Source organism: Egibacteraceae bacterium (assembly GCA_035540635.1).
Lineage (GTDB): Bacteria > Actinomycetota > Nitriliruptoria > Euzebyales > Egibacteraceae > DATLGH01.
In genome coordinates this window covers 1-49,503 of sequence record DATLGH010000094.1, presented here as the reverse complement: position 1 = coordinate 49,503, position 49,503 = coordinate 1, and the positions used below count along the sequence as shown (strand labels likewise).

Genomic DNA, 49,503 nt, shown 5'->3' with positions numbered 1-49,503 from the left:
GGAGAGCCCCGTGCTGCTCGTGGTGGGCATGTGCCTCGTCGTCACGGGGTTCGCCGGCGGTCAGGTCGCGCTGCTCGATGCGGTGTCCTCGCTGGTGGACGACGCCCCTGTGGGCGTCGTCCACCAGCGAGGACACCGCATCGAGCAGCGCGACCTGACCGCCGGCGAACCCCGTGACGACGAGGCACATGCCCACCACGAGCAGCACGGGGCTCTCCGGCGCGGCGGCCGCGACGAGCAGCCCGAGCGCGCTGCCGGCCGTCACCCCGGTCGCCATGCGGTACGGGCCCAGGCGATCCACCCACGCACCGACGGTCGAGGCGACGACGGCGCCGAGCCCGGCTGCCGGCAGGAGCGCCAGCCCGATCTGAAACGGCCGCCAGCCCTCGTTGGCGGCGAGCAGAAGGGGCAGGGCGAGGAGCATCCCGACGTAGGCGGCGAGCAGCGCGAGACCGCTGAAGGCGCACCGCCGGAAGGCGCCGTCGCGGACCACGACCGCGGGGAGGAACCCGAGCGGGCGCCGGCCGAGGTGCCGCACGATCCCCGCGGCGCCGAGGGCTGCGCCCGCCCCGAAGACGCCCGCCGCCGCCGGTCCGAGGCCGGTGGCGGGTGACTGGAGCAGCAGCGTCGTGGCGGCCACCGTCATCGCCACGAGCAGCGCCCCACGCACGTCGAGCCCCCCGGGCGAACGACCTGACCCGCCCTCGGGCGGTCCGGCGGGGGCGAGGCGGGCGGCGGGCTCGCCGACGAGGAGGGCCAGCGCCGGCAGCGCGAGCACGGCTCTCCAGCTCAGCATCTCGGTGATGCCCCCACCGATGAGGGGTCCCGCCCCCGAGACGACGGTGACCACCGCGGTCAGAGCGCCGAGCGCCTGGCTGCGTGCCGGACCGCGGAAGCGAGCGGCGATGATGCCGAGCGCGAGCACCGGCACCGCGCCCGCTCCCGCCCCCTGCACGAGGCGCCCCACGACGATGGCGGGAAACGACCAGGCGCCACCGGCGAGCAGCGAGCCGCCGGCGAACAGCACGACGCCGACGCGCAGCGGGACACGGAGGCCGTAGAGGTCGGCGACGCGCCCGAAGAACGCGGTGGTGATCGAGAAGCTGAGCGAGAAGCAGGCGAGCACCCACGCCGTGCCCGCCGTGTCCAGCGACAGGGTCCCGGCGACGTCGGGCAGCGCGACCGCCACCGCCGAGGAGCCCACGACCGTCAACGCGACGAGCAGGCCGAGGACCAGGGCGACGCGCCGCGCGGACGGCATCTCGCCGCGGCTAGCGCAACCCGGCGAAGAGGTCGTCCTCGACGGGCGGTGTCTCCACGGTGGAGCGCTGACGGACGAACCACTCCTGGCCGAAGGCGGCTTCGTGGAGCTCCGGAGGGATGTTGAGAAAGAAGGAGTCGGGCCCGATCTGCGAGGTGTGCGCCCGGACCGCCGCCCACTTGCGCGCGAGCCACGGACGGACGTCGACCGTCGCGGTGACCTCCTCGTCCGGCGTGCCGAAGGGCAGGAGGTCGACATCGGTCTCCTCGCCGAAGGGCGAGGGGAAACCGAGGCGGGGCAGCTCGGCGTTGGCGAGCGCGACGAAGGAGCGCGGGACCGTGTTGAGGTAGAGCTTGCGGACCCGCCAAGGCTCGCCCGCCTCCGGGTACAGCCCCCGCACGGCGCAGGCCTCGGCGGCCACGATCCCGACCCGGTGCGTCTGGAGGTGGTCGGGGTGCCCGTAGCCCCCGAAGGCGTCGTAGGTGACGAGCACGTCGGGGCGGAACGCGCGGATCTCGGCGACGAGGCGGCCGACCGCCTCGTCGAACGGCGCCCGCCAGAACGAGCCGGGATCGTCGTTGCCCTCCGCGCCGATCATCCCGGAGTCGCGGTAGCCGAGGAAGCGCGGCGCCCCCGCACCGAGGATGTCGAGGGCCGCGGCGAGCTCGTCGCGACGCACCTCGGCCAGGCGCGGGCGGATCTCGTCGGCGTCCATGCCCTCGCCGACGATCTCGCCGCGCTCGCCGCCCGTCGCGGTGACGACCGCGGTGCGCAGACCCTCGTCGGCGGCACGAGCGAGCACCCCGCCCGTCGCGATTGCCTCGTCGTCGGGGTGCGCGTGGACGCACATCAGGGCCGCCGTCATGACCGGCAACCCTAACCGCTTCCGCCGCCATCCGGCATTTCCCCGCGCCTCGCGGTGACGACCCATATCCTTCCCGCATGCCCCTGCAGCGCGTCACGCTGGTGGACCGCACGTCCGGGCTCGGCTCCGCCCTGGCTGGACTCGCCGACCTCGACGTCGTCGGCGTGGACGTCGAGCGCTCCGACTGGGAGCGCTACTACCGCGCCGCCGCGCTCATCCAGGTGGGCGGCGACGGCCGGGTCGCCCTCGTCGACCCGCTCGCCGTCGACGACCTCGCGCCGCTCCAGGACTTCCTCGCGGCGCGGACGACGGTCCTTCACGCGTGCGAGAACGACCTCGAGCCGCTCGCCAGCCGCGGCATCCGGCCACCGCGCGTGGAGGACACCGCGCTGGCCGCCGCGGTGCTCGGCCTGCCGACGGGGCTCGAGACGCTGCTCGCCGACCTGCTCGGCGTCGAGCTCGTGGGCGACAAGTCGGCGATGCAGCGCGCCGACTGGGAGGCCCGTCCCCTCACCCCCGAGATGCGCTCCTACGCGGCCGGTGACGTGGCCGACCTCCCGGCGCTCTGGGGGGAGCTCGAGGCCCGCCTCCAGGCGACCGGACGCCACGACTGGTACCGGGAGGAGCTCGCAGCAGTCCTGGCCCTCCCACCGGTCGAGGCGCGGCGCGAGTGGACGCGTACGAGGGGCGCAGGCCGGCTGAACCGCAACGCGCGGGCACGGTTGCGCGCGCTGTGGGAGGCGCGGGAGCAGCTCGGCCGGGCGACGGACACGGCACCGGGCCGCATCGCCGGCGACAAGGTGCTGCTGGACCTGGCCGCCACCCCGCCGACGGCGCTCGGTGAGCTGGGGCGGCGGGGGCTGCGACGCCAGGCCGTGCGCCGGTTCGGCGCGGACCTGCTCGCCGCGCTCGACGAGGAGTCGCTCGGTGACGCCGAGGTCGCCGAGCGTGCGCCGGGCAACGGTCGGCGGCCGAGCGACGAGGACCGGGCACTCGTCGACCGGTTGCGGGCGCTGCGCGCCGAGCGCGCCCGCGCGCTCGGCATCGACGCCGGTGTGCTGTGCCCGAGCCGCACGCTCATGACCGCGGTGCTCGCCGACCCGGCGACCCCCGACGAGCTTCGCCGCGCCCTCGGCCTGCGCGGCTGGCAGTGGGAGCAGATCGGCGCGCTGTTCTGCCAGGCCCTCGGCCTGGACGATCCGCGGCCCGCACCCGGCAACGGCGAAGGAGGCCGCGACGATGGCTGACCTGCTCAACCCCGACGCGCTCCACCACGGCCTCGACCGCCTCGACGGCTGGACCGGCACCGTCGAGGGGATCGCCCGCACGTTCGCGTTCGCCGACTTCGCCGAGGCGATGCGGTTCGTGAACGCCGTCGCCGAGGTCGCCGAGGAGGCGAACCACCACCCCGACATCGCGGTGAGCTGGAACACCGTGCGGCTTCACCTCGTCACCCACTCGGCCGGCGGGGTCACGCAGAACGACCTCGACCTCGCCGCGCGGATCGACGCGATCGGCCCCCCGGCGGACCGCTCGTAGCCCCACCGAGCCGTCCGCGACCGCTGCGCGCTGTGCGCTGCTCGGGGGTCCGGGCCGGCGGGGCCGCAGCCAGGCTCAAGCCATCGGCAGGCGGCGGAGCGCGGCCGGCAGGGCGAAGTGCATGTCCTCGGCGACCACCTCGAGGGGCTCGACGGCGACGCCGCCGGGGCGCTCGCGCAACCGCGCGATGACCCCGTCCACCAGGGCCTCGGGCGCGCTCGCCCCCGACGTGAGGCCGACGGTGGTGACACCCTCCAGCCAGGCCTCCTCTATGGCGGACGCGTCGTTGACGAGATGGGCCGCGGGGGCCCCCGCGGCGAGCGCCACCTCGACCATGCGCTTGGAGTTCGAGGACGTCGCCGACCCGATGACGAACACGACGTCGCTGCGTGCGGCGAGGACCTTCGTCGCGTCCTGCCGGTTCTGGGTCGCGTAGCAGATGTCGTCGCCCCGGGGCCCGCGCGCGTTCGGAAAGCGCTCCCGGATCCGGGCGACGACAGCCGCCGCCTCGTCGACACTCAGCGTCGTCTGCGACACGTACGCGACCCGGTCGGGGTCGGGAAGCTCGAGCCCGTCGACGTCCTCGGGGGTCTCCACGAGCCATATGGAGCCGGCCGCGTGACCCATCGTGCCGATTACCTCCTGGTGCCCCGCGTGGCCGACGAGCACGATCGCGTAACCCGCCTCGGCGTAGTCGCGGGCCTCGAAGTGCACCTTGGTGACGAGCGGGCAGGTGGCGTCGACTGTGCGCAGGCCCGCCTCGGTGGCGTTGCGCTTCACCTCCGGGGCGACGCCGTGCGCGCTGAACACGAGCAGCCCGCCCTCGGGCACCTCCCGCTCGTCCTCGACGAAGACCGCGCCCTTCGCCTCGAGGTCGGCGACGACGTGCGTGTTGTGGACGATCGCATGGCGGACGTAGACCGGCGGTCCGTGGACGCGCAGCGCCAGCTCGACGATCTCGATGGCGCGGTCGACGCCTGCGCAGAATCCCCTCGGCGCGGCGAGGAGCACGGTCAGGGGAGCGGGGGGAGCGGGGTCCACGCACCCGAGTATAGGTGCGGTCGGTGGCATACTCACTGGCCATGCACGTCATCATCGGAGGGTGCGGGCGGGTGGGGGCAGAGCTCGCCGACCGGTTGTCCGACGACGGTCACGACATCGTCGTGCTCGACATCGCCGAGCGGGCGTTCGACCGCATCGGCTCCACCTTCAACGGCGAGACGGTCACCGCCGACATCACCGACAAGGACGCGCTCGTCCAGGCGGGGATCGAGCGCGCCGACGCCCTCATCGCGGTCACCGACCTCGACAACGCCAACCTCATGTCGGTGGAGATCGCAAAAGAGCTCTTCGGCGTCCGCAAGACCGTCGCGCGCCTGTTCAACCCCGAGCGCGAGGAGTCCTACCGCAAGATCGGCGTCCACTACGTCTCGGGGACCCGGCTCGTCGCCAAGGCGATAATGAACGAGCTGCAGGCGGGCACCTTCCCCCTCCACGTGGGCTTCGACGGTGACGTCGAGGTCGTCGAGATGCGCGTGCACGACCGTGGCCACGGCATCACCGTGGCGACGCTCGAGGCCACGGGCCCCCTGCGGATCGCGGCGGTGCAGCGCGGGGCGCGGGTGCGGATCCTGTCCTCCGACGACCGCCTCCAGGCCGGCGACCTCGTCGTGGCGGCCGTCGGACGGGGAGCGCACAAGAAGCTCCGCCGCTTCGTCGAGCACCCCTTCGCCGAGGACCTCTGAACCGTGTATGTCGTCATCGCCGGCGGCGGCAAGGTCGGGCGCTTCATCGCCGTGGACCTCCTCGCCGAGGGACACACGGTCACGATCATCGAGAAGGTCGAGCGCCGCTGCGAGCAGCTGCTGCGCGACCACGACCTGCTCGTCATCCACGGGGACGCGTGTGACGTGCGCTACCTCGAACAAGCTCGCCCCGAGCGGGCGGAGGTCTTCGCCGCCACCACTGGTGACGACGACGACAACTTCGTGGCCTGCCAGCTCGTCCTGACCTCGTTCGGGGTGCCCCGGGCGATCGCCCGGGTGAACAGCCCCCGCAACGAGGAGATCTTCGCGCGGATGGGCATCGAGGCGGTGTCGACGACGACGCTCATCTCCCGGCTCATCCGCGAGGAGGTGACCGTCGGCGAGCTCATCCACCTCACGACCCTCCAACGGGGCAAGGTCAACCTCGTGGAGATCGACATCCCCCGCGGCGCCGAGCGCCCCGAGCACACCGTGGCGGACATGCACCTGCCCGCGCAGTCGGTGCTCGTGTGCATCTTCCGGGGCGCCGACGACGAGATCATCATCCCGCGGGGCGACACGCGCCTCGAGCCGGCCGACCGGGTCATCGCGCTCACCACACCCCAGCTCGAGGACGAGCTGCGGGCCGCGGTCCTCGACAACCGGCGGCGGTAGCCGATGGCCCGCCGCGACCGCGACAGCGCCGAGTCGATCCTGCGGGGCGGCCTCGTCGGCATCGCCCTCGTGACGGCGGCGACGGTCGGGCTGGCCGCCGCCGCGGCCGTCGTCGCCCTCGTCATCTCGTTGCTGTACTGAGGCGGGCGCAGCGCCGTGCTCTTCCGCCCTTCGGCCGACGACCTGCGCGTCATCGGGCGCTACACCGGCAAGGTAGTGTACGCGGTCGGGGTGGCGATGCTCCTCCCGCTCGTCGTCGCGGTCGGCGCCGGTGAGCGCAACGACGCGTACGCCTTCGTCGTCGGGGCTTCGCTCGCGATCACGGTCGGCGCCGCGAGCCAGCTCCTGCGCACCCGCACGACCCTGGACGCCGCCCGGGGCCTCGCCGTCGTCGGCTCGGCTTGGCTCGTCGCGCCCGTCTTCGGCGCGGTGCCGCTGCTGTTGTCCGGGCACTACGCGTCCTACCTCGACGCCTACTTCGAGGGCATGAGCGGCTTCGCCACCGTCGGGCTGACGCTCGCGAACGACCTCGACCACATGGCGCGTAGCGTGAACCTCTGGCGCCACATCATGCAGCTCATGGGAGGCCAGGGGATCATCCTCGTCGTCCTCACGATCTTCGCGAGCGCGGGCGCGGTGATCGGCACGCTCCACACCGGCGAGGGCCGCGGCGAGCGGATCCTGCCGAACATCACGCACACCGCCCGCTTCATCCTCCGCGTCGTCGTCGCCTACGCGGGGATGGGCATGGGGCTGCTGTGGCTGCTGCTGTGGCGCGGGGGCCTGGAGGCCGCCACCGCCGCCTACCACGCCGCGCTGCTGTTCACGACCGCCTTCCACACCGCGGGGTTCGCCCCGCAGTCGGCCAGCGCCGCGTTCTACCGCTCGCAGCCGGTCGAGGTCGTGCTCATGGTGCTCATGGTCGCCGGGGCGTTCAGCTTCGCCCTGCACTACCAGCTCTGGCAGGGCCGGCGTGGCGAGCTGTCGCGCAACCTCGAGACCCGCACGCTTGCCGTGTCGATCATCGCGATCTTCGCGGTGCTCGCCGTCGGGCTGGGGCGCACGGGCGTGCACACCGACTTCGGCGGGCTCTTCCGGGTCGGCTTCTTCCAGACGATCAACGCCCACACCACGACGGGGCTCACCACGATCCCCCACCGGCTGTTCGTCACCCAGTGGGGCGCGCTCGCCCCGGCGATGCTGGTGACCGCCATGGCGCTCGGCGGCATGGCGGGCTCGACCGCCGGCGGGATCAAGGCGATCCGCATCGGGGTGCTGCTGAAGGGGCTGCGGCGTGACATCCGCAAGGTCCTGCTTCCGGAGAACGCCGTCGTCGTGGAGAGCTACCACTCGACCACGCGGCGGGTCCTCCGCGACGACCTCGTGCGGGGCGCCGCGACCATCCTGCTCCTCTACCTGCTCCTCTACCTCGCGGGCGGGATCCTCGGACTGTTCTACGGCTACGAGCTCACCCTGAGCCTGTTCGAGAGCACGGCGGCGGGGGCCACCGGGGGGCTTTCGGTCGGCATCGTGCGCCCCGACCTCGAGTGGCCGCTGAAACTGCTCTACATCGCCCAGATGTTCATCGGGCGCCTCGAGTTCCTCGCCGCCCTCGCCCTCGGTGGCTACGTCCTGTCGATGTTGCGGGGACGCACGTGAGCGCGCGACCGCGCGGGCGAGCGGGCGGCCGCGCCGACAAGCCGCTGCGGCGAGGCCGGGTGCTGCTCGGCACCCTCGTCGCTGTGGTCGCGCTGGCGGGCATCGTCGGCCTCGCCGAGGCGCTGCGCCCGCCGCCCGGCCCCTCGACGATCGCCGTGGCCGACGAGCGCGCCGACCTCCGAGCGCCGCTGCACTGTCCCACTCCCGCACCACCCGACGAGCGCGACGACGACGCCGTCTCGACGCTGCAGCCCGCGCGCCCCCCGGTCGCGGTCAGCTCGTCCGAGCTGCTCGACTGCCCCCACTCCTTCGACCGGCGCAGGGTGCGCTACCGCGGCGAGGCGGTCGGCGGGGTGCTGCGCCGCGAGGGCGGCGCCTGGGCGCAGATCAACGACGACGTCTACGCCGGTCCGGCCGGTCCGCTGCCGGGGCACCGCAGCTACCGGGGCCACAACGCGGGCATCGGCGTCTTCCTGCCCGACGAGCTCGCCGACGAGCTCGGGACGGTCGGCGGGCCAGGGGCACAGGGGGACCTCGTGGAGGTCGTCGGGGTGTTCCGCCGCGTCGACCCGGGCTCGCAGGAGGTCGCGGTGATCCGGGCGGCATCCGTGGAGGTCCTGCGCGCCGGCGCACCACGGTCCGACCCGCCGCTGCGCGACCGGCAGGTCGCCGCGGCGGTGCTCGCCGCGCTCGCCCTCGCCACCGCCGGCACCGAGCGGCTCATCGCCCGTCGTCGCGAACGCGGCTAGGTGTGGCGCCCTCCGCCCACACCCACCGCCTGCCGCGCCTTGTCCGTGCACCCGGCGACCTGCGAGGAAGGGCAGAGCTCCTCGACGACGCAGTCCGCGCACCGCGGTCGCCTCGCCTCGCACACCCGCCGACCGTGGAGGATGATCGACAGGCTGGCGGTGGGCCACGTCTCCTTGGGCAGCAGGCGCATGAGGTCGCGCTCGATGCGCTCGGGATCGGTGTGGCGGGTGAACCCGAACCGGCGCGAGAGGCGCTTCACGTGCGTGTCGACGGCGATGCCTGCTTCGGGGTCGGCGCGGTGGGCGTCGGGGAAGGCGGCGCCCAGGACGACGTTGGCGGTCTTGCGCGCCACGCCGGGAAGCGCCACGAGCTCGGCCATGGTGCGGGGAACCTCGCCGCCGTGGCGCTCGAGCAGCGCCTGGCACATGCCCCGGATGCTGCGGGTCTTCTGGCGGTAGAACCCCGTCTGGTAGATCGCCTGCTGGAGCGCCTCCTCGTCCGCGGCGAGGTAGGCCTGCGGAGTCTGGTAGGTGGCGAAGAGCGTCCTCGTCACCTCGTTGACCTTCTTGTCGGTCGACTGGGCCGACAGGATCGTCGCGACGAGCAGCTCGAAAGGCGTCGTCCAGTCGAGCTCGACGACGCCCCCGTCGTACGCGTCGTCCAGCCGATCGAGGATCACCGGCGCCCGCCTCGCCTTGGGGCTGTGGCGGGTGAGGGGTGCCTCGACATCGGCCATGGGCCCGAAGTGTACGGAGGTCGCACGCCCCCGCGGCCGTACAATGCGGGTCATGCCGCGGATCGAGGAGACCCAGCTGCCCGGCGTCGGGCTGCGACACGACTTCACGACGCGTGCGGGCGACCGCATCGGGGTGATCACCCACCGCACCGGCCGGCGGGAGCTGCTCGTCTACGACCATGGCGACCCCGACTCGTGCCGTGACGTCGTCCGCCTCGACGAGGACGAGGGCCACGCCCTCGCGGAGGTCCTCGGCGGCACGAAGGTCGCCGAGAGCCTCGACACGATGCTCCAGCAGTCGGTGGAGGGGCTCACCATCGACTGGCTGCCCGCGACAGCGTCGTGGAGCTGCGCGGGCCACACGGTCGCCGAGACCATGCTCCGCGCGAGGACGGGCGTGTCCATCGTCGCGGTCGTCCGCGGCGAGGACACCATCCCCTCCCCTACCCCCGACTTCCGCATCGACGCGGGGGACACCCTCGTCGTCGTCGGCACGCCAGAGGCCATCAAGCGGGCCTTCACTCATCTCGAGGGCGGGGTCGAGACGTGATCTTGGCCGCCGCGGCCTCGCCTGAGGCCGCAGGCGTCTTCATCGAGCTCGGCCTCATCATCGTCTGTCTCGCCCTCGTCGCGCGGGCCGCCACCTCCGTCGGCTTCAGCCCCATCCCCCTCTACCTGCTCGCCGGGCTCGCCGTCGGCGGCCTGTTCCCCCTCGGCTTCAGCGAGGAGTTCATCGAGGTCGGCGCCGAGATCGGCGTGATCCTCCTGCTGTTCATGCTCGGGCTCGAGTACACCGGCGAGGAGCTGCGCGACAACCTCCGCAGGGGGCTGCCCGCCGGCGCGCTCGACATCCTGCTGAACTTCACCCCCGGACTCGCCGCGGGACTCCTGCTCGGGTGGGAGCCCGTTGCGGCGATCCTGCTCGGCGGGGTCACGTACATCTCCTCGTCGGGCGTCATCTCCAAGGTGCTGAGCGACCTCGGGCGGCTCGGCAACCGCGAGACTCCCTCGGTGCTGTCCCTGCTCGTCATCGAAGACCTCGTCATGGCCGCCTACCTGCCGCTCGTCGCCGTCCTGCTGCTCGGCGTCGGTCTGGCCGCGGGGATGGCGTCGATGGCCGTCGCCGTCGTCACCGCCGCTGCCGTCCTCGTCGTCGCGATCCGCTACGGGGAGGTCATGAGCCGGCTGCTCGCGAACAACTCCGACGAGGTCGTGCTGCTGTCGACCTTCGGGCTCGTCGTGCTCGTCGCCGGGGTCGCCGAGCGCCTCCAGGTCTCCGCGGCCGTCGGCGCGTTCCTCGTCGGCATCGCCCTGTCGGGTCCCGTCGCCGACCACGCCCGCGACCTGCTGAGTCCGCTGCGCGACCTGTTCGCGGCGACGTTCTTCGTCTTCTTCGGCCTGCAGATCGACCTCGCGGCCATCCCCGACGTCGCGGTGCTCGCCGTCGCGCTCGGAGCGGTGACCGCGGTGACGAAGGTGATCACCGGATGGTGGGCCGCGGGACGCGCCGGCGTCGGCGTGCGGGGGCGGTTCCGCGCCGGTGGCGCGCTCATCGCCCGCGGGGAGTTCTCCATCGTCATAGCCGGCCTCGGCGTCGCCGCCGGCGTCGATGCGCAGCTGGGGCCGCTGGCCGCCGCCTACGTGCTGCTCATGGCGCTCCTGGGCCCCATGGTGACCCGCTCGATCGACCGGTGGGTCGTCCTCGTCATGCGGCGCCGCGCCGCGACGACGGCCGACGCCTGAAAGGGCAGGGCGCTACCGCTTCGCTGCTTGAGCGCTGACAGGGCGCTACCGCTTCGCTGCTCGAGCGCTGACAGGGCGCTGGCTACCGGAGCGCGGGGCCGCCGTTGGCGGTGGCTCCTTCGACCGGCAGCACGACGCGGAAGACGGAGCCCTGCCCCACCACGCTGTCAACCGACACCGCCCCCCCGTGGCGGGCGACCGCGTTGCGCACGAGCGACAGTCCGAGCCCCGTCCCGCCGGCCGCGCGGGTACGGGCCTTGTCGACGCGGTAGAAGCGCTCGAAGATCCGGTCCCGGTCCCCGGCGGGGATCCCGAGGCCCGTGTCGGCGACCTCGACGACCACCTGCCCGTCCGCGCGGCGCACAAAGACGTCGACCCGGCCGCCGTCGCGGTTGTAGCGGACGGCGTTCTCGACGAGGTTGTCGACGATGAGGCGGATGTCCTCGGGCTGCGCGACGACGGTCGCCGGCTCCGGGCAGGCGCACGCGAGCGTGATGCCGCGCTCCGCGGCCAGCGCCTCGAAGCGCCCCAGCTGCCGGCGCACCGCCGCGGCGACGTCGACGGGCTGGCGACCGCGCTGGGCCGCTGCCTCCTCCAGGCGCGCGAGGTCGAGCAGGTCACGGACCATCTCCGCGAGCCGGTCGGCCTCCTCCCGCAGCCGCGTGATCATCCGCCGGGCGCGGGGCGGGTCGCGGTCCACCGCGAGCTCGATGGAGTCCGCGAGCGCCCGCATGCCCGCGGCGGGGGTCTTGAGTTCGTGGGAGGCGTTGACGACGAAGTCGCGGCGGATCTCCTCGACCCGGCGGGCCTCGGTGAGGTCGGTGACGACGAGCGCCACCTCTCCGGCGGTGGGCTCGGCGGCGCGCGCGGCGAGTATCCGGTCCTCGCGGGTGACCTCGACCTCGACGGTGCGTCCCGTCTCGCCGACCTCGGCGACGGCGTCGGCGAGCGCCGGCACGCCGAGCACCTGCAAGGGCATGGCGCCACCGCCGCCGCCGCCAAGGTCGAACAGCTCGCGCGCGGTAGGGTTCGCGTACGCGAGGCCGTGCTCGGTGAACAGCAGGACGGCGAGCGGCAGCTGCTCGAGCAGCCGCTCAACGCGGGCGCGCTCCTCCCCGAGCTGGTCGAGCTGACGCGCGAACGACGCCCCGAGCGCGTCGAGCGCCCGCACCAGCCGCCGCCACGAGGCGCTGCCGTCGGCCCGTACCCGCCGGTCGATCTCGCCGACCGCGAAGCCCTCCACGAGGTCGGCGACGCGCTCGATCCGCCGGTGCGCGACCCGGTTGAGCGCGACGCCGGCGACGAGGCCACCGGCGACCGCGAGCAGGGCCGCGAGCCAGGCGCGGCCCGGCAGCAGGGCGCCGAGCACGGCCGCCGAGGCGGCGACGAGCGGAAGGACGATCGACCCGCGTCGGAGCACGCACCCATTGTCGCCGTTCGGCGCGCCCGCGGATCGCGGGCCCCCGTCGGCCCGGTCAACCGTCGGCGAACTTGTAGCCAACGCCCCGGACCGTGGCGATCAGGCGCGGTTCACGGGGGTTCTCCTCGATGCGCCCCCGCAGGCGCTTGATGTGCACGTCGAGCGTCTTCGTGTCACCGACGTAGTCCGATCCCCACACCCGGTCGATGATGACGTCGCGGGTGAGCACGCGGCCGGCGTTGCGGATGAGGAGCTCGAGCAGGAGGAACTCCTTCGGCGGCAGGTCGACCGGCGTGCCGCGGACGCGCACCTCGTAGCGCTCCGGATCGAGGCGTACGCCCCCGGCCTCCATCGCCGGGGCCGTGTCCTCGGCGTCGCGTTCGCCGCCACGCCGCAGCACCGCCCGGATGCGCGCGGTGAGCTCGCGCATAGAGAACGGCTTCGTCACGTAGTCGTCGGCGCCGAGCTCCAGGCCCACGACCCGGTCGATCTCGGCGTCCTTGGCGGTGAGCATGATGATCGGTACGCCGCTCGTGGCGCGCAGCCGCTTGCACACCTCGGTTCCCGACAGGCCGGGAAGCATCAGGTCGAGCACGACGAGGTCCGGACGTTCGCGGGCGAAGACCTGCAGCGACGCGGCCCCGTCGTCGACGGTCACCACGTCGAAGCCCTCGGCGCCGAGACCGAACTCCAGCGCCTCCAGCAGGGACGGCTCGTCCTCGACCACCAGGATCTTCGGCATGTCGCGGGCGAGTGTACGAGCCAGGGACGCCGGCGAACCGCCGGTGACGGCCCGTGGCGGCCCGCGCGACCGGCGGGGCGGCAGGCACGCGTGGTAGGACTTGCCCCGTGCAGCCGGTTGTGGACGTCGTCGTCGTCGGCAGCGGGCCGGCGGGACTCTCGGCCGCAGCCGCCTGCGCCGAGACCGGCATGGCGGTGAGCGTCCTCGCCGAGGACCACGAGCGCCCGTGGCCACAGACGCTCGGGGTCTGGACCGACGAGATCGAGGGGCTCGAGCTCGGCGCGACCGTCGCCGCCCGCTGGCCGGAGGTGGTGGTCCATCTCGGGGAGGCCACTGCCCGCCGGCTGCCCCGTTCGTACGGGCGCTTCGACAACGACCGGTTGCGCGACGCGCTGCGGACGCGTGCGCTCGCGGCCGGCGCGCGGCTGGTGCGCGGCAGGGCCGCCGCGGTCGAGGACGCCCCCGCGGGGCCGACGGTGCGCACGAGCCAGGGCGTCGCGCTGCGCTGCCGCGTCGTCGTCGACGCGAGCGGCCACCGCCCGGCGCTGCTGGCATCCGGCCCGGCCCCGGCCGGCGCGTACCAGGCCGCCTACGGGCTCGTCGGGCGGTTCCGCCCTGCGCTCAGTGCGCAGGGCATGGTGCTCATGGACTACCGGGACCCACCGGGCGACGCCCGTGACCCGGCGCCCGCGCACCCGACCTTCCTCTACGCCATGCCGCTGGGGGACGGTTGGGAGCTCGCCGAGGAGACGTCGCTCGCCCGGCGGCCGGCGATGGACATCGGTGCCCTCGAGGGGCGCCTCGCGCGGCGGTTGGCGGGGATGGGCGTGCGGGTCGAGCGGCGCGTCGGCGAAGAGCGCGTCCTCATCCCGATGGGCGTGCCCGTGCCCGCGCGGGACCGGCGCGTCGTCGGCTTCGGCGCAGCGGCCGGCATGGTGCATCCCGCCACGGGCTACCAGGTCGGGGCCGCCCTGGCCCGGGCGCCCGTGCTCGCGGCGGCGCTCGCCGGCGCGCTCGGGCGGACGGGCGCGGCGACGGAGGCCGTCGCGGTCGCCGGCTGGAACGCCGTCTGGCCACGTGACCGCCTCCGCCAGCGGGCGCTGCACGTCCTCGGGCTCGAGTCCCTCCTGTGCCTCGACCGCGACGCGACGCGGGGATTCTTCCGCGCCTTCTTCGACCTGCCGGTGTCGCGCTGGGGCGGGTTCCTGTCCGGGGAGGCATCCGCCCGCGCGCTCGCTCGCACGATGCTCACGCTGTTCGCCGGGTCGCCCGCCGGCGTGCGCGGCACGTTGGCCTCGACGGCCGTGCGGCACCCGGCGCTGCTGCGCGACGCCGCTCGCGGTCGACCGCCCGCGCTCAGCCCCCCCGCGGAGGAACGCCAGGCGGGTGGTCGGCCGTCGTGTCCCGACCGGTGAACGGTCCGCCCTGGAACCGCTCCGTCGGGTCGTCGCTGGCCGGGCCGGCGAGCAGCTCGGCGGCGAACGCCTCGGCGTCGTCGACCGGGCGGTAGCCGATGCGCTCCGCCTCGGGGTTGTCCCACCACGTCCGGGTGTTGGCGGAGATGCCGTAGACGATCGCGAACCCGAGGTAGGGCGCGTCGAGGCAGCAACCCACGAGCTCGACGGCGTCGCGGGGGGAAAGCCACGTGAACAGCTCGCGGCGGCTGCCGGGACGCTCGCCGAAGCTGCCGATGCGCAGGCATGCGACGTCCATCCCGAACTTGTCGACGTACAGGCGTCCGAGCGCCTCCCCGAACGCCTTCGACACGCCGTAGTAGGTGTCGGGGCGGAGCGGCGCGTCGGGGCCGATGCGCTCGGTGACCGGCGTGAAGCCGATGGCGTGGTTGCTGCTCGCGTAGACCACCCGGGTCGCTCCCTGGCGCCGGGCGGCCTCGAACACGTGGTAGGTCGCAACGAGGTTGTGCGCGCAGATCTCGGCGAACGCCGCCTCCCCCGGGATGGCGGCGAGGTGGACGACCGCGTCCACCCCCTCCATGGCGGCCTCGACGTTCGCGTAGTCGCGCAGGTCGGCGACGACGACCTCCTCGCCCTCCCCGGCCGCGTCCATCGCCTCGGTGTCGAGCAGCCGGAGCTCGGGGTAGCGCCCGCGCAGCCCCGCGCGCAGGACCGTTCCGATGCCCCCGGCCGCGCCGGTGAGGAGGACGCGAGTTCTGGCGGGCGCGCGATCGCGGGTCATGCGCGGGTGTCCCTTCCTGCGGAGGCGGCGGGGCCGGTGGGCAAGGCAACCGTACGCCGGGAGCGTGCCCGGGATCGTCGCCTCCGCGGCAGCGGGCGTTCACCCGCCGTTCACCTTGCCCGGGCACCCTGGCGGCATGCACAGCGACGCGAGGTCGACATCGATGGATTCGGAGGCTTGGGCCGCGAGCGGGGCAGCGGCACCCGCGCCGGCCCGCACGACACCCGCAGCGCCCCACGCCGCGGTGTTCGAGCTCGAGGACGTGTCGTGCAGCTACGGCGGCTTCACCGCCGTCGGGGGCGTCACGATGACGATCCGCCGCAACGAGATCACCGCGCTGATCGGCCCGAGCGGATGCGGCAAGTCGACGCTGCTGCGCTGCCTGAACCGCATGAACGACCTCCTGCCGGGCGCGAAGGTCCACGGCCAGGTCCGCTACAACGGCGAGAACGTCTACGACCCCGACATCGACCCCGTCGAGGTCCGCCGGCGCATCGGCATGGTCTTCCAGAAGCCGAACCCCTTCCCGAAGTCGGTCTACGACAACGTCGCCTTCGGCCCCCGCCTGAACCGCTACAAGGGCGACCTCGACGGGCTCGTCGAGGAGTCCCTGCGCAGGGCGGCCCTGTGGGACGAGGTGCGCACGAAGCTGAAGACGTCCGCGCTCGCGCTGTCCGGTGGCCAGCAGCAGCGCCTGTGCATCGCCCGGACGCTGGCGGTCAGCCCCGACGTCATCCTCATGGACGAGCCGGCCTCGGCCCTCGACCCGATCGCGACGCTGAAGATCGAAGATCTCATGCGCGAGCTCGCCGCCTGCTACACGATCGTCGTCGTGACGCACAACATGCAGCAGGCGGCCCGGGTCTCGGACAGGACGGCGTTCTTCACCGTCACCGTCGACGACGAGCACGACGAGCGCACGGGCCAGCTCGTGGAGTTCGACACCACTGAGAAGATCTTCACCCAGGCGTCGGACTCGCGCACCGAGGACTACATCACCGGGCGCTTCGGCTGACCCGTTCTGTCCCCCCCGACCGCGGGTCCGTCAGCGCCGGAGGGCGACGGCGCGTGACCCGATGAGCCGGGCGGCGACGGTGAACAGCAGCACGAAGGCGATGAGCGCGAGCGCGCCACCCCACGCCCGCTGGATGCCCGCGTCGAAGGGCTGGATGGCGCCGCGGTAGATGAGCAGGGTGAGCGAGCTCTGCGGCGTCCCCTGCAGGGCGGTGACGACCTGCAGGGAACCGAGGGCGGTCAGCAGCAGGGGCGCGGTCTCCCCGGCGCCGCGGGCCACCGCGAGCATGGACCCGGTGACGATGCCGGGACCGGCGGCGGGCAGCACCGTCTTCACGACCGTCTGCCAGCGGCGCGCGCCGAGGGCATAGCTGGCCTTGCGCAGCTCGTCGGGGACGAGCCTCAGCATCTCCTCCGAGGACCGCACGACGATCGGCAGCATCATGATCCCGATCGCCACCGCGGCGACGAAGGTCCCGAACCGCAGCTGCCCCGGGCCGACGACGAGCAGGGCGTAGACGAACAGGCCCACGAAGACGCTCGGCACACCGGTCATCACGTCGGTGAAGAAGCGCACGAGGATGGCGAGCCGGCCACGGCCGTACTCGACGAGATAGACCGCGGCGGCGATGCCGAGCGGAACCGCCATCGCGACCGCGAGCGCCATGATGAGGGCGGTGCCGACGAAGCCCTGCGCGTAGCCGCCGCCTTCGCGCCGGTAGGGCGGCTCGACGTGGGTGAAGAACTCGAGGTCGACGACGTGGAGACCCCGGCGCGCGACCTCGAAGAGGATGAGCGCGAGGGGGATGAGCGCGACGACCATCCCCGCGAGCAGCAGCGCGCGGGCGGCCCGGTCCTTCGCCGCCCGCGACCGGGCGCTCGCCTCACGGTCACGCAGGCTCGGGTGGCCCGTCGGCGACGTTCTGCGGGGCCGCCGGGAGTCCGTGGTGGTCGTCATGCCGCCGCGTCTCCGGTGACCCGCCCGATCCGCCACACGAGCACGCGTGCGGCGACGTTGACGACGGTGGTGACCAGGAACAGGGCGACACCCATCGCGAGCAGGGCCAGGACCGTCTCGGGAGAGGCGTCCTGGAAGGTGTTCGCGATGTGGGCGGCCATCGTGTCCCCCGCGAACAGCAGGCTGGAGCCGAACCGCTGCGATCCGCCGACGAGCATCGCGGCCGCGATGGTCTCCCCGAGCGCACGGCCGAGCCCGAGCATCGTCGCGCCGACGACGCCGGAGAAGCTGCCGGGCAGGACCACCCGGCGGATGACCTCCCACCGCGTCGCCCCGAGCCCATAGGCGGCGTGCTGCGCGTCCGTGGGGTTGACCGCGACGACCTCGCGGGTGATCGCGGTGATGATCGGCAGGATCATGATCGCGAGCACGACCCCCGCGGCGAAGTAGCTCACCCCGAACACCGGCCCCTCGAAGAGGAAGAACCCACCGAGACGATCGGCGAGGACGTTCATCACCGGGCGGAGCACGACCGGCAGGAAGAACAGCAGGCCCCACAGGCCGTACACGACGCTCGGGACCGCAGCGAGGATCTCGACGGCGTAGCTCAGGGGGTTGCGCAGCCGCCGGGGGGCGAGCTGGGTGATGTAGAGGGCGACGGCGACCGCCAGGGGCAAGGCGATCGTGATCGCGATCGCCGCGGTGACGAGCGTGCCGTAGATGAACGGGAAGGCGCCGTACTCCCCGGTGATCGCCGTGCGCGAGAAGCCCGCGCTCCACTGGGTCCCGAGGAAGAAGCCGAGCCCCTCGGAGCGGAAGATCGGCCAGGCGTCGCTCGTCGTCCGCGCGATCATCAGCCCGAGGATGACGAGCACGCTGGCCCCACATGCCGTGACGGCGCCCTTGAACAGCGGGTCGGCGAGGCGTCCACGGTCGTGGACGCGCAGGCTGCGCGCGGGGTCCGCCATCACTCGTCCTCGGCGTTGATCCGCTCGATGGTCTCGAGGACCCGCGGCTTCAGGCTCTCGCCGAGCGGCGCGTAGCCGAGCTCGACGGCGAGCTCGTCCGCCTGGGCCGTCTGGGTGGCCCAGGTCCAGAAGTCCCGGAGCAGCGCGGCGGTGCCGGCGTCGTAGCCGCACTCCCACGCGAACACCCAGTTGGTGCCGGTGATCGGGTAGCCGTCGTCCCCGACGCCGAGGATGTGGAAGCGGAAGTCGTCGGGCACGTCGATGCCCTCCACCGCCGCGGTGGTCGCGTCGAGCGTCGGCTCGATCGGGTTGCCGTCCGCGTTGACCACCGCTGCGGTCGGCAGGTCGTTCTCGAGCGCGTACGCCTGGTTGACGTAGCCGATGCCGCCCGGGTTCTGCTCGATGCCGGCCGTGACGCCCTCGTTGCCCTGGCCGCCGATGGTTCCCGCGGGCCAGTTCACCTCCGTGCCTGAGCCGAGCTCCTCGGCCCACGCCGGGTCCTCGTCCTGTAGCCAGGTCGTGAACACCGACGTCGTGCCCGAGCCGTCGGAGCGGTGCACGGGGATGATGTCGGTGTCGGGCAGGTCGAGCCCAGGGTTGATCTCGGCGATCGCCGGGTCGTCCCAGCGGGTGATCTCGCGTCGGAAGATGCCCGAGATGGTCGCGGCGTCGAGGACGAGGCCCTCCAGGCCGACCGCCGCGTTGTAGGCGATGGTCACCGCGCCGAACAGCACGGGGACCTGGAGCGGATCGCACCCGCGGGCCGCGGCCGCCTCCGCCACGCCGTCGTCGTCGAGGAAGCGCTCCGACGACCCGAAGTCCACCGTCTGGCCGATGAACTGCTCGATGCCGCCACCGGAGCCGATGCTCTGGTAGTTGATCGACGCGCCGGGTTGCACCGACTCGCCGTACGCGAGGATCCAGTCCTGGAACACCGGCGTCGGGAAGGTCGCACCCGCGCCGACGAGCGCCCCGCTCAGCTCACCGCGGTTGCCCGCCGTCTCGTCGCCCGTGCGGTCGGCGACGTCGCCGGGCGCCGCCGGCAGCGCGCCGCCGTTGCCGCCGCAGGCCGCAAGGACGCTTGCGGACAGGGCCGTTGCGATTGCCATGCGCCACGTGCGCATTCATGTCCTCCTACCGAGGTGGTTGCGGTCATGCGCACGGTAGGAGACGCGGGTGGCGGGTCGCGGACCGACCGGTGAACGGTCGGTGAACGCTCTCTTAGCCGTAGTCGACGGCGGCGTACTCGGCGACCTTGTCGAGGTTGTGGCTCGCCTTGATCCAGCGAACCGTTCCGGACTTGCCGCGCATGGCGAGCGACTCGGTGACCGCGCCGCCGGGGGTGTAGCTCACCCCGGACAGCAGGTCGCCGTCGGTGATGCCCGTCACCGCCACGAACGTGTCCTCGCTCGCACACAGCCGGTCGGTGCTCAAGACCTCGTCGACGTCGCAGCCGGCGTCGGCTGCCGCCTCACGCTCCTCGTCGTCGCGGGGCCACAGCTTGCCGAGCATCTCCCCGCCGATTGCCCGCAGGCCGCAGGCGGTGAGGACGCCCTCGGGGGTGCCCCCGATGCCGATGAGCACGTCGACGCGGCTGTCGGGCACCGCGGCGAGCAGCGCCGCGGCGACGTCGCCATGGGTGATCAGCCGCAGGCGCGCGCCGACCTGCCGCACCTCGCGCATGAGGTCGTGGTGGCGTGGGCGGTCGAGGGTCATGACGAGCAGGTCGTTGACGTCCTTGCCCTTCGCCTTCGCGATCGCTCGCAGGTTGTCGCCGACCGGCGCGTCGAAGTCGATCACCCCCGTGGCCTCCGGGCCGACGACCCACTTCATCATGTACATGATCGGGCCGGGGTCGAACAGCGTCCCGCGGGGCGCGGCCGAGATGACCGCGACCGCACCGTTGCGCCCCTCGGCGAGCAGGGTGGTGCCCTCGACCGGGTCGACGGCGATGTCGACGAGCGGCGGGTTGCCCGTGCCGACCCGCTCGCCGTTGAAGAGCATCGGCGCCTCGTCCTTCTCTCCCTCGCCGATGACGACGACGCCGTCCATCTCCACGGTGCCCAGCACCGCGCGCATCGCGTCGACGGCGGCCTGGTCACCTGATTCCTTCTCCGCCCGTCCCATCCAGCGGCCGGCTGCGAGTGCCGCGGCCTCGGTGGCACGCACGAGCTCCAGCGCGAGGTTGCGGTCGGGGGCCTGGGGGTGTCGTGAGTCGGTCACGGAGCGGTCTCCTCGGGCGGGCGGACGACGGTTGGGATGAGCATACCGGTCACCTGCCGGGGTCCAGCGCGGACCAGCCGGCGGTCCGCTTCGGGTCGGGCATGGTGAGCGCCGTGTAGTCCCCGCCGGCCTCGGCGAGCGCATGCAACGCGTCGTTCTCGACCGCGATCCGGTCGCCCGTGCCGGAGAAGCGTGCGAACAGCCGCTTGAGGTGGGTCACGGCGTCGGGGTCGTTGCCCGCGATGGCCCCCGCCACCTCGAGCGCGACGTCGAGCGCGCCGCCCGCCGGCGCGAGCCGCTGCAGGAAGCCGAGCCGCAACGCCTCCCCGGCGTCGACGGTGCGGGCGGTGAGCACGAGCTCCTTGGCCGCACCGAGACCCACGAGGCCGACGAGCTTGGCGGCGCCGACCGGCACGCCGAGGGCCGCGCCGGGGAAGCGGAACGACGCCGACGGGTCAGCGACCCGGACGTCGCAGGCCGCCGCCACCTCGGCGCCACCGCCCACGCAGTGGCCCTCCACCGCGGCGAGCGTCGGCTTCGGGCAGGTGCCGACCGCCTCGCAGACCTGACAGAACAGGTCCATGCGCCGCACGTGCCCCGCGTGGCCGAGCTCCTCGCGCAGGTCCACACCCGCCGAGAAGTGCCCGCCCGCACCGCCGACGACGAGCACCCGCACGTGCTCGGCCGCCACCGCGTCGGCGACGGCGTCGAGGAGCGCGCCGAGCAGCGCGGTGCTCATGGCGTTGCGCGCCTCGGGCCGCTCGAGCGTGAGGACCCGCACGGCGTGGCGGTCCTCGACCGCGACCAGCGCCATCCCCGACGGCCTACCGCAGGGCGTCGGCGAGCCGGGCGAGGGTGCCGTCGTGGATCCGGCGCAGCCCGGCCGGAGCGAACCGGCGCTCGAAGAAGCCCCCGATGCCCGACGCGCCCTGCCACCGGGTCGTCACCCTCACCGCCGCCGCGTGTCCCGCAGGCCGCACCGTCCACGTCGTCACGAGCGAGGACTCCGTGTCCCACTCGACGAGGGTGTCCGCTGCGGGCTCCCCGACCTCCATCCGAAAGGTCACTTGTCCCATCACGTCTCCTCGGCTCGCGGACGCGGGCCCCTGCTCGCTCGCGGGCGCGGGCCTGCGCCGCGGCCCGCCGGCGCACCTTACCGGGTCCCGCCAAAGCGTCAGCCGTAGCCCATGAAGCCGTCGTCGTCGAGGGCCAGGACGGTGCGCTCGTCCGGCACGGCGGGCAGGACCGTGCGCATGTAGGAGGCCACGGCCTCCTGCACGCCGACGTCGCGTCCGGCGCACTCCGACAGGAACCACTTGTGCTCGATCACCTCGTGGAACACCTCGGCAGGCTCGAGCTTGCCGCGGAGCCCGTCGGGGATCGCCCCCACGGTCGGCTCGAAGACCTCCGCCAGCCAGCGGTGCGCCGCGAGCGTCTCGGGCAGGGGGCGGCCGGCGCGGCGCTCCCCGCTCGCGCGGAAGTTCGCGAGGTCGTTCAGGAGGCTGCGGGCCTGGTTCTCCTGGGCCTCGAGCCCGGTGAGCGCCATGAGCCGGCGGCGGTGGTGGCCCTGCTCGGTCACGGAGATCTTCATGACGAGCCGGTCGCCGTCCTCGGCCGCGACGAGCTCGACCTCGTCGACGTCGAACCCGAGCTCGTTCAACCGCCGCATGCGCGCCTGGATGCGGTAGCGCTCGTCGGGACCGATGACCTCGTTGGTCGTGACCTCGTTCCACAGGCGGGTGTAGCGGCGGCCGAGGTCGTGGGCGACGTCGAACGCGTCGAGGTCGCCGGGCAGGCCGAGCTCCGCCTGGAGGTCGAGCAGGCCCCCGGCGACGTTCTCCTCGGTGACCTCGAGGTCGTGTTCGCGCTGCCCGTCGGACAGCTGCGGGTGCCACTCGCCGGTCTCCATGTCGACGAGGTAGGCCGCCAGCGCGCCCGCGTCCCGGCGGAACAGCGTGTTCGACAGCGAGCAGTCGCCCCAGAAGTACCCCGCGACGTGCAGGCGCACGAGCAGCATGGCGAGCGCGTCGAGCAGCCGGTCGGACAGGTCGCGGACCTCGCCCACGGGGTCGTCGCGGCGCCGGTGCTTGAACACCGTGCGGTAAGGCAGCGAGTAGTCGAGGAAGCGCGTGACGAGGACGTCCTCGAGGTTCCCGCCGGGCATCCCGGCGCGGTGCACGACGCCGGCCACGTCGACCACCGGCAGAGAGTCCTCCGCCATCTTGCGCAGCAGCCGGTACTCGCGGTCGGCGAGCCGGGGCGGCAGCTCCTTCAGCGCGTAGAGACTGCCCTCGTAGTCGATGAAGCGCACGACGTGGCGGTGCACGCCGCGGGCGACCTCCACGATCCTCTCCCCCGACCACTCCTCCATCGGCCGGCTCCACGGCAGGTCGAGGAAGTCGGGGTGGCCCGGCCGGGTGAGGATGCGCAGTCCTCTGGTGGTCGCGTCCACGACGAACACGCTACCGTGCAGGCATGGGCGACGAACCGGACCCCCTGGAGCTGCTGGAGGCGTCCAGCCGGGAACCCGTCGCCCGCGTGGACTTCCAGGCGCAGCTCGCCGCCTCGGACCGGGCGCTCGTGCGTGTCACGCGGCGCGTCGCCTCGGCCATCGAGCCGGTGACCGCGGCGTTCCTGGGAGCGGACGGGCACGGGGCGGCCACCGCGGAGACCGTGGACAGCGAGGTGGACAGCCGCTGCCGCGAGCTCGAGGAGGCCTGCTACGTCCTGCTCGCCCGCCAGTCGCCCGTCGGCAGCGACCTGCGCCGCATCGTGGCGATCCTGCGCGCCACCGCGGGTGTGCAGCGCTCGGCGAGCCTGCTTCGTCACGTCGCCGAGTCGCTGCAGTGGGTGCACCCCCCGGCCATGTCGGAGGAGGTGCGCCAGACGATCGCCCAGCTCGGGGAGGTGGCAGCCGACATCATGGGCCGGGCGGCCGACGCCTGGGAGCGCCACGACGGGCTCGCGGCGGTCGAGCTCGAGCGCCGCGACGACCAGGCGGACCTGCTCCAGAAGTGCCTGCTCACCGAGCTCTACACGGGCCGCCAGTCCGTCGAGGAGGCGGTGAGCCTCGCGCTGCTCGCGCGCTACTACGAGCGCATCGCCGACCACGGGGTGGAGGCCGCCCGCCAGGTCGCCTACGTCGTCACCGGGGAGCGCGTCGAGTAGCCGTCCGCCGGCCGAGGGCCGTCCCCGACGGTGACGCGATGCTCGCCGACGGCTCACAGGCGGGTGGCGGCGAACTCCGCGAGGGGGGAGCGCACCCCCTTCGCCATCGTGACGTGCCCGAACAGCGGCGAGCCCTTGAGCTTCTCGATGACCGCCGCCATGCCGCCGTGCGGCGAGATGTAGGGGTTGTCGACCTGGCACAGGTCGCCGCAGAACACCACCTTCGACCCGGCCGCCATGCGGGTGAGGATGACCTTCAGGGTCGGCAGCTCGAGGTTCTGCGCCTCGTCGACGACGACGTACTCGTCGGTGATGGACCGGCCGCGGAGGTAGGTGATCGCGGCCATCTCCAGCTGGCCGCGCTCGAGCAGCGCGTCGACGGCCTCCTGGGCGTGGCGCTGGTCGGTGGCCACCCAGGAGCCTCGTCTCGGCGGAACAACGCGTAGAGGTTGTCGTGGACGGCGGCCATCCACGGCTGGAGCTTCTCGTCGAGGTCACCCGGCAGGTAGCCGACCTCCTGGCGGCCGACGGCGACGAGCGGGCGGTACACCGCGAGCCGTCGGTACGCCTGCGCCTCGACGACCTGCTCGAGGCCGGCGGCGAGGGCGAGGAAGGTCTTGCCGGTCCCGGCCATGCCCATGAGCGACACGCAGGCGACGGTCGGGTCGGTCAGCAGGTCCAGCGCGAAGGTCTGGCGGGCGTCGCGGGGCGCCACGCCGAACACCCGCGGGCTGCCCGCCACGCGCCGCGCGGTCACGGTGCCGTCCGGGGCGGTGTCGACGACGCGGGCGAGCCCGCCCGTGGACGGGCCTGCCCGCAAGACCACGCACTGGTTGGTGACCAGATGATCGCCCGCGCCCGACAGCGCGACCTTGCCGTCGCGGTGCAGGGCGGCGAGCACCCGGCCGTCGACGTCGAGCTGGGCGACACCGGTGTAGTGCTCGTCGACGTGGTGGGTGTCCGCACGGTAGTCCTCGACGCTGACGCCGAGCTGGCTGCCCTTGATGCGCAGGGCCCCGTCCTTCGTCACGAGCGTGCCGCCGACGCCGAGCGCCACCGCGAGGATCCGGTGGTCGGGCGTCGTCGGGTCGAGGTAGGCGGGCAGCGGGGTGTCGACGTGGTTGCCCTCGACCCTCAGCGTCCCGCCGCCCGGCAGGGTGACGGGTTCGCGGAGGCCGCTGGGGCTGGCGGCAGGCAACCCCTCGATGAGGCGGACGGCGGCCCGGGCGTTGCGGCCCACCTCGTCCATGCGCGTCTTCTGCCGGTCGAGCTCCTCGACGACGACGAGCGGCAGGACGACGCCGTGCTCGTCGAAGCGGTACAGCGCCCCCGGGTCGGCGATGAGCACACAGGTGTCGAGCACGTAGCAGGTCATCGAACGCACCTCATTCGTGTCGCGCTGCGTCGACGCAGCGGCCGCCGTCGAACCGCAACGAGATCCACCCGCCCTTGTCGAGGCGGACGTCGGGCAGCGCCAGGCCGTCGCGGCCGGCGAGGACGGCGAGCAACGCGGGGACGACGTCGCCGTGGGAGCAGACGACGATCCGCCGGCCGGGCCGCGCGGCGGTGACCCGGTCGACGAAGGACAGGGCGCGGCCCCCGAGCCACGCGGACGCCACCCACGCGTTGCCCCGGTCGGTGCTCGGCACGGTCGCCGCCTCCCCGAGGGCCTCCTCGCCGACGATCCGCTGGCCCGCCGCGGCGGCGAGCGGCTCGAGCGTCTGGAGGCAGCGCACGGTCGGGCTCGCGTGGCAGCCGTCGATCGGTCCGCCGTCGAGGATGGCCCGGGCCAGCGCCTCCGCCTGCGCCCGGCCGACCTCGGACAGCGGGCGGTCCCAGTCGGGCCGGTCCCGCCACCCGTCACGTGACAGCGCCTCGGCGTGGCGCACGAGCTCGATCGTCGTCACCGGGGCAGGGTACAGCCCCGCCTGCTGGCGGCCGTGGAGGCCTCACCCGCCGGCGGCGTGGGCGCCCCGGGCCGCTCCGCCCCCGGCGGAGCGCCAGCGCGGATGGTCGGGGAAGAGATCGCGCAGGGTGGGGTTCTTGCGGTCGGCGTCGGACAGCACCGGGTCGGCCAGCGGCCAGAAGACCGCGAGGTCGGGGTCGTCCCATGCCACGGAGGGCTTGTCGATCCCCGGCCGCCAGTAGTCGCTCACGTCGTAGAGGTAGTCGACGGGTTCGGTGCCGAGCGTCAGGAAGGAGTTCGCCAGGCCCTCGGCGATGAAGAGGCGGATCCGCTCGCCGTCGGGGGGGTCGCCGAGCAGGAACGTGCGCGCCTCGCCGAACGTCGGCGAGTCGGGGCGGATGTCGGCGATGGCGGCCACCGCGTAGCCGCGGACCACGTATACGAGCTTGTCCCACGGCTCGGCGTGGAAGCCACGCAGCACGCCGGGCACGGAGTGCGAGTGGTTGCCCTGCCGCAGGACCGGCTCCCGGCCGAGCGCCTCGGCGATCTCCCCGATCTGGTAGGTCTGGCGGAAGAAGCCGCGCTCGTCGCCGTGCGTCGGCCAACGCACCACGAGCAACCCGGCGATGTCGGTGGTCTCGATCACGGCCGGTTCAGCGGCCGTAGCGGCGCTGGCGGGAGGCGAAGTCGCGGAGTGCGCGGAGAAAGTCGGTCTTGCGGAACGCCGGCCAGTAGGGGTCGCAGAAGTAGAACTCGCTGTTCGCCGACTGCCAGAGCATGAAGCCTGAGAGCCGGATCTCCCCGGAGGTGCGGATGATGAGGTCGGGGTCGGGGATGCCGTTCGTGTAGAGATGCGCGGAGATGGCTTCGGGGCTGAGCTCGCTGATGACCTGCCCGAGCGTCGCCCCCTCGGCGTGGCGTTCCTCGAGCAGGGCACGCAGGGCGTCGGTGATCTCCTGGCGGCCCCCGTAGCCGACGGCCACCTGGACGTGGAGGCCGGTGCCGGCGGCGGTGGCCTCCTCCGCCTCCTTCAGCACGCGGCGCAGCTCGTCGGGGACCGCGTCGAGAGCGCCGACGGCGGTGATCCGCAGGCCGCGGCTGACGTTGCGGGGCTCACTGGCCATGCGGCGGATGGTGTCGGCGATGATGTCGAGCAGGACGCTGACCTCGGCGGCGTCGCGCTGGAGGTTGTCGGTGGACAGCAGCCACAGCGTGACGTAGGGGATGCCCAGCTCGTGGCACCAGTCGACGAGCTCGTGGATCTTCCCGGCGCCGATGCGGTGACCCTCGGTGACGGTCTCCAGGCCCTTCTCCCGGGCGAAACGCCGGTTGCCGTCGAGCACCACGCCGACGTGGCGGGGCAGTGCGCCGCCACGCAGACCCGCGGCCAGGCGCCGTTCGTAGAGCCGGTAGAGCAGCTCGATCCTCATCGGGGGAAGATTCTACGTCGCCGCCGGCGCCGCCGACCCGAGGGTCTGGCGCATGCGGAGGGCGGCGACCGCTGCGACCGTCGCGAAGGCAGGGTAGGCGGGTACGGCGAGCCTGCGGCGGCCGTAGGTGTCGGCCACCTTCCCGGCCGGCCACAGCACCGCGAGCTGCGCGAGGGCCCCCAGCGTCAAGGCGAGGCCGACGAGGAACGGTCCCGCCCACCACGAGCGTGACCTCGCCGCGGGAAGCGCGCGCGTCCCGCCCCCGGGGTAGGCTGACGGCCATGGAGGGGGTGGCCACATTCTTCACCGGCACGCGGGTCGACGCGGCCTCGCGGCGGGAGAGCCGGCGGCGCCAGCTGCTCGACGCCGCCGACCGCGTGATCCGCAGGGACGGGCCCTCCGCCTCGATGGACAGCATCGCCGCGGAGGCCGGCATCACGAAGCCGATCCTCTATCGCCACTTCGGCGACAAGGGCGAGCTCTACCGCATGCTCGCCGAGCGCTACGTGGAGCCGGTGATGGGAGCGCTCATGCCGGCGCTCACGCAGGCGGCCGACGCGAGGACGCGCCTGCGCGCCGCGGTCGACGTGTACCTCGCGTTCATCGAGGCGGAGCCGCAGATCTACCGCTTCCTCATGCACCCGGCGCTGGGCGAGCAGCAGGAGGCACGCGCCACCGTGTCGGACTTCGTCCTGCGGGTCGGCCGCGAGGTCGGGGCGGCGATCGGCGAGGAGCTGGAGCGCAAGGGATTGGACACCGCGCCCGCGGGGGCGTGGGGGCACGGGATCGTCGGCATGGTGCAGGTCGCCGGCGACTGGTGGCTGCGGGAGGGCACGATGCCGCGGGCGGAGCTCGTCGACCACCTCTCCGCGCTCGCGTGGCACGGCCTGTGCGTGCTCGGAAACGGCCCCGGCCGCGACGCGGCTACTTGAGGAACTTGCTCGTCGTGTTGTCCGCAAGGACCCTGCCGCCGGTCTGGCACGTCGGGCAGTAGTTGACGGTGTAGTCGCGGTACCCGACGGCGCGGACGGTGTCGCCGCACGCGGGGCACGCCTCGCCGGTGCGCCCGTGGACGGCCGCGGGACGCTCCCTGGACGCGCTCATGTCCTCGCGCGCCTGCTCGGCCGCCAGCCCCTCCAGGACGCAGGAGCGGATGGCGTCGACGACGCGCCCGGCGTCGACGGAGAGCTTGGCGGTGGGCGCGAACGGCGACAGCCGTGCCCGGTGGCACACCTCGTTGGCGAGGCGGCGCCCCAGGCCGGCGACCACCCGCTGGTCACGTAGGAAGGTGTGCAGGCGCATGGGATGCGCCGCGAGCAGCGCCGCCATACCTTCCTCGTCGACCGCGTCCGCCTCCGGCCCGAGCTCGGACAGCGGCGGGACGGCGAGCGGGTCGCCGGCGACCACCCACACACCCGCCCGGTGCTCGGTGCCGGCCTCGGTGAGCAGGAGCCCCCGGTCGTCGGCGAAGACCCACCGCGCCACCCCTCCCTTCGGCCGCACCGCCGGCCTTCGGGATCCCGGCCGGGGTCGTGTGCCGTCGACGCGCAGGCGCCCGCCCTGCATGAGGTGGACGACGAACGTGAGATCCCCGAAGTCGAGCAGGAGGTACTTGCCCCGGCGGCGCACCGCCTCGAGCGCGCGACCCACCGCCGCCTCCGGCGGTGGGTCGTAGGTCTTCAGGGCGGTGAACGCGAGCGGCTGAAACCGCGACAGGTCCGCACCGGCGAACGCCGCGCTCAGCCGCTCGGCGTGGGCCTGCACCTCGGGAAGCTCGGGCATGGTGTGGCTAAACCGTAGACTCTCCGTTCGCCCCCAGCACCTGCGACAAGGATGCCCGCACATGACCGTCGAGCAGCGCAGCCTTCGGGTCCGGCCGTGACCGACACCGTCTGGCTGTCCCAGTCCGCGTACGAGCGCCTCAGCGCCGAGCTCGCCCACCTCAAGACCGAAGGGCGCCAGCAGGCCTCGGCGGCCATCGAGGAGGCCCGCGCCCACGGCGACCTGCGCGAGAACGCCGAGTACCACTCGGCCAAGGAGGAGCAGGGCAAGATGGAGGCCCGTATCCGCCAGCTGGAGCAGATGCTGCGCGACGCCCGTGTCGGCGAGGCTCCCGAGGGGGACACGGTCGCCGCCGGCATGGTCGTCACGACTCGCGACGAGCAAGGCGACGAGGAGACCTTCCTGCTCGGCAGCCGTGAGGACCGGGTTCCGGGGCTGAGCGTCGTAAGCGCGCAGTCACCCCTCGGCCGCGCGCTCGTCGGGCGGCACGTCGGCGAGACGGTGACCTACGCCGCGCCCGCCGGCGAGTTCTCCATCACGGTGACCGCGGTGCGGCCTTTGAGCGAATAGCGGTTCTCGCGTCGCCGGAGGAGCTCCTCGACGTCGCCCTGTGGCTGCGCGGGGAGGGCTTCGCCGAGCGTCTCGACGCCCGGCAGCGTTCGGACCCCCGGGGGTGACGCGCCGACCTCGGGGCGCCGCTGCGGGTCAGCGCCGGCCGCCGAGCACGTCGTTGAGCGCGTCGCCGACGAGGTTGAGGCCGAGCACCGCCACGACGATGGCGACGCCGGGGAAGAAGGACATCCACCAGGCGACCCGCAGGAAGCGCTGCGCCTGCCCCGCGAGATAACCCCAGCTGATCCGTGACGGGTCTCCGAGGCCGATGAAGCCGAGGGTCGCCTCGAGCAGGATCACCTGCGCGAGCAGCAACCCGAGGAACACGACGACGGCCGGCAGCGCGTTCGGCAGGATCTCGCGCACGACGACGCGGGCCGCGGACGCCCCGCTTGCGATGGAGGCCTCGACGAACTCGCGCTGGCGCAGGCTCATCACTTCCGCGCGCACGACCCGAGCGAGGATCTCCCACGACGTGAGGCCGAGCACGAGCACGAGCAGCTCGAGGCTCGCACCGAACGCGGCGATGACGACGACCGCGAGGAAGAACCGCGGCAGCACCTGGAACAGCTCGGTGACCCGCATGAGGACGTCGTCGACGAGCCCCCCGCGATAGCCCGACAGCGTGCCGACGAGCACCCCGATGACGACCGCGAGCAGGCCGACGAGCACCGCCACCGTCAGCGACGTGCGTGCCCCGTGGACGATGCCCGCGAGCAGGTCGCGGCCGAGGTCGTCGGTGCCCATGGGGTGGGCAGGCGAGGGCGCCTGGAGGGCAGGGCCGACGGGCCGGAACGGCGACTCGGGCACGAGGACGTCGGCAAGCAGGGCGACCGCGACGACCGTCGTGGACAGCGCCGCGCCGGCGGCCCCTCCGGGCGTGCGCAGGAGACGGCGCACGAGGCGGCGCCGCCGTGGCCGGCCGGGGTGGTGGGCGACACCGCCGGCCTCGGGCGGCTCGTCAGCGATACCGGATACGGGGGTCGAGCAGGGCATAGACGATGTCCGTGGCGAGGTTGGCGAGGATGACGCTGAAGGCGACGAGGAAGAAGATGGCGAGCAGCACCGGCGCGTCCCGGGTCTGCGTCGCGGACAGCAGCAGCCGGCCGAGACCCGGCCACCCGAAGACGATCTCGACGACGATCGCGCCGGAGACGAGATGGCCGACGCGAGCGCCGACGACCGTGGCGACCGGCAGCAGCGCTCGCCGTAGGGCGTGGCGCAGGAGTGCCCGGGATTGCGACAGCCCCTTGGCGCGCGCGGTGCGGACGTAGTCGCGCGCGAGCTCCTCGAGCAACCCCGCACGGGTGAAGCGGGCGACGACCGCGGTCTCCTGCGTCGCGAGCACGACGGCGGGCAGCACGAGGTGGCGCGCGAGGTCGAGCACGGACGCGAGGCCCGTCGTGGTCGCCACCCCCGACATCCCCTGGACGGGGAAGAAGCGCAGTCGCAGCGCGAGGGTCAGCACCGCGAGCTGCGCCACCCAGAACACCGGTGCGGCGTAGAGCCCGAGCGCGGCGCCGTTGACGAGGAGGTCACGCCATCCGCGCGGTCGCGAGGCGGCGATGACCCCGAGCGCGACGCCGGCCACGCTCGACAGGACGAGGGCGGTCGCGGTCAGCAGCAACGTGGCGGGCACCCGTTCGAGCACCACCTCGGTGGCGGGCCGTCCCCTGGTGTAGGAGACCCCGAGGTCGCCGCGCAGCACGTTGCTTGCGTAGGTGACGAGCTGCTCGTGCAACGGCCGGTCGAGCCCGAACTTCTCGCGCATGAAGGCGTAGTACGCCTCGTCGCCGCTCTGCCCCGCGAGGGCGACGAGCGGGTCGCCCGGCGCGAGGTGGATGAGCAGCCAGCCGACGAGGACGATCCCGGCGACCGACGGCACCACCTGAGCGAGCCGCCACCCGATGTAGCGGGGGCTCACTCAGGTGCTGGTCCGCCAGACGGTACGCGCCGCCGCGCCCGTCATCCGCAGTGCGCCTCCTCGGCGAACAGGCTGTAGGGCTTGAAGCCGTCGCAGAAGGCCGAATGGGCACGCGTCCCCTCGGTCTCGACGATCCAGACGTAGGGCAGCTCCTCGGCGAGGATCTCCTGCAGCTCCTGGTACAGCTCGCCGCGCTCGTCGAGGTCGATCGTGCGCTGCGCCTCGTCGAGCAGCTCGTCGACCCGCGGGTTGGCGTACGCCGCCGCGTTCGAGAAGGGCACCGACCCGATCTGCTCGGAGTGGATCTGGCGACGGACGCCGATCTCGGGGTCGTTGCCGTTGCAGTAGGAGATGACGTTCGTGTCGAAGTCCCGGTCGCCGAACACCGTCGGTGCGAACACCGGCGGCTCGAGGGGACGGAGCTCGAGGTCGATCCCGACCTCGGCGAGCTGCGTGCGCAGAAGCTCCCCGTAGCGGGCGAACGTCGGGAAGTGCAGGAAGTCGAACGCGAGCGCCGTTCCGTCCTCGACGCCGTCGACGCCCTGCGCGACGCGGACTCCGTCGCCCTCGCGCTGCCAGCCGGCCGCCTCGAGGAGCTCGTCTGCCTGCTCGACGTCGAAGTCGGGCAGGTCGACGTCACCGTGGGCGTAGGCGATGCCGCTGGCGATAGGGGCCTCGGCCACGCGTCCCTGGCCGAAGAGGATCTGCTCGACGTAGAGGTCCCGGTCGATCGCGTGCGCGATCGCGCGGCGCACGTCGACGTCGGCGAAGAACGGGTTCTCGAGGTTGAACGACAGCGTCATGATGCAGTTGGACCCGCCGGGGTTGCGGTCGGTGGTGAGCAGCTCCACCTCGTCGTTGGCCTGGAGACGCTCCAGGTCCGGGCCGGGCACGTTCCAGAGCCAGTCGACCTCACCGGCCTCGAGGGCGATGACCGCGCTGGGGTCGTCGGGCACGACGCGCATCACGACCTCGTCGAGGTAGGGCAGGTCTTCTTTGAAGTAGTCCTCGTTGCGCTCGAGACGGATCTCCTCGTCCGGGCTGTAGGAGACGAACCGGAAGGGTCCGGTGCCGACCGGGTTCGTGTTGGCCGGGTTCTCCTCGGGGTCGGTGCCGGCGTACACGTGCGCGGGGATGATCGGCGCCTCGGTCACGTCGAGCTGGAGCAGCAACGGCGCGTACGGCTCGGTGAAGTGGAACTCGACCGTGTGGTCGTCGGGGGTCTCGATCGCGTCGAGGGCCTGCCCGACGGAGGCTGCCGTGCGTGAGTGGAGGGTCGTGAGCACCTCCTCGAAGCTGTAGCGCACGTCCTCGGAGGTGAACGGCTCGCCGTCGTGCCAGGTGACGTCGTCGCGGAGGTGGAAGCGGTAGAGCGCCCCGTCGTCCTCCACGTCCCAGTCCGTGGCGAGCTCTGGCACGGGGTTGAGGTCGTCGTCGAGCTCGACCAGGCCGTTGTAGAGCAGCTCGGCGGCCGTGTGGGTCGCCCCGCTCGTCGTGATCGCCGGGTTGAGGTGCCCGGGGTCGCTGGAGATGGCGACGACGATCGTGCCGCCCCGGGCTATCGCGTCCTCTGCCTCCGTCTCGGTCTCGTCGGCGTCGGGTTCGGGGGCCGGCTCCTCGCCGGTCTCGCACCCCGCCATGAGGAGCGTGACGACGAAGATGCCCGCAACCGCCTTGTTTCGCATGGGGTACTCCTTGAGCCTCGACCAGAGCCAACTACAAGGGTCGCATCCTACCGTTCCTAGACACTGAGCAGGAGTGAGTCCTGCTCGGTGGACGGCCCCGAACGGTGTTGGGTCGTCTGGTTCCCTGGCCTGGTCTGGTCGGGCGGGTCCGTGTTACCCAGCTGATGCTGGCGCGGGCCGCCGTCGCAGCTGCCGAGGTTCCTCGGGGGCGCGGCTGTCATGTCCGGTCGAGACGGCCGCGGTCCGACATCCATCCTCTGGTGGATGTCGGGCTTTGCCGTCCCCCGCCGGGCGTGATGCCCAAGCCCACGTCGTGCGATGACCACCGCGGCAGCATGATGGCGCGACACACCATCGGTGCCGCCACGGTGAAGGTTGTTGAGTGGCTTTTGCCAGTGCTGGCCGCCCCACCGGCTGGTGTACGCCGGGTCAACCGCGATGACTGCCACACCAAGGTTGGCGGCCATACCGACCAGCCGGTCACGGAACCGTGCCGTGGGGATACCGGCGACCGCCCGGCGGAACCGTTTGCCGCGGCGCCCCCGACCCATCGTTTCGCGTCCGGTCGCACGCGCGTCGGCGAAGTTCAGGTTCTCGATCGTGACGCTGTGCGCCCCGTGCCGAGTTGCGTAGTCGAGCAGATTCGAGATCGCCGCCCTGAGTTGTCCGTCACGGCGGGCGGTGTCGCCGTCCAGGTGCAATGCGATGGTGTGAGCGCTACCGACAGGGTTCCCAGACGCGTCGAGCAGCCAGCAGGCGAGATGGCCGTCGTTCATGTCCACACCGACCGTCGGTCGGGTGCGCAGCGTGGCGAGATCCCGTTCGATGTGGGGCCGCGGGGCGGTCCACGCGGCGTCCACATACCAGCGTCCGTTGTCCTGGTTGCAAATGATCGTGTAGGCGACCGGCCCGTCAACGGTCTGCGCCGCCCACTCGTCACGCCGGTGGGTGAACGTTGCGGTGGCGTCCAACCGGTAGGTGACCGCCTTGCCCGTGGTGTTGGACAGGTGTGCGAGCGGGGTCGGTAGGCGCACCTCGACCCAGCCGTGGTCGGGATGCACCCGGATCGTCTCGTTGCCCCATTCCTTGTCCGCCTCCCCGTCCGCGGACAGAAACAGCCGGACAGCGTCCCACCGGTCACGCCACTGACGCTCGGTCAACCCGGCGTCGCGCAGATTGTGGCGGGTGCGGGCCAACCGGACGCTGCCGCGCACCACCGACACCCGACCCTGCTCCAGACGTTCCTCGACATCGGCCAGACGGGCACGCTGGTGCTGCAACCGCTGCTGCTTCGCCCACCGCTGCTGCGCAGACCCATACCCGCGGGCCTTGCTGTTGTTCTCACCGATCGGTGCGTCCAGACGTCGGCGGATCGTCGCGACCGCTGCCCGCAGCTGCGCCCGCTCATCCCACAGGTTGCTCCACCCGCGTTCCCACTGATCGGCTGACACCCGGGTGATCGTCCCGGCCCACCGCGACGACGCCAACACCGTCAACGCCTTCTTGCGTTCAGCCCGGCCGGCGTGCTTGGCCACCCGACCGCCCCCGCCACCTTTACCCAACGCGCACCGGGCCGCCAGATCCGCCCCCGCAAGCTTGCCAAGATGCGCCCCGACCAGACGAAGCACACGCTCATCCTGCGGTGACAACCGCAACCACGTACGTATCCGCGCACCCGTCGGGGCGGCGACAACGAACGGGTCCGAGATGCTGCGCAGCGGACGGCTCACCGATCACCCACCGCAGCAGGTCCGACATCCTGCTGGGCGCAACCGACCGCCTTCAACGCCCGGTTGCGTGCCGACCGTTTGCCGTACAGCCGAGCACAAAACGACGTGAGCACCTCGACCATGTCACGGACCAGGTCATCGTCAACCTCTTCACCGTCGAGCACGACCAGCCGACGTCCGTGCGCAGTCAACGCCGCCTCGACCAGCTCGGTGTTCATTCGACCCAGCCGGTCCCGATGCTCAACGACCACGGCCGTCACGTTCGGGTCAGCCAGCAGCCGCCGCACCTTCCGCCGCGACCCGTTCATACCGGAACCTACCTCGGCCTCCACCCGCACCACCGGCACCCCGGACTCAGCCGCCCATGATGACAACCGCGCCACCTGACGGTCCAGATCGCTGCGCTGATCATGCGCTGACACCCGCGCGTACAACCCCAACCCGCCCCCGTCAACCACAGCCGCATTCGGGTTGACCAGCACACTCCGTGCGTTCACGCGGACCGCAGGAACCGGCAACGTCCCCTCACGAAACCAACGGTAGGCAGTCTGCGGGTGAATGCCCTGCACCCTCGCCCACTCCGTCAGATTCACAACACCCCCGGGGCTCACTAGAACGTTCGTACGGTCAGTATAGCTCACTACTAGCGCAACAGGTGCGACCCCGGCGCCACCGGGCGGCGGTGGCGCCACCGGTCCCGCGCCAGGCGGCGTGGAGGCGGGCGTAGCGGCCACCGGCCCGCACGAGCGCGTCGTGGGTGCCGAGCTCGACGATGCGGCCGTCGTGGACGACGGCGATGCGGTCGGCGCGCATCGCGGTCGCGAGGCGGTGGGCGATGAGGATCGCGGTGCGGCCCTCGAGCAGCGTGTCGAGGGCCCGCTCCACCCGCGCCTCCGAGGCGAGGTCGAGGTTCGACGTCGCCTCGTCGAGGATGAGCAGCCGCGGGCGGGCGAGGAACGCGCGGGCGAGGGCGATCAGCTGGCGCTCGCCCGCCGACAGGGTCACGCCCCGCTCGTGACACGGCGCGTCGAGCCCGCCGGGGAGGCGGTCGACGAGCGGGCCGAGCCCGACCGCCCGGCACGCCTGCCACACCTCGTCGTCGGATGCCTCGGGCCGCGCGAAGGCGATGTTGTCGCGTAGCGTGCCCGCGAACAGGAACGGTTCCTGGGGGACCGTGCCGAGCTGGCGCCGCAAGGAGGCGAACGTCACGTCGCGCAGGTCTCGCCCGTCGACCCGCACCGATCCCGCGACCGGGTCGGACAAGCGCGCGAGCAGCTTGACGATGGTGGACTTCCCGGCCCCCGTCGGCCCGACGAGTGCGAGGGTCTCCCCCGGCGCCACCCGGAGGTCGACGTCGTGGAGGACCGGCGGCCCGTCGCCGTACGCGAAGCTCACGCCGGCGAAGGCGATGTCGCCGTCGAGGCGGGGAAGGTCGACGGCATCGGGGGCCTCCGGCACGCTCGGCCGCGTCGCGAGCAGCGCGCGGAGGTAGGCCATCCCTGCCTGACCGCGCTGGTAGGCGTTGTAGACCTGCACGAGCTGCTGGATGGGTGAGAACAGGTGGGTGAGGTAGAGCACGAACGCCGCGAGCACCCCGACGCTCAGCGTGCCGCGCATCACCATCGACCCGCCGACCGCGAGGATGAACGCCTGGCCGCCGATGGCGACGAACTCGCTGCCACCGCTGTACGCGGCGGCGAGGCGGGCGGTCTCGTTGTTCGCATCCCGGTAGGTGCCGACGACGTTGCGGTGCTCGGCGAGGTTGTGCCAGTGGCGGTTGTGGGCCGTGACGACCCGCACGCCCGCCAGGTTCTCGGCGAGATGCGCGACGACGTCGGCGATGCGGTCGCGGACACGCCGGTACGCGCCGTGGGAGCGGTTTCGGAACCACACCGTGAGCACGCCCATGACGGGCAGGACGACGAGCAGCGTGAGGGCTGCAAGCGCGGGATCGAGGACGAACAGCGCGACCGTGACGACGACGATGACGAGGGTCTGGGCGACGAACTGCACGAGACCCTCGTGGAAGAGCTGGGTGAGCGCCTCCACGTCGCTCGTCATGCGGCTGATGATCCGGCCTGCCGGCTCCCGCTCGTAGTAGTCGATCGACAGGCGCTGGAGGTGGGCGAAGACCCGCCGGCGCAGCCGTTCGAGTGACCCCTCGCCGATGCGGGCGGTCAACCGGGCGCGTGCCCACCCGGCGAGCCATCCCACGACGGTGAGCGCGAAGAAGGCCGCGCAGACCGTGGCGAGCAGGCCGAGGTCGCCCGGGACGATGCCCTCGTCGATGCCGACCTGCACGAGCAGCGGTCCGGCCTGCGTCGCCGCCGTCTCGACGAGCACGAGCGCCCCGGCGCCGCCGAGGGCGGCACGCTGGGGGGCGAGCAGCCCCCACACCGTCAGCGGCCGGCACTCGGGCGGCTGCTGCCTGAAAACCGGAGGGGTGACCTCGTGCTCCGGCTCCCGCGCGAGTTCCGCCTCGACCCGGTCGGACAGCTCCTCGGGGACGCCCCCGAAGGGCAGGTCCACCTGCTGGGCGGCCCGGAAGGACCCCTGCCCGGCGATCCCGCTGAGCCCGCCGAAGTGGGCGCTCACCGGGCCTCCCCGCTGAGCGGCTGACGATCGAGCACCGCGGCGTAGCGCGGCTCGGTCGCCAGCAGCGTCCCGTGGTCACCGCTCGCGACGATGGTGCCGTCCTCGACGAGCACGACCCGGTCGGCGAAGCCGATGGTCGACTCGCGGTGGGTGATCATGAGGGTCGTCCGCCCCGGAGACCGCTCGGCGAGCGCACGGTGAATCGCCTCCTCGACCTCGGCGTCGACGGCGCTCGTCGCGTCGTCGAGCACGAGCACAGCGGGGTCGGCGAGCACGGCCCGGGCGAGCGCGACCCGCTGGCGCTGGCCGCCCGACAGCGTGTAGCCCCGCTCGCCGACCGGTGTGTCGTAGCCGTCGGGCAACGCCTCGATGAACCCCGCGGCCTGCGCGACACGCGCGGCTGCGCGGATCTCCGCGTCGGAGGCTTCCGGCCGGGCGTAGGCGATGTTGTCGCGCAGCGTCCCGCCGAACAGGAACGGCTCGTCGAACACGACGCCGACGCCGGCCCGCAGGCTCGCCAGACGCACGCGCCGGACGTCGTGTCCGTCGACACGCACCTCGCCGTCGTCGACGTCGTAGAAGCGGGCGACGAGCCGTGCGACGGTGCTCTTGCCGGAGCCGGTGCGCCCGACGAGCGCGACCGTCTCACCGGGAGCCACGGTGAGGTCGAGACCGGCGAGCACGGGGTTGGCGGGGTCGTAGCCGAACACGACCCCGCGCAGGCACAGCTCCCCCCGGGGGGCGGTGAGCTCGACGGCGTCAGGGTGGTCGCGGATGGCCGGGTCGCGGTCGAGCAGCTCGTAGATTCGCCCCGCGGAGGCGGCTGCGCGCTGCGCCATCATGACCGTCGCGCCGAGCATGCGGAACGGGGGCTGCAGCAAGCCGACGTAGGCCGCGAAGGCGATCACCGCTCCCACGGTCACCTGCCCGCCCACGACGAGCCAACCGCCGTACCCCAGCACCCCGACGACTGCGAGGCGGGGAAGGTTCTCCATGGCGGGCCCGTAGGCGGCGCGCACGTCGAGCTGGCGCACGCTCGCCCAGTGCAGCCGCCGCGCCGCACCCGCCAGCGCCTCGAGCTGACGCTGCTCGGCGGCGAACGAGCGCACGACGCGCACGCCCGAGACGTTCTCCGCGACCACGCCCGCCACCTCCGCCTGGCGCGCCTGCACGACCCACGAGAGCGGATACAGGCGCGCGCGCATGCGGGCGCCGGCCACGAGCACGCCGATGAGCGGGACGGCGGCCACGAGCGTGAGCGACACGTGCACGGACAGCATGAGCCCGAACGCGAGGGCAAGGCCGGCGAGCTGCAGGGCGAGCAGCGGGGCGAAGCTCAGGAACAGCTGGACGGCGCGCACGTCGCTGTTCGCCCGCGAGATGAGCTCGCCGGAGTCCACGCGGTCGAAGAAGCCGAAGGGCATCCGGCCGAGGTGCCCGTAGAGGAGCACGCGCAGGTCCGACTCGAGGTCGAAGGCGAAGCTGAAGAGACTCGCCCGCTGCGCCCAGGTGAACAGCCCGCGGGCGACCGCGAGCCCGACCAGCACCCCGACGTACGGCGCGAGCCCGGCACGCGCCCCGACGAGCGCATCGTCGATGGCGGCCATGATCACCCGGGGGGCGGCGATCTGGGCGCAGAGCGCGACCAGCGCGGCGCCGAGCGCGAGGAGCAGGGGCCGCCTGCGGGCCGCGACGAGCGGGCGGATGCGCTGCAGCCAGCCCTTGGAGGGATCCGGGTCGACGCCGGCGGGCGGCGGCGGGTACCGGACGGTCACCGCGACCGGCTCGAAGGGTCCGGGTGGCGTCCCGTTCCTGCCGACGAGGCCCGCGAGGTCGCGCTCGAGCGCCGAGCTCATGGCCCTCCCAGGCGGCGTTCGCGCTCGATGTCGAGCGCGTCGCGGAGCGCCTCCAGACCGGCCCGTGCCTGCGCCCGCCGGGTCGCCGGCAGCGGCTCGAGGAGCGCGGCGAGCCCCGCACCGACGACCTCGTCGGCCGTCGACAGCACGGCCCGCCCCGCCGGCGTCAGGGTGTGGTCGACCCGCCGACGATCGGCCGGGTCGCGGCTGCGGGCGACGAGACCCTGCTCGACGAGCCCGTCGACGACGCCGGTGAGGGTCGGCCGGGAGACCGTCAGCCGGTCGGCGAGCAGGGCCGCCGCGGCAGGACCGAGCGACAGGAACCCGAGCACGCGGTACTGGGGCAGGGTGAGCACCGCACGGGACAGGCGGCGCTCCACGAACCGGGACAGTCGCGCGACGGCGTGCGCGAGCTCCGGCGGGATCGTTTCGGAAGCCATATAGTTAGGCTACCGAAAGGACACGCTGCCGCGCAGCCCGCCCGCCGACCGGAAGGCCATAGGTTAGAGCGATGGAGCTCGTCGCCGGCGTCGACGTCGCCACGGCGGGGGTGCGCGCGCTCGTGACCGACGCCGCCGGTCGCGAGCGCGCACGCGCGCACCGGCCGATCCCCGCGCCCTCCAGCCCCCGGCCGGGATGGTGGGAGCAGTCGGCGCAGGCGTGGTGGCCGGCGGTCGCCGAGGCGCTCGCGGAGGTGACCGATCGCCTCGGTGGCGAGCGCCAGGCCGTCACGGCCGTCAGCGTGTGCGCGACGTCCGGCACGGTCGTGGCCCTCGACCGCGAGGGCGAGCCGGTCGCTCCCGCGCTGGCCTACGCCGACCAGCGGGCGGTCTCGCAGTCCGCTGTGGCGCAGGACGCCGCCGCCGCCCGTTGGGCAAAGCTCGGGCTGGGCATCCAGCCGTCCTTCGGGCTGCCGAAGTGGGGATGGCTGTGCGCGCAGCCTGGCGTCGCCGCGGCGACCGCCCGGCTCGCCCACGCGTCCGACGTCGTCGTGTGCCGCCTCGTCGGCACCCTCCCGCCGACCGACTGGAGCCACGCGCTGAAGAGCGGCTACGACCCCGGGCGCGAGGAGTGGGCGACGGAGGCGCTCGACGCGCTCGGGATCGCGCCCGAGCTGCTGCCCGACGTCGCACCACCGACCCGGCCCGCGGGTCGCGTGACGGGCGACGCGGCGCTCGCCACGGGCCTGCCCGAGGGCTGCCTGGTGCGCCTCGGCATGACCGACTCCTGTGCCGCGCAGCTGGCCGCGGGAGCGGGCACGCCGGGACAGTTCGTCTCCGTGCTCGGCTCCACCCTCGTGCTGAAGGGCACGGCCGAGGAGCCCGTTTGCGACCCGGACGGGGCGGTCTACAGCCATCGCCATCCGAACGGGTGGTGGTTGCCGGGCGGGGCGTCGAGCACCGGCGCGGGCGCGCTCACCGCCGGCTTCCCCCGCCGCGCGCTCGCGGCGCTCGACGAGCGCGCCGCCCGCCGCGGACCCGCCCGGAGCGTCGTGTACGCCCTGCCGGGGCGGGGGGAGCGCTTCCCGTTCGTCGCGCCCGACGCCGAGGGCTTCGTGCTCGGCCAGCCGCGCGACGAGGTCGACCGCTACCGGGCCGTCCTCGAGGGCGTGGCGTTCGTGGAGCGCCTCGGCTACGAGCGCCTCGCGCGCCTCGGCGCGACCGTCACACCGCCCCTCGCCGTCACCGGAGGGGGAAGCGCCAGCCCCGTGTGGAACCGCATCCGCGCGACCACGCTCGGCATGGCACTCGACGCCAAGCCGTCCGCCACCACCGCCCTCGGCGCATGCATGCTCGCCGCCGCCGGCACCCTCCACCCCGACCTCGCAACCGCGACCGCGGCGATGGCCGTCACCGGGGAGCGCAGCGAACCCGTCGAGCGCGAGCGGGAGGCCCTGGCCCACAGCTACGCGCGCTTCCTCGACGCCCTCGCGGCGCGCGGTTGGATCACCCCGCAGGGCGTGTCGTGACCGGGCGGGCGTCCACGGTGCGCGGGGGCAGCGCCGCCGCGCGCTGGCGCCGGCTGGTGCGGGCGCGGATGGAGGAGATCACGCGTCTGTCGGCGGGCGAGGTTCGCGTGGGGCCGCGGTTCTGGGACGAGCGAGCGGAGCGGTTGGCCGACCGGGCCGCCGAGGGCGCCCGCACCGACCCGCTCCTGCGCCGCGCGCGCCGCCACGTCGGGCCGCGCACGGTGGTGCTCGACGTCGGGGCCGGCGCCGGGCGCTTCGCCCTGCCCCTCGCCGCGCGGGCCGCCGAGGTCGTCGCCGTTGACGTCAGCGAGGGCATGCTCGGTGTGCTGCGCCGGGAGGCCGACCGCCGCGGCCTTGCGAACGTCCGGACCGTCCACGGTGCGTGGCCGCAGGTCAGCGGCGTGACCGGCGACGTCGCGATCTGCGCCTACGTGCTGCCGGTGGTGGAGGACGCGGCGGCTTTCCTACGGCGCCTCGACGCGGCCGCCCGGCGCCGGGTGTTCGTGTGCCTCGGCGCGGGCGGCGCGGAGCTCCTGCTCGACCCCGTATGGCGGTACTTCCACGGCGCGCCCCGCAAGCCCGCGCCAACCTACCTCGACGCGGTCGCCCTCCTCCGCGAGCTCAGGATCGACCCGGTGGTCGAGGTCGTCGAGGTGCCGACGACGAGCCGGTACGCCACCCTCGAGGAGGCGGTCGACGACTACCGCCGCACCCTGCTCCTCGCCGACACGGACGAGACGCGCGCCGAGCTCCGGGCGCTGCTCGGTTCCTGGCTCGTGCGCCGCGACGGTGCCCTGCGGATGCCGGCACGCACCATGCCCGCCGCCGTCCTCGCCTGGACGCCGACCGGCACGTGAGGGCGGGCGGGCTCCTGCGTAGGCTGTCAGCAGCCCCTCGACGCGACGGAAAGGCCAGTGCGGATGTCCGAGACCGCCGAGCGCTCGGCGAGCCAGCCGTCGCGGCGCCCGACGGGCAAGCGCCTGGCGGAGCTGCTCACCATCACCGACGAGACGGACGAGCACGGCCGCCTCCTGCTCGAGGACTCGGCGCCCGACCGGGCGATCAGAAGGGCCACACGCGCGGGCGTGCCGATGCGGACGGTGGCGTGCCCCTACCGCGACAGCCCCTCCCGCAAGGGCGGGCGCATGAACGTCTCTGCGTACGAGGACCTGCGCCGTGACACCGCGGAGGTGCTGAGCGGCCTCGCCTGGCTCGCCGAGCACTACTTCAGACGGGAGCCGGCCGCGCGCGGCACCGTGCGGGGCGCCACCGACCTCAGCAAGCTCGGGGTGACGCTGCCGCTCGTCCTGTTCCACCGGGCGCGTGACCCCTTCCGCCGGCACGGCGAGCTGCCGTCCTTCGTCGCGGCGATCTTCAAGGCGTGCCGGGGGATGTTCTCCGCGACCTTCGACATGCTCGGCAAGCGGGGGGGTGGGGCCGTGACCGCCCAGGAGCTCGTCGCCTACGCCGAGTCCGAGGGGCACCTGCGCCGCGTGCAGACCGGCACGGTGTGTGCCGCCCCCACGCGCCTGATCGAGCGGACCGTCGCGGTGCTGCTCACCGGGCAGGGCGCCGACCCTGCCACGAGCCGGCTCGGCGACGTCGTCGCGTTCGAGGCGCTCTGGAACTTCTTCCAGGTCGAGAAGGCGTTCAACGCCAACCTCGGCCAGTACGGCCACGTGCTCGAGCAGCTCGTGCGCGCCGGCAGGCGCGTCGACGACCCGGCGTTGTTCGACGCGACCATCCGCGTCCGCGGCGAGGTGGGGCGGTTCGGCGACTTCACCGACGCGTTCCTGCGCTACGCCAACCAGGCGCAAGCCTTGATGAACCGGGCGCTCGAGCGGGCCGAGAACGCCCCGCCGATGACCTTCCAGGACGTCCTGGCCGCCCTGTAACGCGCTGCACATCTCAGTGGTCGCGGGGGTGGTCGTCCTCCCCGTGCCCGCCGAAGTGGTGGTCGGTGCCGGCGTGGGCCGCAGGCTCGCCGGCCGGGTCGAGGTGAACGTCGACGCTGAGCATGTTCGGGAAGGCGTGGACGAGCTCGTGGCGGACCCGCTCCGCGATGGCGTGCGCCTCGCGCAGCGGCAGGTCGGGGTCCGCCTCGGCGTGGAGCTGGACGGCGAGGCTGCGGCCGAGGTAACGGGCGCGCACGTCGTGGACCCCGACGACGCCCTCCACCGACCCGGCGACCTCCCTGAGGCGCGGCACCGTGCCGGGTTCGACGGCGTCCATGGCGCGGCGGAGGACGTCCCGGCCCACGTCACGCAGGATCCAGAGGATGGCGCCGGTGATGGCAAGGCCGGCGACGGGATCGGCGAGGGGATAGCCGAGCCAGACGCCGACGATCCCCGCAGCGGCCGCCGCCGACGCGAGCCCGTCGACGCGCGCGTGCTGCCCGTCGGCCACCAGCGGCACCGAGTCGATCGCCCGCCCGACCGTGATCTTGTACTGCGCAACGGCCTCGTTGCCGACGATGCCGACGAGCGCCGCCGCGAACGCCCACGGCAGGTTCACGATCTCGTGGTGCTCGCCGAGCAGCGCGCCCAGGGAGTCGTAGCCCGCCAGTCCGGCCGAGGCCAGGATCGCGAGGACGATGAGCAGGCCAGCGAGGTCCTCGGCCCGCCGCCATCCGTAGCTGAACTCGTCGCTCGCGGCCCGACGCGACAGGCTGAACGCCAGCCAAAGGGACGCCGTGCCGGCGACGTCACCGATGTTGTGCAGGGCGTCGGCGAACAGCGCCGCCGATCCGCTGACCGCCACGATAGCGAACTGGAACGCCGCCGTGAGCCCCAACCCGACCGCGGACACCCAGACGGCCCGCACCGCCCGGCGGTGCGTGAGCAGGTCGCGGTCCAGAGCGCTGTGCACGTGCCCGTGCCCGTGCCCGTGCCCGTGGCTGTGTCCTGCGTTCCCTCTACTCATGACGCCCGGACCGTACTGCGCCCGCCCCGGGGACGGGCGGGCGCAGCGGGATGAGGCTAGGGGCCGCTAGACCCTGGGGCGCAGCAGGTGGTAGAGGAGGATGAGCTGGGTCAGTGCGAGCGGCTCGCTGCGCTCACCCGGCCCGAGCAGCCCGAGGGTCTCCGGCAGCGGCTGCGACGTCCCGAGGCTGTCCCAGATCGCCTTGGCGACCATGCGGCTGTCCTCCGGCGGCGCGTGACCGTGGATGTGCAGCGCGTCGACGGGCTTGCCGTCCTCGTCGCGCATGAGCTTCAGGTGCATCGCCCCGTCGCCGACGTCGGCCATCATCTCGTGGAGCTTGGGGTGGCGGATCGTGGGGCGCAGGAGAACCGTGGCGGACAGCGGGGTGTCGGGCGGGTCGTCGCGGCCCTCGATGGGCGCGAACCGCACGACGATGTCGGCGTAGGAGCGCTGCGGGCGGATGAACGCCTCCGACTCGGGCTCGCGCCGCTCGAGCTCGGCGATCACCTGGTCGGCGGTGTAGCCGCGCTTGCTCGTGTCGCGCTTCACCTTCCACTCGCGGCGGATCTCCTCGGGGGGGTCGAGGTAGACCGTCACGTCGAAGCAGGCGCGGGCGAGCTTCGTGTGCAGCGGCAGGAGCCCCTCGATGATCACGGCGCCGTTCGGTTCGACGAGCTGGGGCCGCGTGAGCTGGCCTGTGCTGTGGTCGTAGACCGGCTTGAGGATCGGCTGACCCGTGGCGAGCAGCTGCAGGTGCTGCTCCATGATGCGGATGTAGTTGCAGTCGGGGTGCAACGGCGTGAAGGGCTTGTCCTTGCGCTCTTCGCGGTCGTAGCGGTGGTAGTCGTCGACGCACACGGAGCTGCTCTGACCGGGGCCGAGGGCATCGACCAGGCCCTGCGTCAGCGTGGTCTTGCCCGCCGCGGAGTCGCCGGCGATGGCCAGCATCACGGGCCGGGGACGGGCCGGCCCCTGGTCCATGGTCGCGCGATTGATTCGCATCATCTTGTCAGGCACGGCTCCTCCTCCTACTCCTCCGTCGGACCACCAACCTGGCCACGTCGAGGCCCTGATTATGGGCATCCGAGGCCGCGGCGCACATCCCGCGTCCGCGGCGGCAGCCGATGGTCCGACCAGAACCCGATGCAGGGCGGATCCGGATGCAGGGTGGTGGAGCCTCAACGCTAGGGGCTCCGCCGGCGGGTCGCCTCCCCCGTGCGGGGAGGGCGAGGGGGGATTCCCGCCCGGGACGCGGTCGGCGTACCCTGGGAGGATGCTGGCGGCAAGTCCCATCCGTGTGCTGCTCGTCGACGATCACCAGATGGTGCTCGACGGCCTCAAAGCCATGCTGCACGCCTACCGCGACCGTGTCGAGGTGGTGGGTGAGGCCAGCGACGCCCAGCAGGCGGTGAGCCTCGTCGCGACGACGAACCCCGACGCGGTCCTGCTCGACGTGCGGCTGAAGGGCACCAGCGGCCTCGACCTCTGCGCGGACATCCTCAGGCGGTCCCCGGACTGCAAGGTCGTGTTCCTCACCGTCTACGACGACGAGCAGTACCTGTTCCAGGCGCTGCGCCTCGGCGCCGCGGGCTTCCTCCTCAAGCGCGTGCAGGGTGGGGAGCTGGTCGAGCAGCTCGAGCGCACCCGTGACGGCGAGACCGTGATCGACCCCTCCCTGGCGGGCCGGGTCGCCCGGTCGGCGGCGCGACTGCACAGCGGCGAGTTCTGGCCGGGCGCGCACCTCGGCCTCACGCAGCGCGAGAGCGAGGTGCTCGCCCTGCTCGTCGCCGGCCTGTCGAACAAGGCGATCGCGAGCAAGCTCGTGGTGAGCGAGGAGACGGTCAAGAGCCACGCCCGGGCGATCTACCGCAAGCTCGACGTCGCCGACCGGGCCGGGGCGACCGCCGTCGCGCTGCGCGAAGGGGTGTTCCACTAGCGTGAGCCGGTTGGGCCTCGCCGACGCCGAGCAGGAGGCGCGCCTGCTGTCGCGCGCCATCGAGACGATCTCCGCCGGGCTCGACCTCGATGAGATCGTGCAAGGGGTCGCCCGTCTCGTCACGGAGACGACCGAGACCGACGTCTGCTTCGTGCACCTGCTCGACGAGGACGCGGCCCATCTGCGGCTGCGCGGCGCCACGCCGCCCTTCGACGCGCTCGACGGCGAGATCGTCCTCGCACTCGGTGAGGGCGTCTCCGGGTGGGTGGCCGCCCACGGCAAGCCGGTGGTCATCACCGACGACAAGCGCGCCGACCCCCGCTACCGCTACATCCCCGCCCTGCGCGGCGAGGAGTTCACGTCGATGGCGTCGGTGCCCATCGTCGCGGCGCCCGGCCACCTCGTCGGCGTGCTGAACGTCCACAGCCGCCGGCGCCGGGAGTTCACCGCCGCGGACGTCGAGCTGCTGCGGTCGGTCGCGGGGCTGATGGCCGGCGCGATCGAGAACGCGCGCCTGCACCGGCGGCTGTCCGACCGCGAGGAGGCCCTCGAACGCTTCGCCGAGCGGACCGTCGAGCTGCAGGAGAGCGAGCGCCGGCGCCTTGCCGGCGAGATCCATGACGGGATCAGCCAGCGCATCGTAAGCCTGTCGTTCCACCTGTCCGCGGCCGCCGACGCGATCCACCACGACCCCCGGTTCGCCGCGGGCCAGATCGCGGCGGCCCAGGCGCTGGCCGGCGCGGCACTCGACGAGACGCGCTTCGCGATCGCCGGCCTGCGCCCACCCGTCCTCGACGACCTGGGGCTCGCCGCCAGCCTCGAGAGCCTCGCACGCGACCTGCCCGGGCTGGACGTCGAGGTCGAGGCGGTCCCCTGCCGGCTGCCCGAGCACGTCGAGACGGCCATCTACCGCATCGCGCAGGAAGCCCTCCAGAACGTCGCGAAGCACGCCGACGCGAGCCGGGCGATGCTCGCGCTCACCGAGTACCCCGACAAGGTGGTGCTCGAGATCGCCGACGACGGGACGGGCTTCGACGCGTCGGCCGCCGAGCCCTCACCGACCGGCAGGATGCACTACGGCCTGTCGGGGATTCGCGAGCGTGCCGAGCTCATCGGCGCCGAGCTCGACCTCGACTCTCGGCCCGGCCGGGGCACGACCGTGCGCCTTGGCGTCCCCCGGCCGGCGAGCGGCGTGGGTCAGTCCGGCAGCTGAGCCGGGTACGCCGCCATGTCGGCGAGCGGGTGCACCTCGAACGTCGAGTAGTTGTAGACCGGCGACTTCGCGAGCAGTATCTCGAGCTCCTCGTTGGACTCGACGACGTAGATCCACGCCCCCCCGTGCGCGCCCACCATGTGGTAGCGCGCCTCGACCTTGCCGTCTTCGATGAGCGGGTCGGCGTACTCCGGCATGCGGGCCACGGCCCGCGCGACCTCGGTGGACAGGCGGGCGAGCTCGAGCCGCCACAGCACCAGAAACTTCATCGCCACTCCTTGCTCTCGTCTGCGGTCGTGGGGACGGGTCAGCCCCCGATGTAGCTCATCTCCACCCTGGCGAGCTCGGCGGTCTCGCTCGCGCGCTGCGCCGAGTAGCGGTCGGCCCGTCCGGCCCACACGGCACGGATCGCGGTGTCGAGGTCGGCGGTGCCGGCGCCACCGCGCAGCAGGCCGCGGAGATCCGTGCCGGTGGCGGCGAACAGGCAGGTGAAGAGCTCGCCCTTCGCAGAGATCCGCGCGCGGGTGCACGTGTGGCAGAACGGCTGGGTTACGGAGGCGATGACGCCGACCTCGCCCGCCCCGTCGCGGTAGCGATACCGCTCGGCGACCTCCCCGTCGTGGTGGGGGTCGACAGGCTCCAGGGGCCACAGCGCGTCGAGGCGGTCGACGAGGGTGCGCGCCGGAACGACGTCCTGCATCCGCCAGCCGTTCGTCGTGCCGACGTCCATGTACTCGATGAAGCGGACGACGTACCCGTGGTCGCGGCCGAAGGCGGCGAGTTCGATCACGTCCCGCCCGTCGTTCACGCCGCGCTTGACCACGGCGTTGATCTTCACGGGGCTCATCCCGACCGCCTTTGCCTCGGCGATCCCCTCGAGCACCCGTGCGACCGGCAGGCGGACATCACTGACCGCCCGGAACGTCGAGTCGTCGAGCGAGTCGAGGCTGACGGTGACGCGCGCCAGTCCCGCCTCGCGCAGCACCTGCGCCTTGCCCGCCAGCAGCGAGCCGTTCGTCGTCATGGCCACGTCGTCGATGCCCTCGATCCCGACGAGCAGCGCGACGAGACGCTCGACCTCCCGGCGCAGGAGCGGTTCGCCTCCGGTGAGCCGGACCTTCCGCACCCCGAGCCGGGCGAAGGCCGACACCACCTGGGCGATCTCCTCGAACGACAGCAGGTCGGAGCGCTCGAGGAAGGCGAAGTCGGGCCCGAACTCCTCCCGCGGCATGCAGTAGCGGCAGCGGAAGTTGCACCGGTCGGTGACCGAGATCCGAAGGTCCCGCAGACCGCGGCCGAGGCGGTCCGTGACGCTGTCCATGGAGTCCACCTGTCGGGTCGGCGCTTCCCCGCGTAACCCGATCCTACCGGCTCGGCCCTCCGTCAGACGGACTCCCCGTCGCCATGGCCGCACTCAGCAGCACGGTTCCGGTCGGCTCGGGGACGCCGCCGGCCGGTTCCGCGGTCACCGCGAGACCCTCGGCGTCGCGCAGCGACGCATCCACCGGCACCACCGTGTCAGCCTCGGCGTCGAAGACACCCGCGGGCACCGGCGCGCCGTCGTGGAGCACCCACAGCTGGTAGTCACGGTCGGGGCCGAGCGGGTCGAGGCCGGTGGCGACGAGGTAGCCCTCGTCCCGGTCCACCGAGTAGAGCAGCTTCGCGTGGACGCCGTCGGGCGCATCGAGGCGCACCGTCTCCGCAACGGCGACGAACTCGGGGGACATCGCCGGCGGTTGACGGCTCTCGAGCACGGAGAAGGCCACCGCGGCGAGGCTGACGAGGGCGGCCGCGAGCAGCCCCGCTACCGCGACGAGCTGGTGGGGTCCACCTGCCGGGGTGCGGGACCGTCTGTGCAGCGGCGAGGGCTGCCGCGTGCGCTCGACCTCGGCCATGACCCGTGCGCGCAGGGAGGCGGGGGCGAGCCGCCTGACCGCCATCCCCATCGCCGCGGCGGTGTGGAGGTAGCCCACGACCTCCTCGCAGCAGGTCTCGCACGTCGCGAGATGCCGTTCGAAGAACGCCCGCTCGTCGAGCGGCAGGGCGTCGAGGGCGTACGCGCCCGCGAGCAGGTGGAGGTTGTCGACGGTCACCGGGCCCCCGGGGCTTTGTGTCGGGTGTGGTGGTGGGTTCTGTCCTTCGGCGGTCGGGTGTCTACAGGCCCTGCTGCTGGGCGATCGTGGCCGCCAGCGGGTTGGCGATCATGGGCATGTGCTGGCCGGCTTCGCGCAGTTCCACGAAGGGGTTGCCCTGCCCGGAGGCGATCGTGTCGACCGCTTCC

The 49,503-nt window shown here is 73.1% G+C and carries 53 protein-coding genes; 19 read left to right on the top strand and 34 right to left on the bottom strand.

The window, feature by feature from the left end:
- On the bottom strand, positions 1 to 1,261 hold a 1,261-nt coding region (locus tag VM324_14845; GenBank protein HVM00569.1), incomplete at its 3' end, for an MFS transporter.
- 10 nt (positions 1,262 to 1,271) lie between these two features.
- Complete coding sequence (gene mshB / locus VM324_14840) at positions 1,272 to 2,126, bottom strand: N-acetyl-1-D-myo-inositol-2-amino-2-deoxy-alpha-D-glucopyranoside deacetylase (protein HVM00568.1); 855 nt, start codon at positions 2,124 to 2,126, stop codon at positions 1,272 to 1,274.
- A gap of 77 nt (positions 2,127 to 2,203) precedes the next feature.
- Between mshB and VM324_14835 the strand changes: the two genes are divergently transcribed.
- A complete protein-coding gene (locus tag VM324_14835) occupies positions 2,204 to 3,373 on the top strand; it encodes an HRDC domain-containing protein (GenBank protein ID HVM00567.1) in 1,170 nt (389 codons plus the stop codon).
- Positions 3,366 to 3,665, top strand: coding sequence for a 4a-hydroxytetrahydrobiopterin dehydratase (locus VM324_14830; GenBank protein ID HVM00566.1), 300 nt, complete (start codon positions 3,366 to 3,368; stop codon positions 3,663 to 3,665). Before VM324_14835 ends, VM324_14830 begins: the two co-directional genes overlap by 8 nt.
- Before the next feature lie 75 nt (positions 3,666 to 3,740).
- On the opposite strand, the gene VM324_14825 is transcribed toward VM324_14830, so the two are convergent.
- Positions 3,741 to 4,706 carry a 4-hydroxy-3-methylbut-2-enyl diphosphate reductase gene (locus VM324_14825; protein HVM00565.1) on the bottom strand — a complete coding sequence of 322 codons (966 nt, stop codon included), beginning with the start codon at positions 4,704 to 4,706 and terminating at the stop codon, positions 3,741 to 3,743.
- Positions 4,707 to 4,729: 23 nt separating this feature from the next.
- Here VM324_14825 and VM324_14820 point away from each other — a divergent pair, with 23 nt between their 5' ends.
- The 5 genes from VM324_14820 to VM324_14800 are packed head-to-tail and all read left to right on the top strand — an operon-like array spanning position 4,730 to position 8,493.
- Entirely contained in the window at positions 4,730 to 5,410 is a 681-nt protein-coding gene (locus tag VM324_14820) for an NAD-binding protein (protein ID HVM00564.1), read from the top strand.
- 3 nt (positions 5,411 to 5,413) lie between these two features.
- Complete coding sequence (locus VM324_14815) at positions 5,414 to 6,085, top strand: TrkA family potassium uptake protein (protein HVM00563.1); 672 nt, start codon at positions 5,414 to 5,416, stop codon at positions 6,083 to 6,085.
- A 3-nt stretch (positions 6,086 to 6,088) separates the two neighbouring features.
- Positions 6,089 to 6,226: a hypothetical protein gene (locus tag VM324_14810; protein ID HVM00562.1), complete on the top strand. Its 138-nt coding sequence runs from the start codon at positions 6,089 to 6,091 to the stop codon at positions 6,224 to 6,226.
- Between the two features lie 15 nt (positions 6,227 to 6,241).
- Positions 6,242 to 7,744: a potassium transporter TrkG gene (locus VM324_14805; protein ID HVM00561.1), complete on the top strand. Its 1,503-nt coding sequence runs from the start codon at positions 6,242 to 6,244 to the stop codon at positions 7,742 to 7,744.
- Entirely contained in the window at positions 7,741 to 8,493 is a 753-nt protein-coding gene (locus VM324_14800) for a hypothetical protein (protein ID HVM00560.1), read from the top strand. Before VM324_14805 ends, VM324_14800 begins: the two co-directional genes overlap by 4 nt.
- On the opposite strand, the gene nth is transcribed toward VM324_14800, so the two are convergent.
- Positions 8,490 to 9,230, bottom strand: a complete 741-nt coding sequence (gene nth / locus VM324_14795) for an endonuclease III (protein ID HVM00559.1) — start codon at positions 9,228 to 9,230, stop codon at positions 8,490 to 8,492. The genes VM324_14800 and nth overlap by 4 nt on opposite strands.
- 52 nt (positions 9,231 to 9,282) lie before the next feature.
- On the opposite strand from nth, the gene VM324_14790 reads away from it, so the two are divergent.
- A complete protein-coding gene (locus VM324_14790) occupies positions 9,283 to 9,780 on the top strand; it encodes a cation:proton antiporter regulatory subunit (GenBank protein HVM00558.1) in 498 nt (165 codons plus the stop codon).
- Positions 9,781 to 9,782: 2 nt separating this feature from the next.
- Positions 9,783 to 10,973, top strand: a complete 1,191-nt coding sequence (locus VM324_14785) for a cation:proton antiporter (GenBank protein HVM00557.1) — start codon at positions 9,783 to 9,785, stop codon at positions 10,971 to 10,973.
- 82 nt (positions 10,974 to 11,055) lie between these two features.
- Here VM324_14785 and VM324_14780 read toward each other — a convergent pair whose 3' ends face one another.
- Positions 11,056 to 12,393 (bottom strand): ATP-binding protein, encoded by a 1,338-nt coding sequence (locus tag VM324_14780; protein HVM00556.1) that lies wholly within the window; start codon positions 12,391 to 12,393, stop codon positions 11,056 to 11,058.
- 55 nt (positions 12,394 to 12,448) lie between these two features.
- Positions 12,449 to 13,135: a response regulator transcription factor gene (locus tag VM324_14775; GenBank protein HVM00555.1), complete on the bottom strand. Its 687-nt coding sequence runs from the start codon at positions 13,133 to 13,135 to the stop codon at positions 12,449 to 12,451.
- A 107-nt stretch (positions 13,136 to 13,242) separates the two neighbouring features.
- Here VM324_14775 and VM324_14770 point away from each other — a divergent pair, with 107 nt between their 5' ends.
- The gene (locus VM324_14770; GenBank protein HVM00554.1) at positions 13,243 to 14,550 is read left to right on the top strand and encodes a lycopene cyclase family protein; all 1,308 of its coding nucleotides are present in this window, start codon (positions 13,243 to 13,245) and stop codon (positions 14,548 to 14,550) included.
- Here the strand turns inward: VM324_14770 and VM324_14765 are convergent.
- Positions 14,492 to 15,331, bottom strand: coding sequence for an NAD(P)-dependent oxidoreductase (locus tag VM324_14765; GenBank protein ID HVM00553.1), 840 nt, complete (start codon positions 15,329 to 15,331; stop codon positions 14,492 to 14,494). The genes VM324_14770 and VM324_14765 overlap by 59 nt on opposite strands.
- A 163-nt stretch (positions 15,332 to 15,494) precedes the next feature.
- Here VM324_14765 and pstB point away from each other — a divergent pair, with 163 nt between their 5' ends.
- Positions 15,495 to 16,346 carry a phosphate ABC transporter ATP-binding protein PstB gene (pstB, locus tag VM324_14760; protein HVM00552.1) on the top strand — a complete coding sequence of 284 codons (852 nt, stop codon included), beginning with the start codon at positions 15,495 to 15,497 and terminating at the stop codon, positions 16,344 to 16,346.
- A 30-nt stretch (positions 16,347 to 16,376) separates the two neighbouring features.
- Here pstB and pstA read toward each other — a convergent pair whose 3' ends face one another.
- The 7 genes from pstA to VM324_14725 form a co-directional block, all read right to left on the bottom strand.
- Complete coding sequence (gene pstA, locus VM324_14755; protein HVM00551.1) at positions 16,377 to 17,303, bottom strand: phosphate ABC transporter permease PstA; 927 nt, start codon at positions 17,301 to 17,303, stop codon at positions 16,377 to 16,379.
- Positions 17,300 to 18,271 (bottom strand): phosphate ABC transporter permease subunit PstC, encoded by a 972-nt coding sequence (gene pstC / locus VM324_14750; protein HVM00550.1) that lies wholly within the window; start codon positions 18,269 to 18,271, stop codon positions 17,300 to 17,302. Before pstC ends, pstA begins: the two co-directional genes overlap by 4 nt.
- Complete coding sequence (pstS, locus tag VM324_14745) at positions 18,271 to 19,395, bottom strand: phosphate ABC transporter substrate-binding protein PstS (protein HVM00549.1); 1,125 nt, start codon at positions 19,393 to 19,395, stop codon at positions 18,271 to 18,273. Before pstS ends, pstC begins: the two co-directional genes overlap by 1 nt.
- A 97-nt stretch (positions 19,396 to 19,492) precedes the next feature.
- A complete protein-coding gene (gene glpX / locus VM324_14740; GenBank protein ID HVM00548.1) occupies positions 19,493 to 20,494 on the bottom strand; it encodes a class II fructose-bisphosphatase in 1,002 nt (333 codons plus the stop codon).
- A 49-nt stretch (positions 20,495 to 20,543) separates the two neighbouring features.
- The gene (locus VM324_14735) at positions 20,544 to 21,308 is read right to left on the bottom strand and encodes an enoyl-CoA hydratase/isomerase family protein (protein HVM00547.1); all 765 of its coding nucleotides are present in this window, start codon (positions 21,306 to 21,308) and stop codon (positions 20,544 to 20,546) included.
- 10 nt (positions 21,309 to 21,318) lie between these two features.
- A complete protein-coding gene (locus VM324_14730) occupies positions 21,319 to 21,672 on the bottom strand; it encodes an SRPBCC family protein (protein ID HVM00546.1) in 354 nt (117 codons plus the stop codon).
- Positions 21,669 to 22,946 (bottom strand): DUF4032 domain-containing protein, encoded by a 1,278-nt coding sequence (locus VM324_14725; GenBank protein HVM00545.1) that lies wholly within the window; start codon positions 22,944 to 22,946, stop codon positions 21,669 to 21,671. Before VM324_14725 ends, VM324_14730 begins: the two co-directional genes overlap by 4 nt.
- Positions 22,947 to 22,969: 23 nt before the next feature.
- On the opposite strand from VM324_14725, the gene VM324_14720 reads away from it, so the two are divergent.
- On the top strand, positions 22,970 to 23,662 hold the full coding sequence (locus tag VM324_14720; protein HVM00544.1) for a PhoU domain-containing protein: 693 nt from the start codon (positions 22,970 to 22,972) through the stop codon (positions 23,660 to 23,662).
- Between the two features lie 53 nt (positions 23,663 to 23,715).
- Here the strand turns inward: VM324_14720 and VM324_14715 are convergent, their stop codons facing one another.
- The 6 genes from VM324_14715 to VM324_14690 are packed head-to-tail and all read right to left on the bottom strand — an operon-like array spanning position 23,716 to position 27,187.
- Positions 23,716 to 24,009, bottom strand: coding sequence for a PhoH family protein (locus VM324_14715; GenBank protein ID HVM00543.1), 294 nt, complete (start codon positions 24,007 to 24,009; stop codon positions 23,716 to 23,718).
- Positions 23,919 to 25,037, bottom strand: coding sequence for a PIN domain-containing protein (locus VM324_14710; protein ID HVM00542.1), 1,119 nt, complete (start codon positions 25,035 to 25,037; stop codon positions 23,919 to 23,921). Before VM324_14710 ends, VM324_14715 begins: the two co-directional genes overlap by 91 nt.
- Positions 25,038 to 25,047: 10 nt before the next feature.
- Positions 25,048 to 25,569: a phosphoglycerate mutase family protein gene (locus tag VM324_14705; GenBank protein HVM00541.1), complete on the bottom strand. Its 522-nt coding sequence runs from the start codon at positions 25,567 to 25,569 to the stop codon at positions 25,048 to 25,050.
- A gap of 42 nt (positions 25,570 to 25,611) precedes the next feature.
- Entirely contained in the window at positions 25,612 to 26,214 is a 603-nt protein-coding gene (locus tag VM324_14700; GenBank protein ID HVM00540.1) for a dTDP-4-dehydrorhamnose 3,5-epimerase family protein, read from the bottom strand.
- 7 nt (positions 26,215 to 26,221) lie between these two features.
- Positions 26,222 to 26,998, bottom strand: a complete 777-nt coding sequence (locus VM324_14695) for an isoprenyl transferase (GenBank protein HVM00539.1) — start codon at positions 26,996 to 26,998, stop codon at positions 26,222 to 26,224.
- Positions 26,999 to 27,010: 12 nt separating this feature from the next.
- Positions 27,011 to 27,187 carry a hypothetical protein gene (locus VM324_14690; protein HVM00538.1) on the bottom strand — a complete coding sequence of 59 codons (177 nt, stop codon included), beginning with the start codon at positions 27,185 to 27,187 and terminating at the stop codon, positions 27,011 to 27,013.
- Positions 27,188 to 27,279: 92 nt separating this feature from the next.
- Between VM324_14690 and VM324_14685 the strand changes: the two genes are divergently transcribed.
- Positions 27,280 to 27,930 (top strand): TetR/AcrR family transcriptional regulator, encoded by a 651-nt coding sequence (locus VM324_14685; protein ID HVM00537.1) that lies wholly within the window; start codon positions 27,280 to 27,282, stop codon positions 27,928 to 27,930.
- Here the strand turns inward: VM324_14685 and VM324_14680 are convergent.
- Positions 27,923 to 28,780 carry a DNA-formamidopyrimidine glycosylase family protein gene (locus VM324_14680; GenBank protein ID HVM00536.1) on the bottom strand — a complete coding sequence of 286 codons (858 nt, stop codon included), beginning with the start codon at positions 28,778 to 28,780 and terminating at the stop codon, positions 27,923 to 27,925. The genes VM324_14685 and VM324_14680 overlap by 8 nt on opposite strands.
- Before the next feature lie 96 nt (positions 28,781 to 28,876).
- On the opposite strand from VM324_14680, the gene greA reads away from it, so the two are divergent.
- Entirely contained in the window at positions 28,877 to 29,350 is a 474-nt protein-coding gene (greA, locus tag VM324_14675; protein HVM00535.1) for a transcription elongation factor GreA, read from the top strand.
- A gap of 135 nt (positions 29,351 to 29,485) precedes the next feature.
- Here the strand turns inward: greA and VM324_14670 are convergent, their stop codons facing one another.
- The 8 genes from VM324_14670 to VM324_14635 form a co-directional block, all read right to left on the bottom strand.
- Positions 29,486 to 30,388: an ABC transporter permease gene (locus VM324_14670; GenBank protein ID HVM00534.1), complete on the bottom strand. Its 903-nt coding sequence runs from the start codon at positions 30,386 to 30,388 to the stop codon at positions 29,486 to 29,488.
- Positions 30,354 to 31,316: an ABC transporter permease gene (locus tag VM324_14665; protein HVM00533.1), complete on the bottom strand. Its 963-nt coding sequence runs from the start codon at positions 31,314 to 31,316 to the stop codon at positions 30,354 to 30,356. The genes VM324_14670 and VM324_14665 overlap by 35 nt, the downstream gene beginning before the upstream one ends.
- A gap of 41 nt (positions 31,317 to 31,357) precedes the next feature.
- Positions 31,358 to 33,001 carry an ABC transporter substrate-binding protein gene (locus tag VM324_14660; protein HVM00532.1) on the bottom strand — a complete coding sequence of 548 codons (1,644 nt, stop codon included), beginning with the start codon at positions 32,999 to 33,001 and terminating at the stop codon, positions 31,358 to 31,360.
- 56 nt (positions 33,002 to 33,057) lie between these two features.
- Positions 33,058 to 34,629 (bottom strand): hypothetical protein, encoded by a 1,572-nt coding sequence (locus tag VM324_14655; GenBank protein ID HVM00531.1) that lies wholly within the window; start codon positions 34,627 to 34,629, stop codon positions 33,058 to 33,060.
- A gap of 98 nt (positions 34,630 to 34,727) precedes the next feature.
- Positions 34,728 to 35,324, bottom strand: a complete 597-nt coding sequence (locus VM324_14650; protein ID HVM00530.1) for an IS607 family transposase — start codon at positions 35,322 to 35,324, stop codon at positions 34,728 to 34,730.
- Positions 35,325 to 35,358: 34 nt separating this feature from the next.
- Positions 35,359 to 37,326: an ABC transporter ATP-binding protein gene (locus VM324_14645; protein ID HVM00529.1), complete on the bottom strand. Its 1,968-nt coding sequence runs from the start codon at positions 37,324 to 37,326 to the stop codon at positions 35,359 to 35,361.
- Positions 37,323 to 39,182, bottom strand: coding sequence for an ABC transporter ATP-binding protein (locus VM324_14640; protein HVM00528.1), 1,860 nt, complete (start codon positions 39,180 to 39,182; stop codon positions 37,323 to 37,325). The genes VM324_14645 and VM324_14640 overlap by 4 nt, the downstream gene beginning before the upstream one ends.
- A complete protein-coding gene (locus tag VM324_14635) occupies positions 39,179 to 39,622 on the bottom strand; it encodes a MarR family transcriptional regulator (protein ID HVM00527.1) in 444 nt (147 codons plus the stop codon). Before VM324_14635 ends, VM324_14640 begins: the two co-directional genes overlap by 4 nt.
- Before the next feature lie 71 nt (positions 39,623 to 39,693).
- On the opposite strand from VM324_14635, the gene VM324_14630 reads away from it, so the two are divergent.
- The 3 genes from VM324_14630 to VM324_14620 all read left to right on the top strand — a co-directional run bounded on the left by VM324_14630 (position 39,694) and on the right by VM324_14620 (position 43,046).
- On the top strand, positions 39,694 to 41,151 hold the full coding sequence (locus tag VM324_14630) for an FGGY family carbohydrate kinase (protein ID HVM00526.1): 1,458 nt from the start codon (positions 39,694 to 39,696) through the stop codon (positions 41,149 to 41,151).
- Positions 41,148 to 42,008 (top strand): class I SAM-dependent methyltransferase, encoded by an 861-nt coding sequence (locus tag VM324_14625; protein ID HVM00525.1) that lies wholly within the window; start codon positions 41,148 to 41,150, stop codon positions 42,006 to 42,008. Before VM324_14630 ends, VM324_14625 begins: the two co-directional genes overlap by 4 nt.
- A 63-nt stretch (positions 42,009 to 42,071) precedes the next feature.
- Positions 42,072 to 43,046, top strand: a complete 975-nt coding sequence (locus VM324_14620; protein HVM00524.1) for a hypothetical protein — start codon at positions 42,072 to 42,074, stop codon at positions 43,044 to 43,046.
- A 13-nt stretch (positions 43,047 to 43,059) separates the two neighbouring features.
- Here VM324_14620 and VM324_14615 read toward each other — a convergent pair whose 3' ends face one another.
- Both VM324_14615 and VM324_14610 read right to left on the bottom strand, forming a co-directional pair.
- Entirely contained in the window at positions 43,060 to 44,073 is a 1,014-nt protein-coding gene (locus tag VM324_14615; GenBank protein HVM00523.1) for a cation diffusion facilitator family transporter, read from the bottom strand.
- A 66-nt stretch (positions 44,074 to 44,139) separates the two neighbouring features.
- On the bottom strand, positions 44,140 to 45,090 hold the full coding sequence (locus VM324_14610; protein HVM00522.1) for a phosphoribulokinase: 951 nt from the start codon (positions 45,088 to 45,090) through the stop codon (positions 44,140 to 44,142).
- 256 nt (positions 45,091 to 45,346) lie between these two features.
- Between VM324_14610 and VM324_14605 the strand changes: the two genes are divergently transcribed.
- Both VM324_14605 and VM324_14600 read left to right on the top strand, forming a co-directional pair.
- Entirely contained in the window at positions 45,347 to 46,009 is a 663-nt protein-coding gene (locus VM324_14605; GenBank protein HVM00521.1) for a response regulator transcription factor, read from the top strand.
- 1 nt (position 46,010) lies between these two features.
- Positions 46,011 to 47,222 carry a GAF domain-containing sensor histidine kinase gene (locus tag VM324_14600; protein HVM00520.1) on the top strand — a complete coding sequence of 404 codons (1,212 nt, stop codon included), beginning with the start codon at positions 46,011 to 46,013 and terminating at the stop codon, positions 47,220 to 47,222.
- Here the strand turns inward: VM324_14600 and VM324_14595 are convergent.
- From VM324_14595 to VM324_14585, 3 genes are read right to left on the bottom strand one after another with little or no spacing between them, the layout of a single operon-like run.
- On the bottom strand, positions 47,207 to 47,491 hold the full coding sequence (locus VM324_14595) for a muconolactone Delta-isomerase family protein (protein ID HVM00519.1): 285 nt from the start codon (positions 47,489 to 47,491) through the stop codon (positions 47,207 to 47,209). The genes VM324_14600 and VM324_14595 overlap by 16 nt on opposite strands.
- Before the next feature lie 38 nt (positions 47,492 to 47,529).
- The gene (gene moaA, locus VM324_14590; protein HVM00518.1) at positions 47,530 to 48,543 is read right to left on the bottom strand and encodes a GTP 3',8-cyclase MoaA; all 1,014 of its coding nucleotides are present in this window, start codon (positions 48,541 to 48,543) and stop codon (positions 47,530 to 47,532) included.
- 43 nt (positions 48,544 to 48,586) lie between these two features.
- Positions 48,587 to 49,315 (bottom strand): anti-sigma factor, encoded by a 729-nt coding sequence (locus VM324_14585; GenBank protein ID HVM00517.1) that lies wholly within the window; start codon positions 49,313 to 49,315, stop codon positions 48,587 to 48,589.
- Positions 49,316 to 49,503 lie beyond the last annotated feature (188 nt).

What these genes read in the sequence shown, in the direction of transcription:
- VM324_14765 (HVM00553.1), bottom strand. Translation starts at nt 15,331, where the DNA reads ATGACCCGCGATCGCGCGCCCGCCAGAACTCGCGTCCTCCTCACCGGC.
- VM324_14685 (HVM00537.1), top strand. Translation starts at nt 27,280, where the DNA reads ATGGAGGGGGTGGCCACATTCTTCACCGGCACGCGGGTCGACGCGGCC.
- pstA (HVM00551.1), bottom strand. Translation starts at nt 17,303, where the DNA reads ATGACGACCACCACGGACTCCCGGCGGCCCCGCAGAACGTCGCCGACG.
- pstC (HVM00550.1), bottom strand. Translation starts at nt 18,271, where the DNA reads ATGGCGGACCCCGCGCGCAGCCTGCGCGTCCACGACCGTGGACGCCTC.
- VM324_14670 (HVM00534.1), bottom strand. Translation starts at nt 30,388, where the DNA reads ATGCCCTGCTCGACCCCCGTATCCGGTATCGCTGACGAGCCGCCCGAG.
- VM324_14635 (HVM00527.1), bottom strand. Translation starts at nt 39,622, where the DNA reads ATGGCTTCCGAAACGATCCCGCCGGAGCTCGCGCACGCCGTCGCGCGA.
- VM324_14605 (HVM00521.1), top strand. Translation starts at nt 45,347, where the DNA reads ATGCTGGCGGCAAGTCCCATCCGTGTGCTGCTCGTCGACGATCACCAG.
- VM324_14640 (HVM00528.1), bottom strand. Translation starts at nt 39,182, where the DNA reads ATGAGCTCGGCGCTCGAGCGCGACCTCGCGGGCCTCGTCGGCAGGAAC.
- VM324_14630 (HVM00526.1), top strand. Translation starts at nt 39,694, where the DNA reads ATGGAGCTCGTCGCCGGCGTCGACGTCGCCACGGCGGGGGTGCGCGCG.
- VM324_14790 (HVM00558.1), top strand. Translation starts at nt 9,283, where the DNA reads ATGCCGCGGATCGAGGAGACCCAGCTGCCCGGCGTCGGGCTGCGACAC.
- VM324_14695 (HVM00539.1), bottom strand. Translation starts at nt 26,998, where the DNA reads ATGAGGATCGAGCTGCTCTACCGGCTCTACGAACGGCGCCTGGCCGCG.
- nth (HVM00559.1), bottom strand. Translation starts at nt 9,230, where the DNA reads ATGGCCGATGTCGAGGCACCCCTCACCCGCCACAGCCCCAAGGCGAGG.
- pstS (HVM00549.1), bottom strand. Translation starts at nt 19,395, where the DNA reads ATGCGCACGTGGCGCATGGCAATCGCAACGGCCCTGTCCGCAAGCGTC.
- VM324_14810 (HVM00562.1), top strand. Translation starts at nt 6,089, where the DNA reads ATGGCCCGCCGCGACCGCGACAGCGCCGAGTCGATCCTGCGGGGCGGC.
- VM324_14720 (HVM00544.1), top strand. Translation starts at nt 22,970, where the DNA reads ATGGGCGACGAACCGGACCCCCTGGAGCTGCTGGAGGCGTCCAGCCGG.
- VM324_14680 (HVM00536.1), bottom strand. Translation starts at nt 28,780, where the DNA reads ATGCCCGAGCTTCCCGAGGTGCAGGCCCACGCCGAGCGGCTGAGCGCG.
- VM324_14735 (HVM00547.1), bottom strand. Translation starts at nt 21,308, where the DNA reads ATGGCGCTGGTCGCGGTCGAGGACCGCCACGCCGTGCGGGTCCTCACG.
- VM324_14710 (HVM00542.1), bottom strand. Translation starts at nt 25,037, where the DNA reads ATGACCTGCTACGTGCTCGACACCTGTGTGCTCATCGCCGACCCGGGG.
- VM324_14835 (HVM00567.1), top strand. Translation starts at nt 2,204, where the DNA reads ATGCCCCTGCAGCGCGTCACGCTGGTGGACCGCACGTCCGGGCTCGGC.
- VM324_14615 (HVM00523.1), bottom strand. Translation starts at nt 44,073, where the DNA reads ATGAGTAGAGGGAACGCAGGACACAGCCACGGGCACGGGCACGGGCAC.
- VM324_14620 (HVM00524.1), top strand. Translation starts at nt 42,072, where the DNA reads ATGTCCGAGACCGCCGAGCGCTCGGCGAGCCAGCCGTCGCGGCGCCCG.
- VM324_14715 (HVM00543.1), bottom strand. Translation starts at nt 24,009, where the DNA reads ATGGCCGCGATCACCTACCTCCGCGGCCGGTCCATCACCGACGAGTAC.
- pstB (HVM00552.1), top strand. Translation starts at nt 15,495, where the DNA reads ATGGATTCGGAGGCTTGGGCCGCGAGCGGGGCAGCGGCACCCGCGCCG.
- VM324_14830 (HVM00566.1), top strand. Translation starts at nt 3,366, where the DNA reads ATGGCTGACCTGCTCAACCCCGACGCGCTCCACCACGGCCTCGACCGC.
- mshB (HVM00568.1), bottom strand. Translation starts at nt 2,126, where the DNA reads ATGACGGCGGCCCTGATGTGCGTCCACGCGCACCCCGACGACGAGGCA.
- VM324_14595 (HVM00519.1), bottom strand. Translation starts at nt 47,491, where the DNA reads ATGAAGTTTCTGGTGCTGTGGCGGCTCGAGCTCGCCCGCCTGTCCACC.
- moaA (HVM00518.1), bottom strand. Translation starts at nt 48,543, where the DNA reads ATGGACAGCGTCACGGACCGCCTCGGCCGCGGTCTGCGGGACCTTCGG.
- VM324_14775 (HVM00555.1), bottom strand. Translation starts at nt 13,135, where the DNA reads ATGCCGAAGATCCTGGTGGTCGAGGACGAGCCGTCCCTGCTGGAGGCG.
- VM324_14660 (HVM00532.1), bottom strand. Translation starts at nt 33,001, where the DNA reads ATGCGAAACAAGGCGGTTGCGGGCATCTTCGTCGTCACGCTCCTCATG.